We start from the raw sequence: 55,503 nt of genomic DNA, 5'->3' as shown, positions 1-55,503 counted from the left end.
GACGCGGCGTTTGTTGACGCCAAGTCGAAGTTGCAGCGTCACAACATCGAAGCTGATCTTGATGCCGACGACAGGGCTCGCGCGAAGTTGGAGGCGTCGCTCGCCGCCTGCGCGGTGACGCGCGACGGCTACGCCGATGCGCTCACGGAGGTGCGGGCGAAGATCGCAAGCGCCGAACAGACGCTTGCAGACGAACGGTCCGCCGGTGAACGTAAAGCCGCGAGCGAAAATCTGGCACGTGATCTCGATGCCATTGAGCGGGCGCTGCCGGACTATCTGGCGGCTGGTCGGCACCTGGCCGACGCTTTTGAGAAGATCCACTTTCATTTCGAGAGCGGCGCAATGGCGCGTTTTGTAGGCAACGCGGCGGCGCAGGTCGAGGTCGCTGCGGGGTTCGCAATCGCCGAACTGCGATCGATGGTGGGCGCGATCCGCGAAGGCGCTGCGGCCATTCCGACGCGAAAGCCGGAGCCCGCCAAGGTCACGATGTCCGAACCCACGGTCACGATCGGCCCGGCGCACATCTCGCCGGTTATGGTCACTGATCCGCTTGCGTCCGCCAACTTTCAGGTGATCGACCGCAGCGCCGAAGCGCGCACGATCGAGCTTGAGGTGCCTCGAACATGAAGTCAGCACCTCCTGGTTGGCGACCGGATCAGATCGTCACACGCATCGATGGTTGGGTCATCGATCCTGAAGACGAGAATCGCATCCCGGCCGCCGTGGCCGAGATGATCGCCCGCGCCATGCCGCAGTCCGGGGGGCCCCCCCCCGTCGCCGCGACCCGTGCGCGCATGATCGCACGGCAAAAAAAGGTGCTCGGCTATGTCTGAGGAAGTTCCGGCTGAGGAAGGACCAGCGACCTTTCTCGCCAATACGGAGGCCGCTGTCGAGGTCGGGCTGGTGGCCGATCACGGCGGCGGCCTCGATGTGGAAGTCGATGACTACGATCGCTTGCTCGTGTCGCTCGGTCGTACAATCGACGACGACGAGCGGATCGCTACCCACGAAGCGGGGCACGCGGTCTGCGCGCGCTTGCTGGGGCACGAGGTCGGCGGAGTGACTGTGAACCCGGACGCGGTCCGTGGCTCTGAGGGGCTGTGCTGGGGCGTTGGTCATTCAGAGGCGTTCGCGGAAGATCGCGGTGCCTCCGACGTTCGGAACGTGCTTAGCTCGATTATGCCGCAGGCGGGCGACGATCGCCGCCCCATGGCCGATGTCTTTGGCAGTGTCTACACGCAGTGTATCGAGTTTATGGCCGGTAGCGCGGCGGAGCGCATGGTGCTCGACGGCGAGCCCGCTACGCCTGTTGATGACCTGTGCCAGGCGCGTGAACTGGCGTCGTTGATTTGCGCCAGCGGGGAGGCGATTGATGCCTTTATCGCGCACTGTGATTTGGCGGCGCGCGATCTGCTGATGCCTTACGGCGATGTCGTTATGGCGTTGTCGGTGGTCTTGCGCATCAAGCGGACATTGGATGGTGCGGAGATCGATCAGATCATCCGGGATGTGGAGACGCGGAAGGCGTTGGCTGTCGAACATCGGCGTCGGGCTGACTGGCGCAAGAGCGAACTGGCGGCGAGCCGGTTTCGCGCGGAGTGTGACCATCTCAACGCCGCGCCGCCGTCACATAATGCTCAAGATTAGGTGGCTTGATCGGCGAGTGCTTGATCGGAAGGCGCGGCGGATGTACCTGCGCCCGATGATCTCGAAAGGCCCCGCGTGCGAGCGCTGGGGCCTTTTGCTTTCTGACAGGAAGCAAGCGGAAAGCAGCCAAGCTGATCGAACCGGCCAAGTTTGCTGGGATACGAAGCTCAATGCTCGACTGTTAGCTCTCGGGCACCCCTGCCAGTCGCATGGCTTCGGTTAGACGATTGCGGAAGGCCACAACGGACGGGTGATCGCTCTGTGAACCTTCACGGAAGCGGCAGATGGTGAAGTGCGGGTTGATCGCCAACCCTGCTTTTGCTGCTGAGTTCGCCTCCTCCAGCGATCCGAGCAGCGCCAATGCGGCGGCGAGAAAAAAGTACACCATCGGGTAATTTCGGTTGGCTTCCACGCTGCGACGAAACCAACCGAGCGCTTCAATATCCTCGCCAATCTGCAACTTCGCGATACCAACCCACATGAGCCACCGGTATGCGAAAACATCGCGTGGCGAAAGGCGAAATGCTTCGTTCACATGAGCTTCAGTCTCGGCTCCGCGACCCGTCAGATACTTCGCGTTGCCGATTTGCGCGTGAACCTCCGCCAAATTGCGATCCAACTCCAATGCTCTCTCGCACTCGGCTACGCCTTGAACGGCGCGTTTCGTTGCGATGAGTAAGGCTCCAAGGACCGCATGAGCCAACGCGTAATTCGGAGCGAGACGTAGCGCGCTTATCAAGGCCGCCTCCGCTCTCGCGAGAAGCCCGGCTCTGTCGTCACTCATGTAGTTTGCGCCTGCGATTAAATCGACAATGGCTGTGCCAACCACAGCGTCTGCATTTTTAGGATCAAGCGACAAAGCACGTTCAAAATTGCTGCGTGCCGGGGCCAGATATTCAGGTGCCCACCCTTTGTTGATCAATGCTCTGCCTTGAAAACACAACTCCATTGAAGTCGGATGCAGAGATCGCTCTGATCTCTTGGCTTCCTGCTCAGTGAGTTGAGCTTCCAGTTCGTTTGCGAGCCTCGATACGATTTCGTCCTGTACTTCGAACAAATCAACCACGGGCTTATCAAATCGCTCCGCCCATAAATGGTTACCGGTCTCGGTATCGACTAGCTGTACATTCACTCGAATGCGATGTCGGCTGCGCTGCACAGACCCTTCGAGTACGTAGCGGACGTTCAGCTCGCGGCCGACCCTCTTAACGTCAAGCGCTTGCCCTTTGTAGGTGAATGCGGTGTGCCTGCCGATCACGAACGAGCCGCGAATGCGCGATAGATCGGTCGTCAGGCTCTCGGTTACACCGTCAACGAAGTATTCTTGCGACGGGTCGCGGCTGAGGTTGGTGAATGGAAGTACGACGACGGAAAGACGAGGTGGCGAGAACGATATCCCGCCTGCGGTTTCAGACAACCTAGTCAAACCGAGTGAGTTGTCTCTAGCAATCGCGTAAGCATGAACCGGGCGCGCGATGTTCTTCAGCGATTGCTCACCCAAGTCAATGAATTCAACCTCTGTTTTGCCATGAAGTTGATCGTAGACAGAAGACGAAACGCAGACGCCGCCCGGCTCAGAGATGCTTTCAAGACGAGCTGCGATATTGACGCCGTCTCCGAAGATGTCGTGTGGTTCGACGATTACATCGCCGATATTGATGCCTACACGAAAAGCGATACGACGATCTTCCGCATCGGTTCTTGTAAGTTCATGGATACGGGCCTGAAACCGCAATGCAGCTCGAACCGCTTCGACCGCGCTTGAAAACTCTGCCAAGAACCCGTCTCCGGTGTTCTTCACAATACGGCCGCCGTGATCGGAAATCGCGGGTCTGACTTCGTTCGCGAGCAGTGCGCTCAGCTTGGCGTGCGTGGTCTCTTCGTCATCGTGCATGAGGCGCGAATAGCCGGCGACGTCAGCGGCCATTATCGCCGACAGCCTGCGCTCTATCCGACCTGGCCCCTCTTGCACCATGATCCTGAAATCCAGAGGAGATCAACTGTACGACGGACTGGCTGCCCCGCCAACCGCTCTGAGGAAGGTAGGTGCTCCGTGGGTCTGTCGATTGGCTGTCGGCCGGACGGCAGCCTGGCGCAGCGCTAGGAACGGTCGATAATCCGTAAGCGTTACGCCCGAGCTAGAAGGGCACTTGGTCGGCGCGAGGAGGTTTGTCGCAATGTCGGATGAAAGCTCAGACTGCACCTATTGCTACGCCCGAGCAGCGAATAGACCGGGCATCGGAAGCAATTCGACGGATGGCCGAAGACGACACGTTGCAACATTTGCCGCAGCATGATCGGTGGCTGCATTATTTGAAGGGAGCGACCCGGTCAGCTCCCCTTCAATCACTTGCTGTCGCGTTCTTGCTTGGTGCGTTGCTCACTCGTCGATAGTCTGAAATCAGTGTGACACACACTAATGGCCGAGTGTATTTATTCCGGTCGTTCAATGACGTTGCTCACGTCAGGCTCATCAATCCCATCGGTCCGATTGCATTCGCAAGGCATGCCCGCGCCGCACTGACAGCCACGTGGCTCTGCGGTCCACGGTAGATGTGGATGGCTCTCGCACACCCACCCCAAGCCAAAGCAGATCGGACAGCTCTGTTTGGTCATTCTTGCGGTTTGTCGGAAAGGCCCAGCTCCTTGCGGACGGCGGCCGCAGAGTTGCCGACCTTATCGATGGCCTTCTGAAGATCGTCCTTAGAAACACCAAGCGCGTGGGTCCAATACTTCACTTCGTAGGGCTCGTGCATGTTGATCTTCGAGCGATCTGGCTGTACGCGGTTGGTTAAATTGTCCGGCATTCCCTCGTCCTTCAGAAGTAGACGCGACCGATCCCTTGGTAAGAGGATCAGGTCAGGTGTGAACCGTCACGGCGGCAACGTCGCCGCCCCAATGCGGGTTCCTACTTGTGTTTTGACAGACCCTTGAACGAACTGGCCCGGAGCAACCCCTCCGACGTGATGTCTCGGTACTCGACATCCGCGAAGAACTTCGGCTCCACCCAGGTTGCCTTCGGCTTTGTTACCGGCTTAGTGAGCTTCGACTTCGGACTAACAACCGTGTCGAGCTGCTTACGGATTTGGCCGGAGACAGTCCGTGACCAGCCGGTGCCCACCTTGCCCATGTAGACCAACTCCCGGCCTTCCTGCTTGCCGAGATAGAGCGCGGCAACGCCGGTCGGGTCCTTTACGAAACCGATTACCGGGAATTTCTCGCGTTGAACCGCCTTGACCTTGAGCCAGCCGTCATTGCGGTCCGAGCGATAGGGCGCATCGGCCTTCTTGGAGACCACCCCTTCGTAGTTCAGCTTGCTCGCGTGCTCGAAGAATTCTTGGCCGTCGCCTTCAAGGTGCTCGCTGTACAAGAGCGGCGGTGCGAGTTTGCAGGCATCGAACAGACCACGCAACATCGACTTGCGCTCGATCTGCGGCAGCTTCCGCAGGTCGTGTCCATCAAGCCAAAGAAGATCGAAAGCGTAGTAGAGCAAGCGATCCTGCCGACCTCTTGCAAGGTCGGCTTGCAGTTCGCTGAAATTCGTTCGGCCCCCATGAACAACGACGACTTCACCGTCGACGATCGCTTGGCGGGGGATGTCGAAGGCCCTAGTGATGGCAGAGAACCGTTTGGTCCAGTCAAGTCCGTTGCGGGTGTACGCTTTAGCTTTCCCTTGGTTCAGGTGAAGTTGAACCCGATAGCCATCGTATTTGATCTCGTGGAGGTAGCCGGATTTGGGCGCTTTGCTCCGGAGCGTGGCGAGTTGCGGCCTAATGAAGCCCGGCATCTCGATGCCTTGGGGACGCTTAACCATACTCAACTCAAAACTAACTTAGGACAATGACGGACCAGTATAATGCGGTTTTATTGGTGATCCATGCTGGACGATGATTTCAATAAAGAGCGGGCAATATTGATCCGCGATCTTGCCGATCGCGCGGTTGATCCGTTCATCAAGCAGCGTTTGCTGGCGCTCTCGGTACGGTATGAGGCACCAGTCTTGGCTACGACCGTGACGCCCGTGTTCATCGGCAAGCAACGCATTTCTGAAAACGAGCGTGGCTGACGGCGGTCCGACATATTGACTTGACTTGCCGTTCGCGCTTTGTTCTTATGCGGCTCATCATCAGCCAGAGCGACCTATGCCCACACTCGAATTCCTCCGTTCGGAGATCGAGCGCATGCGCGTGCAAGTCAGCCGCCAGCGCAAAGAAATCCTTCAGCTTAAGAGAGCCGGCATCCCGACCAGCTCGGCCGAAGCGCTGCTGCAACGGATGCTCGACAAGATCGACGGGCTCTGTGCTGACCGAGATCGCATGAAGGCGGCGCTGCCGAAGCCGAAGGGCAAGGTTCTCGGAGGCCGGAAATGGTGAGAGAGCGCCCGCAGTGGTTCGATGATTGCGAAGACCCGCCGCCATTCATCAGGGCGCTAAGCAAAGTCCGGCAACTCTCTGCTCGTGAAGGCTGGTGCTATCAGCATGTTCAAGCGATCCAGGTTGCTATTGATCAATACGCAGAAGCGGCTCTCGGCAACCGCGAATTCTTTTTGAACCGGCCTTACAGTATCGGTCCAACGAGGAAGGGCCATGTCCTGTAGGGGAGACCTGTAGTGCATTTAAAGGGCATCGTTTGCTATCTATGGTCTTCGATCCCTCACGTGTCTTCATGTTTGCTCATCGGAGTGCTCAAGTCCTTCGGAAGCTTGGAGAGCCAGCTCAACAGGCCCTTGAGGATCGGAACGATCCCAGCCAGTTGGTCTGCGTCGGTTACGCCGTAAAGCATGGTACCCGTAGGGGCAGACGTGCCGTAGACTTGCTCGAAGTCAGCTGCGCTTTTTGTCATGAATAGGTACGCGTTTTCGGAGGGGAATCGCCTGGCGATAAAATGGGCAACCAAATTACGCACGCGCCGATGCTCCTCGATGGAGGCAAAGGCGAATAGTTGCCCGTCATTCCAGATTTCGGCCGACTGGATCGCCCGATTAAGCTTGTACATGTTGAGTTTCGGCGTCTTGCCTTTCCACTCTGGCGCCAACATGCCCGCTTCATCCATGATTTCGACTGTCATCCGTAGAAGGAAATCGATGGAGCTGTACATGTGGATGATGCGTGCAAACAGCAGCAAGTCATCATCCGTGAGCCGGGGCCAATCGATCACATTTTCGGCCGTTGCGACGATATTGCGAAGATAGACCGTGCGCTCAGTCTCGCTGGAGGTCGGCAGAGCCATCCGTCATCCTCACGATTTCCTTAGAGGTACGCGATTTGTCGCGCCAGATATTCATCTCTCTGTCAGCACGCTATCTGCGACTAACTGCCCTAGAACGGAATGTCGTCGTCCATACTCGTGCGTTTAGGAGCTTCGATCTTCGGCTTTGGCGGTTCGATCCTGGCCTGCTTTGACGGCGGTAGCTGCTTCTGCTTCTCGGTTTGCGCACCCCAAAATACGCGCGCAATTGCATCCAAGATCTCGATTACCTTAGATCGCTCCGCCCCATCACCGACAACACCAGCCACTTCCATCGAGAGCGCCGCAAAGCGGTCGAACCGTGTTCTTGGCTGGTTGACCTCTGCCTGCAACTCGCTGAGGCGTGAGATAAGCTTCTCGCGCTTTGTTTCCTCTACCTCCAACTTGTTGAATATTTCTAGGACTTGGTCGAGGTGATGGTGGACCTTGCGCTTTGCCGTCTCATCGAACTGAACGGAATAACCTTGACGCCGCTGGCTACGGCGTATCCGCAGCATGGTGCAGTAGTGCATCACATCCTTGTTGAAGTCGAGGTACGTGTTATAGCTGACGTTCTCAATCGACGGCACTTCGCTCTTGAATTCGCTTTCCAACCCCAAGGCGGTGATCGCCGCTAGAACTTGGGAAATGTAAGCAATGTGGATAATGTCCGTCCTCTCGTCCTGTCCGGCAGACTCCAGCCTTCGATCACATTCTTCTCGGAAATGTTCCTCAAGCTGAAGAAATGCTTCTTCCGGGTCATCAGGCAAATCTTCGAACGGATCAATATCAAAGTCGCCCATTGTTCACCTTCTGTCGGCTTTGGTTGCGCGGTGGATTAATCGCGATGTCCCGATCCTGATCAGATATGCCTATAACCGCTTACGCTCACTCGATTGGCGAATTCGCCCGTCGCGCCTGTGAATTCAATGCAAAGCTCATCGAGAGCGGCGCGCAATTCACTCATGACTTCAATCGCCTCGTCTTGAGAGAGAAAAATCTCATCGCCCGGTTCGAAATACTTTAGCCTCTTGCACTTGGCGACCCGCTCGCTCGCAAAGTTTCGATGGTGAATGATATCGTTGCGCAAATGGCGAATGTCACCAAAGAAGTCGCTTGCAATTTCGTTTTTGGCTTTGCCAACTAGGTTTGCAAACTGCTGCCTGTAGTGATCCTCCCAAAACTGGTAAATCGTGATGATCAGTACTCGACTTACTGTCCGACAATTGACGCCATGCTGTTGATTTCGTGCTTTCACCTCGCCTTGAGTTGACTCGTGCTGCACGCGTACCTCTTCGGGCTTGTTGGGGTCACCGGTTCCATAAAGGAACGATGTGTTGTCAAGCTCCTCCACAGTAGTTGGGCCATTCTCGTGCCCACGAAACATCTCAAGACTTCGCCGCTGGCTGTCCTCAAGCCATGTCGCGAACTTCGGCATCGCCGACATGGCGTCGAGAAATAGAGCGTAGGCGTCGTCCACCAGTGAGCTGTATTCGGCAAGCATCACTTTTGGATTTGATGGCTCTCCTGGCATTTGAAGTTTTTCCTTCGTCCGGGCGCGCTTACAGTCTGGTGCTTCCCGGTGGAATTTACTCTGTCCATCTTGTGAGCCTGATCAGGAAGCTGTGCCGATGCATAGTTCGAATTCGTCGCCACCGCGCGGCTAGGTGGTACGCAAACTATCAATACGCTGGAGATCGATATGCGAGCGGGCTACTGGGCCTTGTCGTGTGGATGGGAGGCTCGCGTGGGACCGTGACTTCGCTATGAAGTGCTTGCCATTCCCTTCCGGTCTGAGTTCCGAACCCAAGCAACAATCTGGCGCATAAAGTCCCACACGTCACCCGCTGTCGGATGCACATACTCTGGCTTGGTCGAGTCGTCGCCAAGCCTTTCGAGCATTGCAACAGACCAATCCGCCTTCTTTCCTGGCACGTTAAGGTGGCGCAACCAACTTTCGATCTCGCCATTTCGCGTAACGAATACGCCAAATTGATCCAGAGTATCGAACAACTCATTGACCGCATCCCGGTCACTTCCCTTAAGGCCCTCAACGCCGCCATCTGCCTTCATGTCGACATTTGCATCAATAAAGCGCCTATGTAAGTCGCCACGTAACACGCCTAGACTTCCGGTCATTGCAGATGGGAAATTTGCTGCCTTAAGCCATCCGGTCCATGTCGAGCCACCGTCTTTTAGAATGTCGATGTCAACAATGGCAGCGGCGGGAACTCCGAACGCACGAAGAGGTTCGATTATGTCACGAATGGTTTGCTTGTTTTGTGCGTTGACGAAGAGGAGCGATGGGTAACCAGTTTCTCTCTCGGCCAGTCGATAATAAATTTCGGAATAGAATGCTCGGTCATTGTCCGACTCTGTAACGACGACGCCGTCGTGAAAGAGCCCGGAAATGACATTCGCGCTGCGGATCAAGGGTGCCTTAAAAAACTTTCTCAATGCATCAGCATCAACAGCTTGCCCCTTCGACTTTCCATTTGAATATTCGAGCCGGACCACGCGCACTTGGGCGGAGCCTTGTAAGCATCCGATCAAAAAGTCGGGGCTATGGGTCGATGCCATGAGCGACCCCGAACGTTTTGCCGCCGTCGTTGCGAGCTGATAACCGAGCTTTCGTGCTAGCGGCGGATGCAAAAAGGCTTCCGGCTCATCAATCAGGATCGATCGAAAGTCACCCGACATGACAGCCGTAAGAATGCCAACGAACGCCTGGACGCCATCGCTTGCATCTTTGATGTAGGTAGCACTGCGATGAAAATCGCGTGCGTCCTTGCCGAGAGATTGTTCTTCACGCCCAGGTGCCGCATTCGATAAGCGAATGCGCAAGATGCCGCCTTGCAGAGGGTCCACTACAAAATAGACGCCAAATGCGTCGAAGATGATGTCACGAATTTCTTTTCGAAGGGTGTCGTCCTGAAAGAGGTGTGCGAGCAAATTAACTGGAGGATTGGCGAGGTCTCCGGTTTGCCGATCATTTGTTAGGTCAAATCGAGTGCGGCCGTCGAGCCTGACCTGAAAATATTTCAAGAACTGCGATGCGATCCATCGCTTTTCCCGCGCCTTGAATTGGTCGAACAGAGAGCTTTTGTTTACTTGGCTGGCCTCAAGATCACCATTTGGCCTAAACCGGCCCACATAGATATTCTCAACAACAATGCCATCCGGCGCCTTCTTTCTTAGCTTCTCAACGTCGGCTTCTATTTGTGGTTCTTCGGGCCACTCCAGTTCGTAATCGCCAAACAATTTTGTGTTTAAAGTACCGTTGCTTCCGAATGCGGCCTCGAATTCCCGAAGCACTAGGCTTTTGCCGGAGTTGTTAGGTCCCACGAAAATGGTGACGCCCTGCGACGGGACTACCAGCGGCTCCGCCCTTTCTGTGAATTTGAGCGAAATACTTTCAATCATTATTACAGACCCTTGGGCGACGATGGAACGAGGCTTGATGGTGGACTAGCCCCTCATCAACTTTGCTTCCTACAATCCTCGATAGAATAGCGGCATTGTCGGTTGAGTCGTCGCCTCTGCCAAGGCCAAAGGCGAGCTACGGGATAAGCACCGCCGGAAGCTATGTCGTTAACGCGGTGCAGCGCGCTAACCGTTACTTGTAAGCTCTTCGCAATACGGGGGTTCGAGTTGCGCCAAGCGTCCGTTCGTTAATGACACTACAGGGACACCGAATAACGGCGATACATCTAAGTAATTGAAATCAATTGAATAATTGCGCCGCTACGATGGTGGAGCCTCTCCCACAAGGGGAGAGGTGAAGAGTCCTGCGTGGTTCCGATTCGCAGAATGCCCCTTGTCGCCAGACTGACAAACAGCTGTGCTTATGGGGCCTTGTCGCCCACGGGGAAGCGCGATTCGCAGGCCGGTTCCAAGGTTGTGCATCCATGCCCCATCCGATAGGTTCCGCCCGCGTCCGTCCCCCCGATTCAGCCCCAAAACCCGCATGCTAGGCCGTCCCAAATTCGTTCTTGCTTCCGGTTCGCCGCGGCGGCTGGCCCTGCTCAACCAGGCCGGTATCGAGCCCGATGCGTTGCGTCCGGCCGATGTCGACGAGACCCCGCGGCGGGGCGAGCTGCCGCGCGCCTGCGCCAATCGGCTGGCGCGTGCGAAAGCGGACGCGGCGCTGAAATCGGTGCAGCTCGACGACGATCTGCGCGGCTCCTTCATCATTGCCGCCGATACCGTGGTCGCGGTTGGCCGCCGCATCTTGCCGAAGGCCAATCTGGTCGACGAGGCCGCGCAGTGCCTGCGGCTGTTGTCGGGCCGCAACCACCGCGTCTACACCGCGATCTGCGTGGTGACGCCGCGCGAGGCGTTCCGCCAGCGCCTGGTCGAGACGCGCGTGCGCTTCAAGCGGCTCAGCGACGACGATATCCAGGCCTATATCGGCTCCGGCGAATGGCGCGGCAAGGCCGGCGGCTATGCCGTGCAGGGCATCGCCGGCTCCTTCGTGGTCAAGCTGGTCGGCTCCTACAGCAATGTGGTCGGCCTGCCGCTCTACGAGACCGTGACCCTGCTCGGCGGCGAGGGCTTTCCGATCCGCCACGGCTGGCTCAACGCCGTCGCGGTGTGAGATCTGACGAGTCTCTCTTCCGGCGCCGCATTAGCACTGCACCTCTCCCCCTGTGGGAGAGGTCAAATCGCATCGCGAGATGCGATTTGGGTGAGGGGTCTGTCTCCGCGGATCGAAACCCCTCATCCGGCGCTGCGCGCCACCTTCTCCCACAAGGGGAAAGGAAGAGGAACCCGGCGCTCGCGGCGGCTTTGCAACTCCAGTTGATGTAGTCTGTCCCAGCCATGACCGATCAAGCCCGAACACCCCCGGCCACCGCGCGCGCCTGCCCGATCTGCAGCAAGCCCGCCCAGCAGGCTTTTCTCCCGTTCTGTTCCCCGCGCTGCCGCGACGTCGACCTCAACCGCTGGCTGACCGGCCGCTATGTCGTCCCCGGCCGCGAGGACGACGTAGAGGACCCGGAATAGCCAAGATTTCCCAACAAGTTGGGGAAACAACGCCGGGCGGGCCTGCCACGCCGAAGCCTTTGGCAAAGGCGGGTGGACACGGCGCCCCGACCTCTCTATAAACCGCCCGCTCGCTGCGGCCTTTCGGCCCCGCGAGTATGCCCAGGTAGCTCAGTTGGTAGAGCATGCGACTGAAAATCGCAGTGTCGGTGGTTCGATCCCGCCCCTGGGCACCATTCCCTTCAGCGCCACATTTGATCAGCTGATGCGCGCGGTTTGCCGCGACCGCAGGTAACCGCCGAGGGCGCCGAGTGCGGGGCTTAGAGGCAGGTAGAGCAAATGCAGCCAAAGGTGGCCGGTGCCGTTGACCAGCGCATAGATGCCGAAGCCGACGCAGAGGATCGACGAGAGCGCTTCATCGTGCTTTGCAATACGCGCGGAAACGTAGCCGCCAAGGATCGAACAAAGTCCACCAAGTATGCTCGACGCTGCAAGAAAGCCATTGCTTGTCTTGAGGGCCTCTACGGCAGACGCGGCGCCTTGATCGGTCGGTGACCCCGTCTTTGCAGAGGCCAGTAGGTAGATCACGACAGGTAGCATCACAACATTCGAGGCGACGATGTCGACGACGTTGCCGATTGCAACGCCCTTGAAAGATATCCGCGTCATGTATGTTCTTCGAACAACCTCTGCTTGGATGATCGGATGTTGTGTCTAAATCCGTGTGCGTTGCCATTCCCTTAATCTGTTGGTCGCCGGTGTGGGGTAGTCGCCCTACCCCCTCACAGTAGCGCCGCCTCACCCCCCACTCCGCTTCCAGTAGCCCGTGCCGAGCTTGCCGGTGATCACGGCGGTGGTGTCGTGGATCTCGTAGGAGCCGCCGTCGCTGTAATTCTTCAGCCCCCGCAGCGCGTGCAGCGTCCAGCGGCCGTTGGCGAAGCTGACGGTGCCTTCATGCGGGCGCGCGGAGCGGGCGGGCTCGGCGTGGAATTTGTAAGCACCGTCGGCCATGATCTGCCAGATCCAGCGCGACTGGCCGCGGCCGCTTGCCACCATGATCTCCCAGGTGCCGACCAGCGCCGGATCGATCGCGCCGGCTGCCGTCGCGGGCGCCGTTGATAATGCCGCGGCGGCCGGCGCCGCGTTCGCCTGTTTCGCTGCCGCGCTCTCGGCCGGTGGCGCGCCCGCCAGATAGATCGCCTTGCGCGACAGCGAGCCGTAGACGAAGGGCTGCTGCTCGTTGCGCGTCGCCTCCATCACGTCGTCGCGGACGTTGCGGAACATGAAGGTGACCTCGACGCCCGGCGCCTCGATGTTGCGCAGCAGCGCCGCAGCGAACGGGCTGTTGCGTCCGTCGCCGTCGAGCGCGGTGGTGCCGTCGCGCGCGGCATAGGCGACCAGCACGTTGCCGACCGGCTCGGTGCGGCCGAGCCCGCTGCCCGCTGTGGCGCGCGTCGCGAGCGAGCGGCTCATCTTCGCCGCGAACGGATTGTTGCGGCAGGCGTCGAGGATGACGAGGCCGAGGCTTGTGGTGTTTGCGACCTGCAGCATCACGCTCTGCAGGCTGATCGCTTCATTGGCGGCGTCGGTATCGCGCTTCAGCTCGGCATCGACAGGGATCAGCCAGTTGTCGCCGTTGATCTCCATGCCGTGGCCGGCGAAGTACACCGCCGCCATGTCGGCGCCGGCAGCCGCGCGACCGAGCGCGATCAGGCCGCGCCGCATCTCGTCGAAGCGGCCATTGGTGATCAGGGTGACAGCGAAGCCGAGGCGCTTCAACGCCGCCGCGACATCGCCGGCGTCACTTGGCGGATTGGACAGCGCCGGCACGCTTGTATAGGCGCCGTTGCCGATCACCAGCGCCACCCGCTTGCCGTCGGCCCGAGCCGGCGCTGACGCGAGGCCCGCCAGCACGGCGGTGACGGCCAGTCCCGAAACAAACGCGCGGCGGTTCATGCTGGACCCGATCGGAGGTGACGGGTCCATGGTAACGCAGGGCGTGCGAGCCAGCCACGGAAATGGCTGTGCGATCAGGCCGCCTGCTTCGGCGTCCAGACGCCGGCCGGCACCGGCTCGGCGGGTAGCAGATTGGCGCCGGCGGCGCCCGCGATCGACCGCGTGATCTCGTGGATCTCCTGCACCGACCGCTGCATCGAGAAGCGCGGATAGAGCTCGCGCATGGTGGTGGCGGTCGCCGCCTGCGCCGCGGCAGGATCTGCCAGCACCGCCTCGACGGCGGCGGCGACGCTTGCCGTGTCCTGGCCGAAGGTGAAGCCGGCGAGATGCGGCATCTCCGCGGCCGAGAAGCGGTTGGCATCGAACACCGGGACGGTGCCGGCACCGAGCGCGAAGAACACCCGGTCATGCACCGACAGGTCGATATTGGGATTGAGCGAGACCGCGGCGAGATAGCTGCCGAGGCCTTCGCGCATCGCATCGAAGGTCATCGCGCCGAGCACGCGGGCCGGACGTCCGGCGACGTCGAGATCGCTCCAGCCGCCGCCGATGAAATCGACCGGATAGTCGGCAAGCACGGCGCCCACCTCGCGGGTGCGCACCCCTCTCGTGTAATTGTCGAGCCGGGTCAGGATCACGTTGAACAGGTCGCCGCCCGGCTTCAGATAGACGAGGTGCTGCTCGGCCACGTCGACGATGATTTTCGGAAACGCGCCGCAGGTCTTGCCGCGCGCCGCGGCGATCGCATCGAACAGCAGGCCGAACAGTTTTGGCGGCATCGTCTTGCGCCAGCCGCGTTCGAGCGCCAGCGGATTCCAGCCCGACTTGGCGAAGATCAGCCGGCCGTTGCGCTGCTCGGGCGGCAGGCCGCCGAAGAAGCCGGGATCGGGGATGCCCATATGGGTCGCGAACACAGCGCCATTGGCGCCCAGATGATCGCGGTTGAAGGCGGCGTGGTCCGGAAATACGTAGCCGTGCGCGGTATAACGGCTCTCGAGCCCGTGCCGCTTGGCAAAATAGCAGGGGTGGTCGCAGAACCAGGTGAAGACCGGGATCTGCGCGACGTCCCAGAACAGCTTGCCGTCCTTGGTGTGGATGTCGAGCCCGATGCCGGAGAAGCCGAGCGCCATCGTCTCCGTCCGCCGCGGCAGCAGGGCGTTGAGCCGGGCCGAGAAATCCGGCGCCAGCAGGTCGAGCATCATGACCTCGTGCCCGAGCCGGTCGAGCTCGGCCGCGGCCATCGCGAGGATGCCGCGCAGTGAATCATAGGTCGTGTTGCTGGAATAGAGAACGCAGATCACGGACATGAGGCCCCCGCGTATGATGTTGTTGCTGCGCCCGGACCTGTCGATCGCCTCGCCTGCTCCTCGTTGAACGGCCGAGCCGTCCGTTCCGGGCTCGGAATTATCCTGGCGCCGCGATTTATTTCGCCGGAATGGCCGTGCCGCAGCGTTGAAGCTCCGTCGGGGCGCCTTTGCGGTTCGACGGGCAGGGCCGGGGATCACATGCAGCTTGATGGCTTCGATGTCGTCGTGGTGGGCGCGGGCTTCTTCGGCGCCGTGATCGCCGAGCAGGTGGCGAACAGGCTCGGCCGCTCCGTCTGCGTGCTCGACCGCCGTCCGCATATCGGCGGCAATGCCTATTCGGAGCTCGATCCGGACAGCGGCATCGAGGTGCACCGCTACGGCACCCATATCTTCCACACCAATTCGGAGGCCGTTTGGCGCTATCTGCAGCGCTTCACCGAGTTCACCGACTATCGCCACCGCGTCTTCACGGTGGCGAACGGCCGCGTCTATTCGATGCCGATCAACCTTGCGACCGTTTGCGCCGCGTTCGGCCGGATCATGACGCCCGGCGAGGCGCGCGCCGCGATCACGGCGGAGGCTGCAGCGCACGGCGCCTCCGGGATCGGTAATCTCGAGGACAAGGCGATCGCCTCGGTCGGCCGCACGCTCTACGACCTCCTGATCCGCGGCTATACGCAGAAGCAGTGGCAGACCGATCCGCGCGAGCTCTCGGCCGACATCATCGGCCGGCTACCGGTCCGCTTCACCTTCGATGACCGCTACTTTGCCGACCGTTATGAGGGCATGCCGGTGGACGGCTACACCGCAATCTTCCGCAGGATGCTCGATCATCCCAAGGTCGCGGTCCGGCTCGGTGTCGACTATTTCGACGTCGCCGACCGCATCAACCCACGGCAGCTCGTGATCTATACCGGCCCGATCGACCGCTTCTTCGGCTATGCCTGCGGCCATCTCGGCTGGCGCACCGTCGACTTCGCGCACGAGGTCCACGACGTCGCCGATTTCCAGGGCGCTGCCGTCATCAACTATGCCGACGCCGAGGTGCCGTTCACCCGCATCCACGAGTTCAGGCATCTGCATCCGGAGCGCGCGCATGCGCAAGCCAGGACGACGATCTACCGCGAATATTCCCGCTTCGCCGGCCGCGACGACGAGCCTTATTACCCGATCAACACCGCGGCCGATCGAGCGATGCTCGCCTCCTACCACGCCATGACGGCGTCGCATCCGAATGTCATCTTCGGCGGCCGGCTCGGCTCCTACAAATATCTCGACATGCACCAGGCGATCGGCGCCGCGCTGAAGACGTTCGAGCACGAGGTCGAGCCGCGCCTCGGCAGCGAAGGCATGCAACTCGGCGACGCGGCCGCGCGTCGCCACGCCTTGTCGCCCTTGCCGGCGTAATCTAAGCCCTCTGGGTGCGGGCAGCGAACGTCATAACAATCGCCCGCAGTCCCCGGTGAGGAAACAATGAGAAAAACCGCTATCGCCGCGGCTGTCGCCGCCACTGGTCTTGCTTTCAACATCGCTCACGCCGCGCCGCTGCCCGAGATAAAGCCCGACCAGGCCGGGTTCTCGAAAGCGGGGCTGGCACGGCTCGACGATTTCTTCGCGCGCGAGATCGCGGCCAAGCGGGTGCCCGGCGCCGTGGTGGCGATCGCGCGCGACGGCAAGCTCGTGCACTACAAGGCCTATGGTCAGCTTGATCCGGTCAAGGGCACGCCGATGCCGATCGATGCGGTGTTCGCGCTGGCATCGATGACCAAGCCGATGGCGGCGGTCGCCGGCCTGACGCTGATGGAGCAGGGCCGGCTGCCGCTGCAGGCGAAGGTCGCCGAGTACTATCCGGCATTTGCCGACATGAAGGTCGGTGTGCCCCAGGAGGACGGCTCGCTGAAGATGGAGCCGCAGGCCCGGCCGATCCTCATCCATGATCTCTATCGCCATACCTCGGGCCTGATGTATGGCGGCCGCCCCGACAGTTCGAGCGCGCTGGCGCGGCTCTATCCCGAAGGTACGGCGCCGGCGGTCGAGGGCGACACGGCGGCCTTTATCGATCGCATCACTAAGCTGCCTCTGGTGCATCAGCCCGGCACCGAGTTCGAATACGGCTTCTCGATCGACGTGCTCGGCGCCGTGGTCGAGAAGGTCTCGGGCGAGCGGCTCGGCGATTATCTCAAGGCCAATGTGTGGACACCGCTCGGCATGAAGGATGTGACGTTCCACCTGACCGACGCCCAGCGTGCGCGGCTGGCGCGGCCGTTTGCCAACGACCCGCTGACCGGCAAGCCGCAATCGATCAGGGTGCTCGACGCGCCGATCAAGTTCGACTGCGGCGGCGCCTGCTCGTTCGCCACCGTCGGCGACTATCTCCGCTTCGGACAGATGCTGCTCAACGGCGGCGAGCTCGACGGCCAGCGCATCCTCAGCCCCAGGACGGTGCATCACATGACGTCGAACCATCTCGGGCCCGAGATCAAGAACAACGTCGCCGCTGTGGAGCCGCATCGCGGCGGCTTCGGCTTCGGGCTGTCGGTCGCGGTGCGGACCAGCGAGGGCCTGTCGTCGGTGCCGGGCAATCCCGGCGAGTTTACCTGGAACGGCGCCAACGGCACGCAGTTCTTCTGCGATCCGAAGGAGCACCTCGTCGTGGTGGTGGGAACCGCAGCGCCCGGTGAGCTGCGCAAATATTATCGCGAGAACGTGCAGGACATCGTCTACGGCGCGATGGTGAAGTAAGAACCGTCACCGCAGTGTGAGATCTCTTTCAGCAGGCATCAAGGCCCATCGCTCTGACTGAGCGATGGGCCTTGATTGGCAGTTCTGATTGAATCCCAGGCGGTTTTTTGGTTTGACGTGTTTTCTTCACGCGAACCGCGCACCTCTGCGCTCGAAACCGCCGTAGGAAGGCTCTCTCGCTTTGCCGGGACGCCGGTGTCATTCCGTCGTTTGATCGGAACGGGCGACCTCAAGCGAAAAGCCCAGCCGCGAGGGCCGGGCTGATCGGTAACATATTTCAAGTCGTGCAATGTGTGGAATAGATCGGCGATGGCTCTCCCTGTCTGTCCAAAAAGGAACACGGAACCGACTATTTGGGTACACCGCTCGTACCCAACTGCGCGGGAGAGGAATCGCGACAGCGACCGCGCAGTTCAGGAGCATCGCGGCACAAACAACCGGTACACCAGGTCATCCCCGAAGGTCCGCCCGCGCCCGAATGAGCAATTTGGTACAGACACCGATCAATCGACGTGTCTTGGTCTCACGAACTGTCCCAAACCTCTAGGTCAGGATGAAGATCATGGAAATCTCCAAGGAAACAAAAGCTGCCATGCGGCCCGCGCTATGGGGCGCTGCAGGCGGAGCAATTGCTCTGGCGATCGTGGGGTTCAGCTGGGGTGGCTGGGTGACGGGCGGGTCGGCGGAGACCCTCGCGAGCAACCGTGCTGCGACGGCCGTGGTCGCAGCTCTCACACCCATCTGCGTTGACAGGTTCCGACAAGCTGCCGATGCCTCGGCGAACCTGGCCGAAATGAAGAAGGCGACTTATTCATTCGACCAGAGCAGGTTTGTCGAAAAAGGCGGTTGGGCCACGATGCCGGGAAGCACTGAGCCAAATTCGGCAGTCGCAAGGGCCTGTGCCGAATCGCTCGGCAGCGGCAAGGCCGCGGAGCGCCGCGGCTAATCAGGCAACCCGCGACAGGGTGAAATCCGCGCAAAGACGCGCAACTTCTCGACATGCCCGCATCTCGCGCAGTGGCTCTTGCAACAGTGGTCAAGCGCGTCGTTTTGACGCCAATTTCCCGCTGCGCGCGCCTTTCAACGGATGAACATCCCGCAGAATCTTGGTAGCATGACAGCATGCTAACGCCCGGCGAACGAGAGTGCCGTTTTGGTTAAGCCCGCGAAGGACTTGTTTGATCCCAAAACCTTCCTGGCCAAGGTTGGGGCCGGAAAATCGATTTCTAGCTTTGGCAAAGGCCAGAACGTGTTCGCGCAGGGAGATGTCGCGGATGCGGTATTCTACATTCAAGAAGGAAAGGTCAAACTCACAGTCGTTTCTGACCAAGGTAAGGAAGCCGTGGTCGGGATCCTGGAGCCGGGACAATTCTTTGGTGAGGGCTGCCTCAACGGTCATCCATTGCGGATTGCCACGACCACGGCAATGGAGGACTGCGTCATCACGCGAATATCGAAGACGGCGATGATTTCAACGCTCGAAGCCAAGCCGATGTTCTCTCAGTTGTTCATGACCTATCTGCTCGCGCGCAATAGCCGAATGGAAGAAGACCTGATCGACCAACTTTTCAATTCCAGCGAGAAGCGCTTGGCGCGCCTGCTGCTCCTGCTGGCAAATTTCGGCAAGGAAACCAGCGCGCAGCCCATTGACGTCGAAATCAGCCAGGAAACGCTGGCCGAAATGATCGGTGCGACCCGTTCAAGGGTTAGCTTCTTCATGAACAAGTTCCGCAAGCTCGGCTTCATCAGCTACAACGGAAAGATCGAAGTTCACAGCTCGCTTCTGAACGCTGTTCTGCGCGACAAGCCTGAGATAGACCGGAAAGACTGACCGCCGCGCGGCCTTGAGCCGCGCCTGCAGCACGCAGTTCTTCCGCGCTGGAGGCGGAGACGCCCGTGCATGTCCAGGCGGCCGAGTGAGGAACAGCAAAAAGGCCCATCGCTCAGGTCGAGCGATGGGCCTTCAATTTTGCGTGGACTACCACTGCCGGTAGACGCCGGTCAGCGTGCCGTTGTTGTTCCCTTCAGGACCAACGTCGCCCTGAGTCGAACTCGGCGCCGGATGGTTGCTGCCGTTCATCGCGCCGTACCGGCCCGGTTGCGCCGGTTGGTACATCACATGCGGTTGAACGGTCTCGTAGCGCGGACCGCCGTAGTATCTCGCATCGGGGTTCCCATACGGATAATGGCCCTGCGCGAACGCACCTGCTGTCGTTGCAATCAGGGACGCCACGGCCAGGGTCAGTATCTTGGTCTTCCGTTGCATTCATACACTCCATGCTGGTGTCCCGACCAACGACCGGCATGGAGCAGCGTTCCTGATCTGCCATGCACCCCATGAAGGTGAAGCTGCACGAGGGTGGGATCAGGTTTTGGTGAGGGGGCTTGGACCCTGAAGGACCGGTACGCACGTCTCTGCTTAGCAGTATGCATCCCGCGCTGGTCCGCTATGCCCTTCCGGCTATAACGGTCCGCAGACGAGCCGCGGACGCGCGGCTCCGAAAGAATCGGGCGTTTTCGTAAAAGGAAGCCCGCCGACCGGGCGGGCAAGGTCTCAGGGAGGAAAACGCTCTGACAAGGGAGCGTGCAGCGAGATTGCTCGATTCGAGGGCGGCTGCGAAGATCGTACAACTACTGTCATCAGGGCAGGCATTATGCCAATGCTCTTGCCGGTCGCGGCCGGCCGGTAGGGCACACTAACAAGGCGCAAGTACAGGGGAAGTTCATGAGCACGTCTGGAGTTTTTGCCCGCGTCGTCGCGGCGATCGGTGCGGGCGCCGTGGCGTGGCGGCGGATGCAGGGCGCCGAGCCCGCGCCCGCCTGGGGCAGCGCGCCGCAGATTCCGACGGCAAAGTCGCAGGGCGCGATCCCGACGCTGAAGATGCCGACGGCACGTGGCTGGGACAAGGGCCAGCTCCCGACCGCTGCGCCCGGGCTCAAGGTTAACGCCTTTGCAGCCGGGCTCGATCATCCGCGCTGGATCAACGTGCTGCCCAATGGCGATGTGCTGATCGCCGAGGCGACGCAGATCGCCGGCACGCCGCGCAGCGTGTTCCACTATGCGATGCAGGCGACGATGCGCCGCGCCGCCGCGCTCGGCGTCAGCGCCAACCGCATCACGGTGCTGCGCGACCGTGACGGCGATGGTGTCGCCGAAAGCAGCAGTGCCTTCATGGAGGGATTGCGCCAGCCGTTCGGCATGGCGCTGGTCGGCGACACCTTCTATGTCGGCAACACCGACGGCGTGGTTGCCTTTCCCTACACCGCGGGCGCGGACCGCATCACGGCAGAGGGACGCAAGCTCGTCACCTTCAAGCCCGACGGACACTGGACGCGCAGCCTGCTGCCGAGCGCCGACGGCAAGAGACTCTATGCCGGCGTCGGCTCGCTCAGCAACATCGCCGAGAACGGCATGGAGGTCGAGCAAGGCCGTGCCGCGATCTACGAGCTCGATCTCGTCGCCGGCACCAGCCGGATATTCGCCGGCGGCCTGCGCAATCCGGTCGGGATCGCGTGGGAGCCGACGACGAATGTGCTGTGGACCGTCGTCAACGAACGCGACGGCATCGGCGACGAGACGCCGCCGGACTATCTGACCTCGGTGCGCGACGGCGGCTTCTACGGCTGGCCCTATTGCTACTGGGGACAGACGGTGGACGATCGCGTGCCGCAGGATCCGGCGCTGGTCGCCAAGGCGATCCAGCCGGACTATGCGCTCGGCGGCCACACCGCCTCGCTCGGCCTGTGCTGGATGCCCGCGGGCACGCTGCCCGGCTTCCCCGACGGCATGGTGATCGGCCAGCACGGCTCGTGGAATCGCTCGACGCTGTCAGGCTACAAGGTGGTGTTCGTGCCGTTCACCAACGGCCGTCCCTCGGGGCCCGCGCGCGACATCCTGTCGGGTTTCCTCGCGCCCGACGAGAAGGTGTCGTACGGCCGCCCGGTCGGCGTCGCGCTCGGTCCCGACGGCTCGCTGCTGGTGGCCGACGATGTCGGCAACGTGATCTGGCGCGTCACCGGGGCGTAAGCGCGCGCGTGTTAGTGCTTCGGCGGTATGTATCCGTCCGTCAGCGTTTGCATGAACGCGACTAGGGCATCTTCCTCCTGGTCGGTCAGGCCGAGATTGCCGGTCTTGCTCGTGTTCATGTTCTCGGTGGTTTCCGGCGCGGGCCAGCAGCCGGTGCCTTCACGCGGGTCGTCCGCTGCGCAGCGCGGCAGCACGTCGCGCGTGTTGTAGAAGTGGACGATCTGTTTCAGGCTCTTGAAGTAGCCATTATGAGCGTACGCCTTGACGAAGTCCGGCGACGGCCGCTTGTCGACATTGCGCAGCGTGGGCACCCGAAACCGGCCGCGGGTCTGCGGCGCCAGCGGCTTCCAGCGCGCATCGACCGCCGAAGGCTGGCTCAGCGGATGGCCGCCGGCGAGGAAAGCGCCGACCCCGCCGTCGACGAAGGCGGAGCCGTTCTTGTTGGCGACATAGCCGCGATCATCGGGCGTGTTTTCCGCGTAATAGGGCAGCAGCGGGTTCGCCGGCGTCCCGATATTGCTTGCGGTGAAGTCCGTGAACAGCGGATCTTCTCCGGGGCCGCCGTCGCGATGGCATTCGTTGCAGCGTCCCTTGCCGCGGAAGACGTCGTATCCCTGCTGCTCCAGCGCCGTGAACGTGACCTTTCCAGCCTGCACGGCGTCATATTTCGAGGAGAACGCCGTGACCTCGTGCGAGGCTTCATAGCCCGCGATCGATTGCGCCATCTGGTCGAAGGTGGTGGCGGCGCGGCCGCGATCCACTTTGCTGAGATGCACGGGTAACGGATCGTTGGCGGGCGGCGGGCCCGGGGTATTGCAGACGCTTTCCACGTCGGCGGGCCAGCCGATTGCAAATGCCTGTGCGCCCCACACGGTTTCGAACAAGCCGCGATAGGGTCGTTGCGAGGCGCGATACACCACGCAGGCGATGTCGGGCAGGCCCATCTCGACCGGATTGGTCGGCGGGCCTTCGGCCTGCTCGGCGGCAGGATTGCCGAGGCGCCGTCCGGTTGCGCGCATGTCCCAGAAATTGCCGCCGACCAGGTCGCCCTGGCCTTCGTTGTAGTGCAGGACCGGCGCCAGCGGCGCGTAGGTGTGGGTCTGCGGCTTGCGTTCGCTGAAGCGGGTCCGCACCGAGCCGGGATAGGAGCCGGTGGTGCGGTTGATTTCCGAGATCGGTCCGGTGAACCCGGTGTCCGGCATGTGGCAGAAGGCGCAGGCTTCGTTGCGGTTCACCGACAGTTGCTTGTCGAACAGCATCAGCTTGCCGAAGCAGTTCGATCTGCTGAACCTGATTGTCGGGAGCGGCCGCGAGGCGCGTCAACGTATCGCCTTCGATCCGGTCGATCTCGGCTTCCAGGCGCGCGATCTCGGCCAGCGTGGCCGGTGACATCGGGCCTGAGCCGTCTCGCGCAAGCAGCATCGGAATCGCCGTGCACGTCGCTGCGACTGCAACGGCGATCCCGGCCAGAATCCGACAGCTCATCTCGTACCCCCAGAAGTTCCCGATGCGGCCTTCGCGCGTTGTCGGAGCAGGGCCGGCAGCGTGCAAGTCACGTCTCCGGCACTCGATTGGCTATTCGTAGCGCGACCGGGTCAGGACGTATCTGCCGTGCACCTTCGCGAAGGTCTGCCGGAGTTGCCTGGCGGCCTTGGTGAAGCCGGTGCGAAGGTGCCCTCAGCGTCGCTTGGCGATCGACTGCATGAAATTGCGGTCGGCGTCCGGCAGCGCGTCGGTCCAGGCCGGCTCGTCGCCGGGTTCGGGCAGCACATGGCCGAACTCGATCATCTGCCGCGGCTGCAATTCGTTGAGATAGATCCAGACCGCGCGCTTGCTGTCGACATCGGCGGCCTGCGCGATGGCATCGGCCATCAGCCTGATCATCCGCGTCTTGTCGACCGCGGCGCGGCCGGAGCGGATGCGGCCGTAGACGAAGACGTGATCATGGGCGACCGGGACGCCGCCCATGAACCAGTTGCCCGCGGCGACCTCGCTGAAGATCACCTGCGCAAAATAGCTCGGCGCGCCCGTCACCTCGGCATGGATCCGGGTGATCTCGCCCGCGATCCTGCTCTTTTGCTCCGCGCTGAGGCGGCCCTGCGCGCTGGTGCAGTAATAGGTTGGCATCTGCGTGACCTCGCTGGGATGTCGATCTGTCCAGATTCCGCGCGGGCAGCCGCGCCGTCAAGCAGACCTTCATTCGGGCCATGCGTACTCCAAACCTCCCCTTGAAAAGGGGAGGTCGCTTTGCTCGCCAGAGCAAAGCGGGTGGGGATCTGCTCTCTCCGCATACAGCGGCGTCTGCGGCTGACCCCCATCCCGGCCTCCCCCCTTTCAGGGGGAAGGGGAAGACAGTGGATCACGCAGATGGCGCGGCCTCACACGGTCCTGATCTCGCCGCCATCCATGCGCAGCACCGTGCCGGTCATCCAGCGCGCCGGCGGTGACACGGCGAACGCGATGAGGTCGGCGATCTCCTCTGCCGTGCCGAACCGCTTGATGCCGGCCTGCCTGAGGAAGCCTGCCTTCGCGGTCTCGACGTCGACCTGCCTGGCCGCCGCGGCGTTCTCCAGCATCGCAAGGCGGCGTCCGGTCATGATGGCGCCCGGCGATACGCAATTCACCTGCACGCCGTCATCGATGCCGCGTTCGGCGAACGCTTTTGCCAATGCCTCGATCGCCGCGTTGATCGTGCCCACTGCGGCCACACCGGCGCGCGGCAGCACGGCGGCGTTGCCTGACGTGAAGACCACGGCGCCTTGCGACGTTCTCAGTGCGTCCCAGGCGTGGATCGTCAGCCGCCTGGCGCCGTGGAATTTGAGCGCGAGGCCTGCGTCCCACTGTTGATCGTTCATTTCGAACAGATCGATCCCTGGCACCGCGCCCGCGACATTGACCAGCGCATCGATGCGGCCGAAGCGGTCCAGCGTGGCCTTCACGACGGCGTCGGCGGCATCAGGCGCGGCAAGATCGAGATCGAGCGCCAGCGGCGTAGCGCCGCCGGCTTCAATCTCGTGACCTACCTCGCGCAGCTTCTCGCCGCTGCGCGCGACGAGCACGATGGCGGAAAAATCCCGAGCGAGCCGCAGCGCGGTGGCGCGTCCGATGCCGGAGCTTGCGCCGGTCACGATGGCGACGGATTCGGTCATGTGCATATTCCCTGGTGCGGCGCCCGTTATGTCAGCGGCTCAGGAATTCGCGGATGGCTTGCGCGATTTCGGCGGCATGAGTCTCCAGCGCGAAATGGCCGGTGTCGAAGAAGCGCACCACCGCGCGCGGATTGTCGCGCTTGAAGGCTTCGGCGCCCGGCGGCAGGAAGAACGGATCGTTCTTGCCCCACACCGCGAGGAACGGCGGCTGATGGGTGCGGAAGTAATTCTGGAAGGCCGGGTAGAGCGCGACGTTGCTCTTGTAGTCGCCGAACAAATCGAGCTGCACGTCATGGGCGCCGGGCCGCGCCATGTAGTAATTGTCGAGGTTCTGTCCGTCAGGCGACACCGCCTCCGGGTCCGGTGTGCCGTGGGTGTACTGCCAGCGCGTGGTGTCCGGCGTCAGGAACGCGAGGAGCGCATCACGGTTCGCCGGCGAGGGATCCTGCCAATAGGCCTTGATCGGCGTCCAGCCGTCGCTCAGACCCTCCTCATAGGCATTGCCGTTCTGCGAGATGATCGCGGTGATCCGCTCGGGATGCTTGAGCGCGAGGCGGAAGCCGGTCGGCGCGCCATAGTCGAACACATAGACCGCGTAGCGGTCGAAGCCGATCACCTCGGTGAAGCGGTCGATCACGGCGGCGATGTTGTCGAAGGTGAAGGCGAACTTGTCGCGCGCCGGCATGTCCGACTGGCCGAAGCCGGGCAGATCAGGCGCCACGATGTGGAATTTGTCCGCGAGAAGCGGGATCAGATCGCGGAACATGTGGCCCGCGCTCGGGAAGCCGTGCAGCAGCAGCAGCTTTGGCGCGCCGGGCGACCCGGCCTCGCGATAGAACACCTTGAAGCCGTCGACATCGGCCGTGCGATATTTGATCTCGGACATATCTGTCACTCCTTGTGGTGGTGATGTGGGGTGGGGTCAGGATTTGATCTGCGTCACAAGCCCGCCGATCGCCTCGGGCCTGAGGTAAAGCAGCAGCGCGCAGCACACGGTGGCGAAGCCGAGCAGCGGCATGAAGGGCGCGATGGCGGCGCCGGCCGCGAACACCAGTAGCGCCAGCAGCGTGCGGCGCTGCGTCCATGCCCGCACCCGCTCGGAAATCATGGTCTGGTCCGCCTGCGTCAGCACCGCGCGCTCGAAGGCGAGATAGGCGAGGTCGATCACGAGGAAGATCATCGCATAGACCACCACTGGCGCCGCGGCCATTTTCGACTGCGCGACCCATGCGGTGGCGAAGGGCAGCAGCGAGACCGCGAACAGATGGACGAAATTCAGCCAGATCAGCCGCGGCGTCGGCTGCCGCACCAGATGCAGCAGATGGTGATGATTGACCCAGATCACGGCGATGAACAGGTAGCTCGCCGCGTAGCTGATTGCGGTCGGCCACAGCGGCAACAGGTCGGCGAACCGCGAGCCCTCCGGCGCCTTCAGTTCCAGCACCATCACCGTGATGATGACGGCGATCACCGCATCGGAAAACGCGCCGAGCCGATCGGCTGATAGAGGTTTGTCCTGCATGGCAGTGCTCCTGTCCAATCGTGAAAAGAGGTCAGTGCTCTGTAACGCTGCGGATGGCTTCCTGGATGATGTCGGCGACCAGTTTTGGCGCGGTGACGATCGGCGTGTGATCGACGGGATGTGAACGCACCACAGCCTTCATCCGCGCCGCCATGCTGCGCTGTGTCTCCGGCGCGATCATCCGGTCGTCCTCGGCGACCAGGAACCAGCTCGGGATGTCCTTCCACCGCGGACGGCCGACCGGAACGGTGATGCAGGCCGGCGAGATTGGCCGCTGCACCGCCGCCAGCACCGCGAGCTCCTCGGCACGCGCGCCTTGCGCGAAGGCCGACGCGAAGGCGGGCTCCGGCAGCCAGATCAGGCCGTTGGCGTCGGGTGCAAGTTTTGGCGCGAACGGATGCGGCGGTGCGCGATAAAACACATCGGCGACGGTCTCGCCCTCGTCCGGCGCCAGCGCCGCGACATAGACCAGCGCCTTGACGCGCGGCGAGCGGGTCTCGGCAATGACAGCGCCGGCATAGGCGTGGCCGGCCAGTACGATCGGTCCTTCGACGCGGTCCAGCGTGCGGTTCAGCGCGGCGACATCGTCCGCGAGCGAAGTCAGGGGCAGCGGCGCCGCCACCGCGGTGATGCCCTCGGCATCCAGCGCCGTGATCACCCGCGCCCAGCTCGAACCATCGGCCCACGCGCCATGGGCGAGCACCACGCTGACATCCTTGTTCGACATCTTCAGCTCCCTCGTTTCGCTTGTAACCATTCAAAAGCCATTTGACAGGTTACGATGCTTATGCTCCAATGTTCGTAACTTGTCAATAGGCTTTAATCAGGTTATTTGCGGCGAGGTCGAAAAGCCGCCAGGAGGCAGCACCGTGCAATCCCATCCGCCCGCGATGTTCATCGCCGATAGCCTGGGGCTCGATTTCATCAATTCGATCGCGACCCCCGTCGATACGCCGGTGGACTGGATCGCCGACGGCGACGGCCTGTTGCGCTGGCTCGTGCAGGCGAAGCTGGTGCCGTCAGATGTGCTCGATGAGCTCGGCGCACGCGCGACCGCGGGCGAGCTCGACGACGTTGCCGGTCAGGCGCGAGACTTGCGCGAATGGTTCCGCGGCTTCCTGCGCAAGCATATGGGCCGGCCGCTGGCGCCGCGGGCGCTGAAGGAATTGGAGCCGCTGAACCGGCTGCTCGAAAGCGATCAGGCGTTCATCCGCATCGTGCCGCATCGCCATAAGCACGGCGATGACGAGCACGACGGTTTCGCGCTGGAGCGGACGCGGCGCTGGCGCTCGGCCGCGTCACTGCTCCTGCCGATCGGCGAGGCGATGGCCAGGGTCGTCTGCGAGGAGAGCTTTTCCGACATCAAGGCCTGCGAGGGTCCGGCCTGCACGCTGATGTTCGCCGATCACACGCGGGCCCGTGCGCGCCGCTGGTGCAGCATGGCGATCTGCGGCAATCGCGCCAAGCAGGCCGCGCACCGCAGCCGGATCAAGGATAGGGGCTGAAACCAAACCCAACCAACGGAGACCAAAAAATGGCACTTCCCCTGATCGTGTTCGACGTCAACGAAACCCTGCTCGACCTCGAGACCATGGAGCCGGTGTTCGCGCGCATCTTCAACGACAAGAGCGCGATGCGGCTGTGGTTCGCGAACTTCATCATGTATTCGGCCTCGCTCACGGTGGCGGGCTGCTACGTGCCCTTCACCGACATCGGCGCCGCGGTCATGAAAATGCTGGCGGATACGCGCGGCATCAGGATCGACGAGTCCGACAAGAAGGAACTGACGGAGAAATTCTCCACCATGCCGCCGCATGCCGAAGTGCCGGCGGCGCTGCGCAAGCTGCGCGCCGCAGGCTTCCGCCTGTTCACGCTGACCGACAATCTCTTGGAGGTGCAGACCCGTCAGCTGACGCACGGCGGCATCGTCGATCTGTTCGAGCGGCGCTTTTCGGCCGATGGCGTCAAGCATCACAAGCCGTCGCGGCAGGCCTATGGTTATGTCGAGAGCGAGCTTGGAGCAAAACCTTCGGAGTTCTGCCTGATCGCATGCCACACCTGGGACACGCTCGGCGCGGTGGCCGCCGGTTGGGAGGCCGCGCTGATCAAGCGCCCCGGCAATGATGTGCTCGGCGTCGGCCCGCAGCCGCAGGTCGTGGGTGACGATCTCAACGATGTCGCCGACCAGCTGATCCGCCGTTACGGCGCGAAAGGGTAACGGCCCCTGACGGATCGAGCGCTGGAGGGACGGTCAAAAACCCTCCAGGCCGATCGCTCGGAAGCGCATAAAACCGGAATGAAATCCATAGCGCTTTTCAACCATGCCCCTTGAGCCTTCCTCAACTTCCGCGGCCGATGCTTGCCGCGCCAAAGGGATCGACAAGGAGCTCAGAACATGCCGGCCAAGGCACGAACAACCGGACGAGCGACCGCGACCAACGCCACCGCGCAATCGCGCGAGGATATCCTTAACGCGCGGGCTATCAGCACGCTGGGCGCCGGCGTCGTCAACGCGATGAGCGCGGTCGGCGCCGCCGTCATCAAGAAGCACAGGCCGGCGCTCGGCAAGAGCCCGGATTGGTTCTGGCACATGTTCGCGAAATGCGAGGCCAAGGCCGCCCGCATCGCCGAGCAGGCCGCGCGCGATCCGGAGGCCTGCGGCGATGCCACCTTCATCGAGCTCTACGCCGCGCAATTGCCGAAGTTGATGGCCGCGGCGCTCGAGAGCCACGAGAAGGCGCTCAAGGGGAAGTAACGGAGCGTCGAAAAGACGCTGACAACGGCGATCGTCCCGTTGTCGTTCCCACCTGCGTTGCCGCGCAGGGCAGCTATGCACCGTGAAACCATATCTCGCCGCCGTTCGTATCCGAACGGTGGCGGAGGTCCGCGGCCGCGGGCTTCCGGATTTTTTCAATCCGGGGCGTTGGATGGTGAAGCACCTTGTTTCCGATGAAGAGAAGTGTGACGCGTGTAACGGGACGGGCTTTCCGGACGTGAAACAGCCGCGCGAGCCGGCACGGAAGATCTATCCGGAGCCGTGCAAGAAGTGCGGCGGCAAGGGGCGGATCAGGAAGGCCGCGTGGGGCAAGTAGCCGGCGCCGAAGGCAATCAGTCTTGCAAGGCGGGTTAGGCGAAGCCGTAACCTGCCATCGCTCTCGTCGGGCTCGTCCGGCCAGACCCTTTTGATCCGCGTCGACTACGACGCTGTGCTCGGACAAATGATGTCGCGAGAATGCGGATGTATGACTCACAGCCGTGCAACAAACTCGATGTCGTCCCGGGCAAGCGCAGCGCGACCCGGGACCCATAACCACGAATGGCAGTTACTCGCGCTATGCTGGGGCCACAGCTCGCTTCGACGGCTCAATCCTGTGGTTATGGGTCCCTGCTTTCGCAGGGACGACGATGCGGTGAGGGATCATGAGCATGTCCATCACCGTCATGCTGAGAGGCGAGCCTTGCGGCGCGCTTGCGCCGCTGGGCGAGCCTCGAAGGATCGACGGCCACCAGCCGGGCCGTGCATCCTTCGAGGCTCGCTCCGCTCGCACCTCAGGATGACGGCTCTGATAGTCTTCGCAGGGACGACGATACGGCGAGAGTTGTGCCCTACGCCACCAGCGCGATCTTCGGCGCTGTCGCCAGCACCGACTGGTTGCGGCCGTTGGCTTTGGCGGCGTAGAGCGCCTTGTCGGCGGCTTCGATCAGGTCGGACCATTGCTGGCCTGCATTCGGGCGCATGCTGGCGACGCCGATGCTCACCGTCGTGATGACCTCGCCCTCGCACCATTGCTGGACCTTGGCGCGGATGGTTTCGGCCAGATTGAAGGCCTCGAGCGGGGTGGTGCTGGGCAGCAGCACGGCAAATTCCTCGCCGCCGAAGCGCGCCGGGCAATCGCCGGCGCGGCGCACCGCATCCGAGATGCAGATCGCAATCCCGACCAGCACCTGGTCGCCGGCCTGGTGTCCATAAGTGTCGTTATAGGCCTTGAAATGATCGGCATCGATCATCAACAACGCGACCGGCTGGCCGTGCCGGCTCGCCCGGCGCCACTCGCGCTCGATCTCGGTGTCGAACTTGCGCCGGTTCTTCAGGCCGGTGAGGGCGTCGGTCGTCGCCAGCTCCTCGAGCTTGTCCTCGGCGTCGGCGCGACGGACGATCTCGCGGGCGAGGACCAACGTCGCGCTGAGCACGAACAGGACCAGAAACGCCATGATCGCGCCGATCCGGATCGCCTCGGTACGCCAGAGGTTGAAGACGGCTTCGAGCGGCTTGCCGACCACGACGTAGAGCGGGCCCGAGCTGCTGCGCCTGACATAGAGCCGCGGCGTGTCGTCGACCGGACCCTTGCCGGAGTAGGCGCCGCCCGCCTTCAGATTCTCGGCCTTCCAGTCCAGTTGCTCCGCAAGGTTCTTGCCGATCACGTCGAGATCGAACGGCGTCCGCATGATGATGGTGCGGTCGTTGCGCAGCACGGTGATGGTATCGCCGGGCGCGAGGTTGAGCCGGCCGAACATATCGTGGAAATAGCTGAAGCGGATCGAGCCGACCACGACGCCGAGAAAGCGGCCGTCCTCGCCGACGATGCGCCGGCTCAGCACGATGGCGTAGGCGCCGCGATGCAGCATCGGCCGGCTGATATACAGCCCGGCATCGGGATGGTCGCGCTGGACCGTGAAATATTCCTCGTCGCTGCGGTTCTCGGGTCGCGGATCGAGGCTCGCCGCGTCGATGGTCAGGTCGCCCTTGCTGTCGAACACCTGGATCGCGCCGAAATGTTTGGCGGTCGCGGCGTGATCGAACAGGATCAGCTGGCGCAGTTCCTTGCTGACATTGCGGATCTCCGGCATCTCGAGATTGCTGGCGACCGCGCGCAGCGACAGGTCGTAGAGCTCGATGTTGCGGCTGATGTCGGCCTCGATGCCTGACGCAAAATTTTCCAGGGTCTGGCGGGCCAGTTGCTCCTCGCCGCGGCGCATGTCGAACATCACGCCGGCGCAGACCGCGGAGAAGCCGAGGACGGTCGCAACCGACGCGGCGATCAGCAGCTTTGCCGATAGCCGCCAGCGCCGCCTTGCGTCGTTTCCCCGTCGAAATGGCATTTCCCGCTCCAAAGCTTGGTCATGCAACGGGAAATCTTGTTGTCGCCTTAAATGGCGACAGCGGCCGCCGAATGGGTTAACGGGTGGTTGCCGAAACCTGTTTTTTTGTCATCGAGGACGTTGTGAACGACTACGACGCGCTGCGGGATTATCTGAAGAAGCAGCATCTGCCCGAATTCGTGCTGACCTTCGAGGAGATCGAGGCGATCATCGATGCGGCGCTGCCGCGCGCCGCCCACCGGGCGTCGTGGTGGGAAACCCTGCGCAGCCCGCAGGAGAAGATGCCGCAGCGCGAAGCCAGTCTCGACGCCGGCTACATCGCCACGCGCCAGGCCGACGGCAAGAGCGTCAGGTTCAAGAAAATGTCCAACCGTCGTCCCGGCGAACGCCGGGACCCATAACCACAGGGCGTTGTTGTCACGAAGGCAACTGGCCCCAGCGCGTCATGGACGGGCCGCGGCGTATAGGTCCCGGCTCCCGTGTGCAGTTGCGCACGAGGCCGGGACGACAAGATCTAGCTCGCGGCTTCCAGCCGTTCCTCGGTGAGCAGCCGCGTAGCGGCGTCAGCGTCCATCGGCTCGCCGAAGGCAAAGCCCTGGGCGTATTCGCAGCCGAGCTGGTAGAGCTCGACGGCATCGGAATCCGTCTCGGCGCCTTCCGCGACCACCTCCATGCCGAGATCGTGCGCCAGCGCGATGATCGACTTCAGGATCACCGGGCGGGTGCCGCGGCTCGTGGTGCGGACGAAGGACTGGTCGATCTTGATGGTGTCGAACGGGAAGCGCTGCAAATAGGACAGCGAGGAGTGGCCGGTGCCGAAATCGTCGAGCGACAGCCCGGTGCCGAGCTCGCGGATCCGCGCCAGCATCTGGGCGGCGTGCTCCGGGTTCTCCATCACAAGCGATTCCGTCAGCTCCAGCTTCAGCGTGCCGCGCGCCACGGAGGAGCGCGACAGCACGGTGCGGATATCGTGGATCAGGTCGTGGCGCAGCAATTGCCGCGACGACACGTTGACCGACGCGAAGATCGGCTCGCGCGCCCGCATCGCGCGCTGCCACACCGCGAGCTGGCGTGCGGTCTGGTCCATCACGAACATGCCAAGGTCGACGATCAGGCCGGTCTCCTCGGCGACATTGATGAATTCCGACGGCGACATCCGGCCGAGCTTGGGATGGTCCCAGCGCACCAGCGCCTCGAAGCCCGCGATCGCGCGATCCTCGAGCCGCACGATCGGCTGGTACAGGATCGTGAGCTCCTGGCGCTCGATGGCACGGCGCAGATCGCTCTCGAGCGTCAGGCGGTCGGTCTTCCGCGCCCGCATCGCCGGCTTGTAGACGTCGATGCGGTCGCCGCCGATCCGCTTGGAGTGATACATCGCAAGCTCGGCGTCCTTGATGATCTCGTCCGAGAGCGGCGCGGCCGGATCGGACAGCGCCAGTCCGATCGAGGCGGTCAGGAAGATCTCGCGGTCGTTGAACGCGATCGGCGCGCGGATGGTCTTGCGGATGGTCTCGGCAAAATTGGTGATCCGCGCCGGGTCCTGCTCGGACAGCAGGATCAGGCCGAACTGGTCTCCGGCCATCCGCGCCAGCGTGTCCTGCGGCTTGAGGATGCGGGTCAGCCGCCGCGCCAGCGTCAGCAGGATGGAGTCGCCGACCGCAATCCCGACGGAATCGTTGACCTGCTTGAAGCGGTCGAGGTCGATCACCATCAAGGTCGGCCGCAGGTTCGGCATGGTCTTGGCGAGGTTCGCCACCGCGCCGAGCCGGTCCATGAACAGCCGGCGGTTCGGCAGGCCGGTCAGATTGTCATGCACGGAGTCATGCAGCATCCGCTCTTCGGAGTTCTTGAACTCGGTGACGTCGGTCAGCGTGCCGACCACGCGCGAGACCTCGCCGTCGGAGCCGACCACCGGCCGCGCCTTCAGTGCGAACCACATGAAGTGGCCGTCGGGCGTGCGCAGCCGGAAATCCTGCACCAGGCGGCCGCGGCGCTGGTCGAGCACGCTGTCGAGCGCGGCGCGGAAGCGGTCCTGGTCGAGCGGGTGCAGTACTTCGAGCCATTTCGCGGCCGGGCCTTCCAGCGTGCCGCGCTTCAGGCCGAGCAGTGCCTCGGTCTCGGGGCTGGTGAACACCTTGTCGGCGGAGACGTCCCAGTCCCAGATCAGATCGCCGGAGCCGGTCAGCGCCAAGGCGCGGCGCTCGACATCGGAGACCACGCCGGTGGTGGCGCCGCCGCCGGCGAAGGCGTGCTGCATTACGGTGAAGCCGATCAGCATCACGATCAGCACCAGGCCGCCGAGCAGCGCCGGGCCGACGATGTCGTTGGTGACGGAGCCCGCGACCGTCATGCCGGCCGCGACCACCCAGACCACCAGCAGGAACCAGGTCGGGATCAAGAGCACCGCGCGGTCGAAGCCGTGGGTCGAGAGATAGACGATCAGCGCGAAGCCGGCGAAGGCGATCATCACCAGCGACATGCGCGCGATGCCGGAGGCGACCGCGGGATCGAACAGCGCCAGCGCCACCAGCGAGCCGAGGAAGAGCAGCCAGCCGATCGTGATGTGCGAGTAGCGCACATGCCAGCGACTCAAATTCAGATAGGCGAACAGGAACACCAGCAGTGTCGCCGCGAGAATCGCCTCGCCCGCCGCGCGCCAGACGCGCTCGGCGTTGTTCGACATGTCGAGCACCTTGCCCCAGAAGCCGAAATCGACGCCGATATAAACCAGCACCGCCCAGGCCAGCGCCGCGGCGGCCGGGAACATGATGCTGCCCTTGACCACAAACAAGATCGTGAGCACGAGCGCGAGCAGGCCCGAGATGCCGATCACGATGCCCTGGTACAGCGTGAACGAGTTGACCTTGTCCTTGTAGGCGTCGGGTTCCCACAGATAGAGCTGCGGCAGCTTGTCGGTGCGCAGTTCCGCGACATAGGTGACGACGGCGCCGGGATCGAGCGTGATGCGGAACACGTCGGCGGTCGGGCTCTCTTGCCGCTCGGGGCGATCGCCGACCGACGGCGTAATGGTGGCGATGCGCGACAGGCCGAGGTCGGGCCACAACAATCCGGACGACACGATGCGATAGTGCGGCGCGACAATCAGACGGTCGAGCTGGTCGTCGGTGTTGTTGGCGAGCGCGAACACCACCCAGTTCTGTCCGCCTTCGCGGGCGCGAACTTCGATGCGGCGCACGATGCCGTCGGTTCCAGGTGCAGTGGAGACCTGAATGCGGTCGGTTTCGCTGCGTTGATGGTCGAGAACAGCGGTGAGGTCGATCGCCGGCGCGTCGCTGCGCACGCTGACCGCGTCGATCGCGTACGCGTCAGGCGCAGCAGCAAACATCATGAGGCCCAGCGCGAGCAGCGCAAGGCACCTGATCAGACGCAATGTCAGTACTCCGCGATCGACAAACTGACCGGGCCCGGCGACCGGCCCGGCGGTGGCGCGATAAATGACACGAAAGCGAAGGGAATCAAAGGGTTTCCGCCCCTGCTTCCGTCGCGAGAGTTAAACCACCAACACAATTTTGCCAATATGTTCGCTGGTCTCCATGCGCCGGTGCGCGTCGGCGGCCTTTTCCAGCGGGAATGTGCTGTCCATCAGCGGCTTGACGCGGCCTTCGCGCAGCAAGGGCAGCACCTTTGCCTCGATCGCCGCGACCATCGCCGCCTTGTCCGCATTACTACGGGGGCGCAGGGTCGAGCCGGTGTGGTGCAGCCGCTTGACCATCAGCTTGGCAAAATTGGCTGACGCCTTCGGTGCTCCCGACAGGAACGCGATCTGGACGATGCGGCCCTCAACCGCGGCGGCGTCGTAGTTGCGGTCGATATAGTCGCCGCCCACCATGTCGAGGATGACGTTGGCGCCGGCGCCGCCGGTGGCCGTCTTCACGGCTTCGACGAAATCGTCAGTCTTGTAGTTGACGGCGTGATCGGCGCCGAGCTTGAGGCAGGCATCGGCCTTGTCCTGCGAACCGACGGTGACGATCACCTTGGCGCCGAACGCCTTGGCGAGCTGGATCGCCATCGTGCCGATGCCCGACGAGCCGCCATGGATCAGCAGCGTCTCGCCGGCCTTCAGCGCGCCGCGCTCGAACACATTGTGCCAGACCGTCATCAGCGTTTCCGGAATGGCGCCGGCTTCCTGCATCGTGAGCTGCGGCGGCACGGTCATCGCCTGCGCGTCCTGCGCGATGCAGTATTGCGCGTAGCCGCCACCGGCGACCAGCGACATCACCTTGTCGCCGATCTTGTGCGTCGCGCCTTCACCGAGTGCCACCACTTCGCCTGCGATCTCGAGGCCGGGCAGGTCGCTTGCGCCGGGCGGCGGCGGATAGGAGCCGGAGCGCTGCGCGACGTCGGGGCGATTGACGCCGGCGGCCGCGACCTTGACCAGGATTTCGCCGGCCTTCGGCACCGGCAGCGCGCGGGTTTCCGGCACCAGCACTTCGGGGCCACCGGGCTTGCTGATGGCAACGACGGTCATTTGCGCGGGCAGGTTTGGCATGGTTCGTTCCTGGTCAGTGAGGAGGATTGGCTTGTGGCATACCGCCTTTTGCTACGAAGCGAAACGCCCTTAAGCCCCGAACCGCGCCGTCAGATGGCCTGCTTTCTCGGGGGTGATCTTCTCGACCAGCGGGCCGAGTTTTTCGACCGGCGTGCCGGCACCTTGATCCAGCAGCGGGATGAGTGGGCCATTGGGCCAGCGCGGCACGGCGTCGTCGTGGCCGAAGGCGCGGAGCACGCGTTCCGACAGAGTTGGCACGATGCTCCACGCCAGCGTGGCGCAGAGCGCGACTAGATTGAGTCCCGTGCGGGTGATGACCGCCGCGCGAACGGAATCGGACTTGATGGCGGTCCATGGTGCTGCGTGCTGCAGGTACGCGTTCGCGGTGTCCCAGATCGCGCGGGTCGTTGCGGCCGCGGCACGAAACTCCAGTGCGGTGTGATGGCGGTGCAACGCTGTGATGCGCCGCTCCAGATCATGCGCAAGCTCTCGCTCGGCCTCACCGGGCGTGCCACCTTCAGGAATGCGGCCGTCGAAGCTTCGATGCGCAAAGCTGATGATGCGGTTGGCGAGATTACCGAAGATGTCGGCGAGGTCCTTGTTCACATCGCCAACGAATCTCGCGACGCTAAAATCGGTGTCGGCGCTTTCGGGCGCGTTGGCGATCAGCCACCAGCGCCAGAGATCGGCCGGCAATTCTTCCAGCGCCGCATCGGTGAAGATGCCGCGCTGGCGGCTGGTCGAGAACTTGCCGCCCTCGTAATTGAGCCAGTGGAATCCCTTGATGATGTCTGCGGTCTTCCATGGCTCGCCGGAGCCGATCAATGTCGCCGGAAAACTCACGGTGTGGAACGGGATGTTATCCTTGCCGAGAAACTGGATGTAGCTGACGTCGTCGGCCTGCCACCACCATTGCCGCCAGTCGCGATCAGGTGCGGCGGCCGCCCATTCCTGCGTCGCGGCGATATAGCCGATCGGCGCGTCGAACCAGACATAGAACACCTTGCCGTCGAAGCCGTCGCGCGGGACCGCAATGCCCCAGGCGAGATCGCGCGTGATGCAGCGGTCGCGCAGATCGGCATTGAGCCAGCCCTTCGCGGTCGAGACCACGAAGGGCGGCCATCCGGTGCGGCTGTCGATCCATGCGCCGATTGTCTCGACCAGCTGCGACTGGCGCAGGAACAGATGATTGCTGTCGCGGATCTCGAGCGCGCGGTCGCCTGATAGCGCCGAGCGCGGATCGATGAGTTCTGGCGGGTCAAGCAGCGTGCCGCAATGATCGCATTGATCGCCGCGCGCCGATTGATCGCCGCAATGCGGGCAGGTGCCGAGCACGTAACGGTCGGGCAGGAAGCGCCGATCGGCCGGCGACCACACCTGTTGCGACGTGCGCGCCTCGATCAGCCCGGCTGCGTCGAGCCGGCGATAGAAGTGCTGCGTCAGCGCATGGTTTTGCGGCGCGCTGGTGCGGCCGAAATGATCGAAGGACAGACCAAAGCGCCGGTAGATGTCGGCCTGGACGGCGTGCTGCGCATCGCAGAACTCCCGGACATCCTGTCCGGCCTCGATGGCGCCAAGCTCGGCGGGCGTGCCGTGCTCGTCGGTGGCGCAGATGAACAGCACGTCGCAGCCGGTTTGCCGCCGGAAGCGGGCATGGACGTCGGCGGGCAGCAGCGAGCCGATCAGATTGCCGAGATGCTTGACGCCGTTCACGTAAGGAAGCGCGCTGGTGATGAGAATTTTGGTCATGGGTTAAGGTCTTTCGCGTTTGCTGATGCCGACCCTCGAAAGATCAAATCGGAAAATCAAAAAGCCCTCCCGCATGATCGGAAGGGCTTGGGGTCGGCTCATGCCTGGCGCGCAGGCGCGCACTATCCCGTCCGGTCAGACTCCTCGCGGTCGGGCCGGGGCATTCGCGTCAGATGTTGCGCGCACACGAAAGTCACTGCAAAATTCTCCTCACCCAAGATCTATCATCTCTGGACGCGAGGCGCCAGATCATCATTGCCGGGAGGGCAACATGCCGATTGAGGATGACGACCGGCCGAAGAAAAAAATTAGCCACGAGATCGGCCAGGATCTCTACCTGCTGTCGGTCGAGGATTTGACCGAGCGGATCGCGCTGCTCACTGCTGAAGTCGATCGCTTGAAAGAGGCGATGGCGAAGAAGCGCGCGTCAAAGGACGCCGCGGACGCGTTCTTCAAGTCGTAGCTCTTTTCGACATCACATCACGTCGTCCCGGACAAGCGAGCAAAGCGAGCGCGATCCGGGACCCATAACCACGGCTGTTCCTTGTCGCGTACGGTTGGGCCACAGCTGCGTGCAACGCGGGCTTTGGCGGTTATGGGTCCCGGCCCCCGTGCGCAATTGCGCACTAGGCCGGGACGACTCTCGGGGATCAACTTGGCCCTGTCCCAAACTAGGTCAATGGCCGACATGGCAAACAAAGCCTGAAGAAATCCGCTCATTTACGGTCGGTTAAGCTTTCTCGATTATGACTGCATTGTCCTGGTTTGGACACCGAGTGGCTCCTGTCCACTCTGTTTGACGCCTCCCTGTTATCAACTTCAAAGCCGCCGGAAACGGCGGCTCTTTTTTGTGCGTCCTATCCGCCGGAAACCATAAATCGGGTTGCGGCTGGACTCTTCGGCGCGCCCGCGCAATGATTTGTTCATCATAAGCTGGCGCGTCAGATGCCAGCGGGCGTTACGTGGTGTGAGGGCGTTAACCATGGCCGATCGTTCCCAGAGCGAAGCCGGGCTTGTGCTGTTCAGTGAACGGCTGACCAATTCTGCGGCATTTGGCGTGCTGTTCCGGGAAGGCATGGACCTGGTCGAGCAGACCGCCGCCTATCTCGACGGCGACGGGCGCACCGAGGCCAAGGCGCTGGAACGTTCCGTCAGCCTGACCTATGCCACCGAAAGCATGCGCCTCACCACGCGGCTGATGCAGCTCGCGTCCTGGCTGCTGTTGCATCGCGCGGTCAAGGAAGGCGAGATGACGCTGACCCAGGCCAATCGCGAGAAGACCAAGGCGAAGCTGTCGGCGGCCGATCCCGGCCCGGCCGACATGGTGACGAAACTGCCGGAGCAATTGCAGCAGCTGATCGCCCGCTCGATGGATCTGCAGGCGCGGGTGCGCCGGCTCGACACCACGATCCACGCGCCGGCGCCGGATCGTTCGACCATCGGCAATCCGCTGGTGCCGCAGCTCAACCGCCTCAAGGCCGCGTTCGAGCAGTAAGATCGGCGCGAAGCGTCGTCACGGCGCGCGGCGCGGTTCGGCCCGCGTCCTCATCAATCAGCTCGGGCGCGCACCTTGTCCCAGCCGTGGCTCGGTCCCGGCGAGCAGCCGCTGAATGTTGGCACGGTGGCGCGCGATCACGTAGATGCTGCCTGCGATCACCAGCAACCGATAGGGCAGTGGCTGCTCCAGCGCGCAGACGAGGGCGATTGCAGTCAACGCTGCCAGCATTGAACTCAAGGAAACGATCCGGGAGATAGCCAGCACGGCGAGAAACACCGTCGCGGCTCCCAGACCGACCGGCCAGGACAGCGCCAGCAACACGCCGAGCCCGGTCGCTGCGGATTTGCCGCCCGTAAAATTCAGCCAGATCGAACGGCCGTGTCCGAGCAATACGGCAAGTCCCGCGAGACAAACAGCCCAAGGTGTCCAGCTCTCAAGATCAAGCGCCGCCGGTGGCGTGACGGTCGCGAGCCAGGGATAGAACCAGCGGGCAAACACGATCGCTGCCGCACCCTTCAGCACATCGACCAGCAGAACCACCAGCGCAGGCCATGGCCCCAGGGTGCGCAACACGTTCGTTGCCCCAGTGGATTTCGAGCCATGCTCCCGAATGTCGATGCCCCTAAGCAGTTTCCCCGCCAGATAGCCTGATGGCGTCGCTCCGAAGAGATAAGCGATCGCCAGTCCAGCCACGCTCGCACTCCAGAACATCATGGCAGTCACCTCGACGCTTTCATTTCAAGCGAACCTGATCTGGTTGTCTACGTCTTCCGCGATCCATGATTCCGCGCAAACGGATCGCGGCCGCCTCCAGTTCCTCCGGCGCAAATCCGCCGAAGCCGAGCATCAGGCCGGGCCGTGCTTTCAGCGCGTACATCGGCGAGATCGGCCGCACGACGATCCCGTCGGCGAGTGCGGCCTTCGCCAATTGCACATCGTCGATACCGCGCGGTAGCCACACCAGCAGATGCATACCCTGATCGCTCGGCTGCAGGGTGACGTCATCAGGCATGTGGCGTTCGAGCGCTGCGATCAGTGTCGCGCGCCGTGCGGCGTAGACGCCGCGAATGCGCCTGATATGCGCTTCGAACAGGCCTTCCCGCATATAGGCTGCCAGCACATGCTGGTCGGCGGTCGGCGAATGCCGGTCGAGCAGCGCCCGCGCGCCGGCGAAGGCGTCGATCAGCGGCAGGGGCGCCACGACGTAGCCGAACCGCAGCGAAGGAAACAGCACCTTGCTCAGCGTGCCCAGATAAATCACCCGCGACGGGGCGAGACCCTGCATCGACGGGAAGGGATGGCCTGCATAGCGTAGCTCGCTGTCATAATCGTCCTCGACGATCCAGGCCGCGCGGCGCGCCGCCCAGGCCACCAGCGCGTTGCGGCGGGCCATGCTCATCGGCATGCCGAGCGGATATTGGTGCGACGGCGTCACGAAGGCCGCGCGCGTTCGGACAAACGGCGATGGCGGCATCGACGTCGATGCCTTGCGTATCGACCGCAATGCGCGTGGTGACGAGATCGAGATCGTCGAGCACCGCCGTCATGCCGGGATAGGCGGGATCCTCCGCCCACACGCGATCACCCGACGACAGCAGCACGCGGCCGGCGAGATAGAGGCCCTGTTGCGTGCCGGCCGTGATCACAACCTGCTCGGGCTCGCAATGCACCGCGCGGGATTTGCGCACATAGTCGGCGATCGCCTGCCGCAACTCCATCAGCCCGCGCGGATCGCCGTAGCTTGCCGGCGCGGCCGCGCGCGATGCACGGACGCGGTTGCCGAGGCGCCGCCAATTTTGGTCCGGGGCGACGGCGCCGCCCGGGACTGCGATCGCAAACGGCGCCTCCGGCATCGGCGTGAAGGCCGCCGCGATTTTGGCAAGCCGCATCGCGCGCGGCGGCAAGTGGATCGGCGCGGTCTTGTTCGAACTGCGGTTGACGGGCGGGCGGACGGGCCGCGCTTGTTCGGCAAGCGTCGGCGCGACGCTTGTGCCGGCACCGACATGCGAGACCAGATAGCCCTCGGCCTGCAATTGCTCGAAGGCTTCCATGACCGTGCCGCGGGCAACGCCGAGCGAGGCCGACAGCGCGCGGGTCGACGGCAGGAATTCGCCGGCCTTCAATTCGCCGTTGGCGATGATGGCGCGCAGAGCCTGCGCGATCTGCCGCCCAACCTGTCCGGCGGTGCGGTCGATCGCGCGGAGCGGAGGGATGCTGATCGTGGTACGCAGACGGGGCATAGTGGATCAGTCAGTATGATCGAAAGTGGCTCTTATCATAGGCCACTTCGGCGCTATTGTGCGAGCAACAATTGATGAGGCCTCCGATGTACCTGCCGCCGCATTTCAAGATGGATGAGCTCGGCCCGATCCACGCCGCGATGCGGGCCTCAAAGCTGGCAACGCTGGTCACCGCGACCGCCGACGGGCTGATCGGAACGCCGCTGCCGCTGATCCTCGCTGCAGACGAGGGCGACTACGGCACGCTGTACGGCCATGTCGCGCGGCCCAATCCGCAGTGGAAGCTGCCTGCGGTCGGCGAGGCGATGGCGATCTTCACCGGGCCCGACGCCTATGTGACGCCGTCCTGGTATGTGACCAAGGCCGAGCACGGCAAGGTGGTGCCAACCTGGAATTACGTCGCCGTGCACGCTTACGGCGCGGCCGAGTTCTTCGAGGATGCCGATCGCCTGCTCGATGTCGTCACGCGGCTGACCCGATTGCACGAGAGCACGCGCAAGGAGGCCTGGCAGGTCAGCGATGCGCCTGATGATTTCATCAAGGCGCAGCTGCGCGGCATCGTCGGCTTCCGGATGCCGATCACGCGGATCGACGCCAAGAAGAAGATGAGTCAGAACCGCAAGCTCGAGGATCGCGCCGGCGTCATCGCGGGTCTCGGCGCCAGCGACAATCCTGCCGACCGCGAGGTCGCGGCGATGATTCCGGCGAACTGAAACGAAAGCCCCGATGGAATTGTACCTCGCGTTTGCGATCACCACCGCGACCTTCGCGCTGATCCCCGGTCCCGCCATGCTCTATGCTGCGGCTCGCACCTTGGCGGGCGGCCGGCGCGCCGGGCTGCTGGCTTCGCTCGGCCTGCATCTCGGCGGCTATCTCCATGTCATCGCCGCGGCCGCCGGCCTCGCTCTGCTGTTTCACGCGGTGCCGCCGCTATTCACAGCGATGAGGCTGGCCGGAGCGGCCTATCTGGTCTGGCTCGGCCTGTCGCTGTTCCGCGATCGCGACAATACCAAGCGTCCCGCGCTTGCGCCGCTCTCCGCGGAGCGCGCCTTCGCGCAAAGCATCGTCGTCGAGGTCTTGAATCCGAAGACCGCGATCTTCTTCCTGGCGTTCCTGCCGCAATTCGTCGATGCATCGGCGAGCCTGCCGGTTTGGGCCCAGCTGTTTCTGCTCGGCACCATCGTCAACCTGACGTTCTCGGCGGTCGACATCGTCTGCGTGTTTTTCGCCAGCGCCGTGATGTCGAAGCTGCAGCGCTCGCAGAGGTCGCAGCGGATCATGCAGCGGATCGGCGGCAGCATCCTGGTCGGGCTCGGCGCACGGCTCGCGTTCCAGGACCGCTAGGTCAGCCCTCAAGACAAGGTCGCTGCAAGAGCAATCAATGCGCCAAAGACACCAAGTGGCGCAAGGTGCGAAAGATCGCGGTGGCGCAGAACGGTCATAACCGCAGCCGCAACGATTACCGCCCCAAGCGCCAGGCCAATACTGCGACTGGCGGGAAGTGCAATCAGAACGGCGCTCATGATCTCCAGTCCACCAGTAAAAAGGCTCCACCAGCGCGGGTAGCCCCACCGCGCGAAATCACTTTGCGTCCCGGGCGTGCCGATCGCGTTGAAGAGGCCTGCGCCAAAGAATCCGGCGACGAGGAGCCAGGTTGGAAGAGCGTGGACCATCTCAGGCCGCACCAATCATCATGGGGATGGCTGCCAAGACCATGAACACCGCCGTGAGGCCGTGCATGCCGAAGGCGCTCTTGGTGGAGCCTTTCGCTGCGAGGATGAGCAGCATGTCGCCCACGGGGATGATTGCTTCAACAAGCAGGATGATGCCGACCCCGCGCGGATCGCCCCACGCCATGAACGCCAGTACGGCCAATCCCGATGCAATGTCGCGCACCCCCTTGAGGCGCAGCCACCAAACGGTGTTGGCGCCGTTTTCAGGCAGCGGCAGGCCGAAACTGCGCGTCGCGGTCGTTGGGCTCACGACATATAGGGTGCCGATCGCGATAATCGCGACAGCCACGAGCAATGCCATTCCGAGCGCAAGCCAATGCATCACATTGTCCTATTCTAGCAAAAGAAGAAAGTCTAGCGTTGCTAGCTAGATAATCTAGCATTGCTAGATTATCAAGCCTCGGTATGATCACGAATGTGTGGGCCTTCCGGACCTGGGAGATCGAGGATTGGGTATCGTCGAGCGGAAAGGGAGGGGCCGGGCTGAGCGCGAGCATCGCATTGTCGCGGCGGCGCGCGTGATCGCGGAGCGCGAAGGATGGGATGCTGTTACAGTCCGCCGCCTGGCCGAAGAGATCGAATATAGTCAGCCGGTCCTCTATTCGCATTTCGAGAACATGGATGCGATTGTTGCGGCAGTTGCAGTCGAGGGTTTTAAGGAGCTCACAGTGGCGCTTCGGGAAGCGGCAGGCGGATCGACCAGACGACGAAATGCGCTCAAGGATGTCGCGACCGCCTATCTCGCCTTTGCGTTACGTCATCCTGCACTCTACGAGGCGATGTTCATCCTTCCGACGGATTTGCGGTTCGCCGAAGCTGGAACCAGACCGGAACTAAGGGCCGGTTTCGAAGCCCTTGCGGCAGTCGTGACGCCGTTTTGCGTCGATGTAGCTGTCGTCACCGAGACGTTTTGGGCAGCCCTTCATGGGCTCGCTGCACTCGAACGTTCAGGCCGAATAAGACCCAGCGCGCGCGGCGAACGCATCGCACTTGTTGTTCGGGCGATCGTAGTTTCCGGAAATAGCTCGCCTGGCAGGTTTGGCGTATCGACCTCCAACGCCCGGAGCTGAGTTTCACTTTTCTCCTATCGAATATTTCGACCGGCGCTCCTCTCGCATGCGTTGCACTCGCCGGAACTCGGACAGATCATGTCGCGGGAATGCGAAGCTAACGTCCCCGCCTACACTGTCATCGCCCGGCTCGACCGGGCGATCCAGTACGCCGCGGCCTCTCGGCTCAAGCACTGGCGCCTCTGGAATACTGGATCACCCGCATGCGCGGGTGATGACACTGAACATGCTGTTTGACATTCGAATCCGAACCGATCCCCAAAACAAAAACGCCCCCGAGATGGAGGCGTTTTGCATTGGGTCGCGAAGGCAATCCCGAAGCGGACTTTAGTCTTTCTTGAGGAAACCCGAAAACTTCTTCTGGAAGCGCGACACACGGCCGCCGCGGTCCATCAGCTGCTGGGTGCCGCCGGTCCAGGCCGGGTGCGACTTGGGGTCGATGTCGAGGTTCAGCGTGTCGCCTTCCTTGCCCCAGGTCGAGCGGGTCAGGTACTCGGTGCCGTCGGTCATGACGACCTTAATCGTATGATAATTCGGATGAATATCGGCTTTCATGGCAGTTCCTTCGGCGCGCCGGCGCCCATCTCAAGATGTCTGGGGTACGGGATTTGGGCGGCTCTATAACGCATGGAGACCCACGAAACAAGCCAAGAAAGGGGCTTAAGCCCATCACCGGATTGGGACTTTACCGGATTTGCCAGCCGGGGGTCAGCGGGCCTATGTGGAGGCGATAGAACCGGTCTAGAAACATAATGAGCATAGCCGAACAGCTTGAGACCCCTCCCGGCAGGCCGCAGCCTCCGCGCGATGCGTTGCTCGACGAGGAAGCCTTCATCGAGAGCCAGATCACGGAGCCGGCGAAGAGCCGTGCCCGCTTGCGGCCGCTGCTTGCGCTCGCGCCCTATGTGGCGCGCTACAAGGGGCGGGCGATCCTCGCGCTGATCTCGCTGACCATCGCGGCGATCACCACGCTGGTCGTGCCGGTCGCGGTGCGGCGGATGATCGACATGGGCTTCACGCCCGAAGGCATCGCGATGATCAACAGCTATTTCAGCGTGATGATCGCAGTCGTTGCCGTACTCGCCTGTGCCAGCGCCTCACGCTACTACCTCGTGATGACGATCGGCGAGCGCATCGTCGCCGATCTCCGGCGCGATGTGTTCGCGCATCTGATTTCGCTGTCGCCGTCATTCTTCGATTCCGCGCGAAGCGGCGAGCTGGTGTCGCGACTGACCGCCGACACCACGCAGATCAAGTCCGCGGTCGGCGCCTCGGTGTCGATCGCGCTGCGCAATCTGATGCTGTTCTTCGGCGCCGCGGCGATGATGGTGATCACGAGCCCGCGGCTCTCCGGCTTCGTGCTGGCCGCGATCCCGCTGATCGTGATTCCGCTGGTCGCGTTCGGCCGCTGGGTACGGCGGCTGTCGCGCAATGCCCAAGACACGTTGGCCGATGCCAGCGCCTATGCCTCCGAGCTGGTCAACGCGATCCGCACCGTGCAGGCCTATACCGGCGAGCGGCTGGCCAGGACGCGCTTCAGCCGCGAGGTCGAGCAGGCCTATGACGCCGCGCGCAGCTCGACCAAGGCGCGCGCGATGCTGACGCTGATCGTCATCTTCATCGTGTTCGCCAGCGTCGTCGTGATCCTCTGGGTCGGCTCGCACGACGTGCTGGTCGGAACCATCAGCCCCGGCCGGCTCGGCCAGTTCATTCTCTATACGGCGTTCGCTGCGAGTGGCCTCGGCCAGCTCAGCGAGGTCTGGGGCGAAGTCTCGGCCGCGTCGGGCGCCGCGGAGCGGCTGTTCGAGATTCTGCGCATCAGGCCGGAGATCGCCGCTCCCGCCGCGCCGCGCGCGCTGCCGCAGCCGGCGCGCGGCGATGTCGGCTTCGACAATGTCAGCTTCGCCTATCCGACCCGGCCCAACGCGCTTGCGGTCGATGGCGTGTCGCTGAAGGTCGGCTCCGGCGAGAAGGTCGCGATCGTCGGCCCCTCCGGCGCCGGCAAGAGCACGCTGTTCCACCTGCTGCTGCGCTTCTACGATCCGAAATCGGGCACCATCTCGCTCGACGGCGTGCCGATCCGGCAGGCCGATCCCGCCGAGGTCCGCGCGCGGATCGCATTGGTGCCGCAGGATTCCGTGGTGTTCGCCGCCTCGGCCCGCGAGAACATCCGGTTCGGCAGGCCCGATGCCACCCATGCCGAGGTCGAGCGTGCCGCCGATCTCGCGCATGCCACCGAATTCCTGCGCCGGCTGCCCGGCGGCTTCGATGCCCAGCTCGGCGAGCGCGGCGTGACGTTGTCCGGCGGCCAGCGCCAGCGCATCGCGATCGCGCGCGCCATCTTGCGCGATGCGCCGCTGCTGCTGCTCGATGAGGCGACCTCTGCGCTCGACGCCGAGAGCGAAACGCTGGTGCAGACCGCGCTCGAGGAATTGATGCGCCACCGCACCACGCTGGTGATCGCGCATCGTCTAGCGACCGTGCTGTCCTGCGACCGCATCCTGGTCATGGACCAGGGCAGGATCGTCGAGCAGGGCACCCACGCCGAGCTGGTCGCCGCCAACGGCCTCTATGCACGGCTGGCGCGGCTGCAGTTCGAGGGGATCTGAGCCCGCGATCTTGCTAGGCGTTGCCGGGCCGCTTATGCGGCGCTTATGAGATCGCTCGCGCGATCCCCTCGAAAACCTATTGCCGCGCAAGGATAGTCACGCCGCGCCCCGGATCGGGCGCGCGGGGTGTTCGATCGATGCGCAGTGAGGGAGCAAGCGAATCGCAGGGCAAGCTGCTCTGCGCCTGGCAACTCGCCGTGCTGCGCTTCACGGTGACGCTCGACGACGCCGACCGGATGCACGTGCTCGCCGTGGCCGGCGAGCTCGATCGATTGGATGGTGCGGCCGCTGGCTCGTTCCATTTCTTCCGCAGGACGACAGCGGAGCTGTGCCGCGCGATTACCGGTCACGATGCCGATGCGGAGACCGTTGTCCGGCGCTTCCAGATGCAGATCGACAATCCGCGATTGCGGCGGGCCTTCGAGGCGGCGATCGCCAAGGATCGGACGCCGCCGAAGCTCGTCGCGAGCCGGACCAGACCGAACGACGATCTCTGGAGAGGCCTCGCCCCGCGACGGGCGACTGGAACGTAACGGACCTCGCCGCCACTCGCATCGTTGACGCGGCCTTCTCGCCTCGCGCGAAGGACGATTGCGTTACACCATATCGCAAGAATCCCGATCGGAGCGTTGCGATAGATGCGATGCATTTTTGTCTCTTGGCCCCGCTTGGGTCCGGTCGTAAGCCTTAATGAAGGCGGCCGGCCGGGACCGCGGTTTCGGACAATGCGGGGAGTGGCGAGATGGGTGGTTTGGTGATCAGCGGCGGCCGGGTGGTGGATCCGGCGAGCGGCATGGATGCGATCGGCGACGTCGCTGTGGTCGACGGCCGGATCGCTGCTGTCGGCACCGGCCTCGGCGGCGCCGAGCGGCAGATCGACGCCACCGGCCGCGTGGTCGCGCCCGGCTTCATCGATCTGCACGCGCACGGCCAGACCATTCCGGCCGATCGGATGCAGGCGTTCGACGGCGTGACGACGTCGCTCGACCTCGAGGCCGGCGTGCTGCCGGTTGCGTCCTGGTACAAGCGCCAGGCCGAGAAGGGCCGGGTGCTGAACTACGGCGCCGCCGCCAATTGGGCCTTCGCGCGGATCGGCGCGATGACCGGCTCGAATTCGGAAAGCTCGCTGGAATCGTTCGGCGCCGCGATGCGGGATCGCCGCTGGATCGAGAACGTGGCGACCGATGGCGAGGTCGCCGGCATCCTGGAGCGTCTTGCCAACGGGCTGAACGAAGGCGGCATCGGCATCGGCATTCTCAACGCCTATGCGCCGGGCGCCGGCGTGCAGGAACTGACCGCGGTGTGCCAACTGGCGGCCGCGCGTGCGGTGCCGACCTTCACCCACGTCGCCTACATGTCCCGCATCGATCCCGAGAGCGCGGCCGAGGCCTATATCCGCCTGATCGGCTATGCCGGCGCCACCGGCGCGCATATGCACATCTGCCACTTCAACTCGTCGAGCAAGACGGATATCGAACGCTGTGTTGCGCTGATCGCGAAGGCGCAAGCGCAGGGCTTGCCGATCACGGTGGAGGCCTATCCCTACGGCACCGGGTCGACCGTGCTGGCGGCGACCTTCTTCAGCGATCCCAAATTCGAGGAGCGCAACGGCCTCGGCTACGATTCGGTGCAGCGCGTGACCGACGGTCACCGCTTCGGCAGCCGCGAGGAGCTGCTGGCGGCGCAGGCCGAAGAACCCTCCACGCTGGTGCTGTGGCATGTGCTCGATATCGAGAACAACCAGCATCATCGCGACCTGCTCGACATGGCGGTGCTGTATCCGGGCGGTGCGATCGCGTCCGACGCGATGCCGTGGACGCTGTCGGACGGCCGCCGCTACACCGGCGACGCCTGGCCGCTGCCCGATGATGCCACCTCGCATCCGCGTTCGGCCGGTTGCTTCACCCGCTTCATCCGCGAATGGGTGCGCGAGCGCAAGAAAGTGTCGCTGCTCGAGGGCATCCGCAAATGCGCGCTGATTCCGGCGGAAATCCTTTCCGCAAGCACGCCGGCGATGCGCGCCAAGGGCAGGTTGCAGGTCGGAGCCGACGCCGATGTCGTGGTGTTCGACTTTGAGACCTTGAGCGATCGCGCGACCTTCTCCGCGATGAACCGACCGGCGGAGGGTGTGCGGTATCTCGTGGTCAGCGGCCAGCCGCTGATCAACGACGGCGTCCTCGATGTCGCGGCGCGGCCGGGCCGGCCGGTGCGCCGGCCGGTCGCCGGAGGCTGACGTGCCGGTCCCGATCCTGCTGGTCGCGGGTTTTCTCGGGGCGGGCAAGACCACCGTCGTGAACCATCTGCTGGCGCATGCACAAGGGCGGCGCATCGCGGCGGTGGTCAACGATTTCGGCGCCATCAACATCGACGCGGAGCTGATCGCGGGCGCCAGCGACGGCGTGGTGAGCCTGAGCAATGGCTGCATCTGTTGCACGCTGGAGGGCGATCTGCTGCGCACGCTCGCAAATTTGCTGCGGCGTGATCCGCGTCCCGAGTTCATCGTGATCGAGACCAGCGGGATCGCCGATCCCGCCGACATCGTGCGCAACCTGATGGATCCCGTGATCTGGAAGGAAGCGCCGCTGGAGACCGTGCTGTGCGTGGTCGACGCCACGCAGCCTGCGACGATGCTGGACGATGCGCTGCTGCGGTCGCAACTGCGGGCGGCCGATGTGGTGGCGCTGAGCAAGGTCGACCTGGCTGATGCCACCGCGCGTACCGCGATCCGCGACGCGGTACGCGCGGTGCGGCCGGCGGCGGTCGTGGTCGATGCGCTGCATGGCGAGGTGCCGACGGAACTATTGCTTCCGGCGGATATCGATCATTTGCCGGCGCCGCGCGAGACCGCGCCACGACGGCCGGTGTCCGACCGGTTCGAGACGCTGAGCTGGACGTCGGAGCGGCCGGTGCGGTTGCCGCGCTTGCAGCAGGCGATCGGCAGGCTGGCGCCGAAACTCGCGCGGGCGAAGGGATTGTTCGAGACGGTGGAGCAGCCTGGGCGACTGACAGTGTTTCAACTCGCCGGCGGACGCGCGACATTGGCTGCGGGCGGCGTGCCGGCACCCGGCGTGCCGCGCACGCGAATCGTGTTCATCGCCGAGATAGGTGTGCTCTCGCGCGCCGAGATCGATGCGATCATGGCAGGCTGCGTCGAAGCTACCTGAGTTTTCCGTCACCCCCGCGCAAAGGCTTTGCCTTTGTCGCTGGAGGAGCGCGTAGCGCGTCTCGAAGGGTGCACGGCCACCAGCCGGGCCGTCGATCCTTCGAGACGCCGCTACGCGGCTCCTCAGGAGACGGGTTAAGGAGGTCTCCGCGTCAGCGATACAAGCCGTGTGTCATCGCCGCAGCACCGTCCCGCAAAGCACGTGCGCGACAATCGCGCCGAATTGACAGCCCATCCCGCACCACCTATCGTTTCCGCCGACGGTTCCCTTCGGGGATCAAAAGGGAATGCGGTGCGAGGGTAACCCCAATGCCGCAGCTGTCCCCGCAACTGTAAACGGCGAGCCTTTCGTCAATTTGCCACTGGACCATTCGGTCCGGGAAGGCGTCGACAGGCGACGACCCGTGAGCCAGGAGACCTGCCGTCAGTCGTGGTCACACGCGAGCACATCGGGCGGGGGCGTCCTGGTGGGATCGGAGCACTGCCTTTTGGGCAATGCGCCAGTCCGCGTTCGCGGTGACGTGCCACGTTACCGCGGGTCCTTTCATGTCTCCGTCTTCTCCCGTTGCGCGCCGCTGGCGCCTCGGCCTCGTTTGCTCCCTGTCATCGCTGCTGCTGCCGGCTGAAGGTGGAGCACAAACACCGCCACCAACCAGGCTCGATCCGATCGAGGTCTCGCCCTCGGCATCCGAAAAGCCCAAGCCCGCGGCGCGAAGCAGCAACTCGGCGTCGTCGTCGCGGCCACGCTCCAGACCTGTACCGGCCGCGGCAACCGGCAACACACCGCGCGCCGCAGCGTCGGGCGCTTCGGGATCGGCGTCGCCGACGCTCAACGCCACCACGCCGGGGAGCACCGGCAGCCGTCTGAATCTAACGCCGCTGCAAACGCCGGCGAGCGTCGAGATCATCACGTCGCAGACCATCGCCGAACGCGGCCAGCATAATGTCACAGATGCCGTCACCCAGGACGCGGCCGGGTTCATCGCAACGCCGGCTCCCGGCAATGGCGGCCTGTCGTTCAGCACCCGCGGCTTTGCCGGCAGCAATTCGGTGATGACGCTGTATGACGGTACGCGCTTTTATATCGGCTCGGGAACCCTGACGTTCCCGTACGATACCTGGTCGACGCAGCGCATCGAGGTGCTGCGCGGCCCGGCTTCGGTGCTATACGGCGAAGGCGCAATCGGCGGCGTCATCAACGTAATTCCGAAAAAGCCGCTGGGCACGCCCTACAACGAAGCCGAGGTCTCGCTCGACAGCAACATGACGCGGCGGCTTTCGGTCGACAGCACCGGTCCGATCAATCCCAATGTGTCCTACCGGATCAATGCCACCGGCAACATGTCGGACGGCTGGGTCGATCGCGACAAGACCTCGAATGCGGTGGTCTCGGCCGCGGTGCGGGTGCAGGCGTCGGAAAATCTCGCCTTCACGCTCTCCGAGGATTATGGCGACCGCAGCCCGTCGCGCTATTTCGGCACGCCGCTGATCAACGGCGCGATCCAGGACGCGCTGCGCTTCAAGAACTACAACGCGCTGGACAGCACGATCCGCTATCAGGACAGCTGGACCCAGTTCAAGACCGAGTGGGACGTCGCCGACGGCATCAAGATCAACAACACGCTCTATTATCTGACCAGCGAGCGGCACTGGCGCGACATCGAGAGCTACACCTGGAATCCGAAGAGCAATCTGATCGATCGCGGCAACTATATCGAGATCTTCCACGACCAGAAGCAGGCCGGCAACCGGATGGACGCGACCTTCAGCGGCCACATCTTCGGCCTCGAGAACCGCTTCGTTGCGGGATTCGACGTTAACCACATCGACTTCACCCACACCAATAACTCGCCGTTTGGCGGCGCGTCGTCGGTCAACCCCTACGTCTTCGATCCCGGATCGTTCTTCGCGACGACCACTGCGACATCGCCCGGCTTCAATGCGATCGTCAATCAATACGCGCTGTTTGCGGAGGATCGTCTGTTGCTGACCGATCAATTGTCGCTCGTCACCGGCGTCAGGTACGATCGCCCCGAGGTCGACCGCACCGACTATCGGACGCCGTCGAACAGTTTTGACGTCGCGCTCTCGGGCGCCAGCTGGCGCACCGGGGTGGTCTATGAACCGATCAAGAACCTCGCGTTCTATGGTCAGTATGCGGTCGGCGTCGATCCGGTCGGCAATCTGATCTCGCTGTCGGCCACGCAAAAGACCTTCCAGCTCGCCACCGGCAAGCAGACCGAGTTCGGGGTCAAGCAGTCGTTCCTGGGCGGGCGCGGCGAGTGGACGCTGGCGGGCTATCAGATCGTCAAGAACAATTTGCTCGTTGCCGATCCGAACAATCCCGTCGGCCTCGCATTGCAGGTCGGCCAGCAATCATCGCGCGGCGTCGAGGCATCGGTCGGACTGGCGTTGGATTATGGCTGGCGTGTCGACGCCAATGTCGCGCTGCTGCAGGCGAAGTACGACAACAACAGCCAGCTGGTGAGCGGAAAGCTCGTCAGCTATGCCGGCAACGTTCCGATCAACGTACCGCAGCAGGTGTCGAACGTCTGGTTGACCTGGGACTTCGCATCCAACTGGTCGGTCTATGGCGGCGTCCAGATCGTCGGCCAGATGTACTCCGACCTTGCCAACACCCAGTTGCGGCCGGGCTACAATGTGGTCAATGGCGGTGTCAGGTGGAAGCCGGATGACCGCACCACGGTTGCGTTCCGCGTCTACAATCTGTTCGACAAGGTCTACGCGGTGACGTCGCCCTATGCCGGGCAGTGGCTGCTGGGCATGGCGCGCACCGCGGAACTCTCCGTCAACGTGAAGTTCTGATCATGCGCAACACTCTGGTCCGGCGAGGGCGGCGATGGCTGTATGTCGTCCATCGCTGGATCGGCATCGCGACCTGCCTCTTGTTTGCGATGTGGTTCATCTCCGGCCTCGTCATGATGTACGTGGCCTTTCCGCGCCTCACCGACGGCGAGCGCCTGGCCGCGCTCCCTGTCATTTCGTGGGGCAAGGTGCAGATCGCGCCTGACCGCGCGATGGCGATCGCGGGCATGGAGCATTATCCGCGCGATCTGCGGCTGTCGATGATGGACGACGTTCCGGTCTATCGCATCGCCGGCTGGAAGGGAGGCACCGTCACCATTTCGGCGGCCGACGGCAGTATCATCGACTGGATCACGCCGGACCAGGCGCTGGCCATTGCCGGCCACGATCCGCGTGCGGTGCGTCCGCAATTGCTCGACACGGTGACGCGCGATCAATGGTCGGTTACGGCGCGTTTCGACCTGTTGCGGCCGCTCTATCTGGTCGGCCTCGGCGACGCCAGTGGGACCGAGCTCTACGTCTCCGCGCGCAGCGGCGAGATCGCGCTCGACACCACGCGGCAGGAGCGGGTCTGGAACTGGCTCGGCTCGATCCCGCACTGGATCTATCCGACCGTGCTGCGCAAGGACGGTCCGCTGTGGCGGGATGTGGTGCTGTGGATCTCGGGCGTGTGCCTCGTGGTCGCGGTCACTGGCTTCTGGATCGGCATTCTCCGGTTGCGATTGATGCGTCGCTACGCAAACGGCGCCATGTCGCCATACCGCGGCTGGATGGCCTGGCATCATATTGCCGGGCTGATCGGCGGCATCTGCGTTTTCACCTGGATGTTCAGCGGCTGGCTGTCGCTCAATCCCGGCGGCGCGTTCTCCGGCCGCGGCGTCACCAGGGAGATCGCGGTCGGCTACAGCGGCCATGACGCGCCCGACATCGCCACCGGCTTCCAGTCGTCGCCGTCCGTGCCGGCCGTGGAGGCGCGCTTCGTCTGGATCGGCGGACACAAGCTGATGATGCTCGATGACAGCAATGGCCGTCGCAGCCTCGCCGATCCCGCCACCGGCGCGCCCGCGTCTCTCTCGCGTGACGAGATCATCGCAGCCGCCCGGCGCGCGGTGCCCGGAGCTGCCATGAACTCGGTCCAACAGCTCGATGAACCCGACGCCTATTGGTACACGCTGCACAACGCGCGCGAACTCCCCGTGCTGCGGACCGGCTTTGATGATCCCGCGCAAACCTGGCTGCACATCTCTCCGGTCACTGGCGAAATTCTCGACCGCAGCGACGACAGTCGCCGCTCCTATCGCTGGTTGTTCAACGCGCTGCACAGCCTGGATTTCCCGCTGCTGCTGCGCATCTCTCCCGCACGCGACGTCGTGGTGTGGCTGCTGTCAGCGGTTGGCACGATCGTCTCGATCAGCGGCATCGTGATCGGCTGGCGCCGGCTGCGGCGGCCGGTGCGAAGGAGACGCGTGTCCGCGATCCCTGTGCGGACGCCGTGATAGCGGCAGCTACTTGATGGTCAGGTGCACGTTCGGCGCCGGCGGGCCGGGGACCCATCCCAATGCAAACCGCTGGCCGGCGATGATCTCATTGCGCGAGAGTTTTGATGCGACCGCATCACGGAAGCGGAGATAGGCGTCGCGCTGCCGTCCGTTCGTGCGGGCGGCCGCCAGATTGAGCCATTTGTAGGCCAGCACGTAATCGTTCGGAACGCCGTGGCCCTTGTCGTACATCAGGCCAAGCATGGCCTGCGCGAACGGGTCGCCTTGCACGGCGCCACGATAGTAGAGATCGGCGGCGGCGTCATAGGCCTGCGGCACGCCAAAACCGTGCTCATACATGAAGCCGAGCAGGCCGAGCGCGCGCGCATTGCCGCGCTCGGCGGCCGGCGCGAGCTCCCGAGACGCCCTGACATAGTCGCCGCGATTAAAGGCGGCGGTTCCGCGCGCAAGGCTGTCGGCGCTCGCGACGGATGCGGTCATCGCCCAAAGCGCGACCGCAAGTGTAGCGCAGAGGCGGGTTCGCAGCGCGGGCATGCGGAGCATCCGGTTGCCCGGCTCAGTGGAAGCTGGTGGTGATCGGCGCATTGGTCGATGTCGTGGCGATGCTGCCGCGCAGTTTCGATCGAAGCTCCTCGGCGACGACCTGGGCGTCGGTACCGTTGCGGATGATCTGCGGGCGGATGAAGATGATCAGCTCGGTGCGCTGGGTGCCGTTGCTCTGATGCCCGAAGGCGTCGCCAAGGCCAGGAATCTGGTCGAGCACGGGAAGCGCATTGCGGTTGCCGCTCTGCTGCTCGCTGATCAGGCCGGCCAGCAGCACGGTCTGGCCATTGGCGACCGCGATTTGGCTCTTGACCCGCCGTTCCGACACCGTCGGCGTCAGGTTTACCGAGCTGCTTTGGGGAACGTTGCTGATCTCCTGCTCGACATCGAGCCGCACCGTGCCG

The 55,503-nt window shown here is 63.3% G+C and carries 55 protein-coding genes, 1 tRNA gene, 1 pseudogene and 1 riboswitch (2 of these 58 running past the window's edge); of the genes and pseudogenes, 29 read left to right on the top strand and 28 right to left on the bottom strand.

Annotated features, from left to right (window positions below):
* The 3 genes in view from K359_RS0113520 to K359_RS63260 are tightly spaced (each overlapping or abutting the next) and all read left to right on the top strand, a layout consistent with a single transcriptional unit that may run on beyond the window.
* Window positions 1-627: the 3' portion of a hypothetical protein gene (locus K359_RS0113520; protein ID WP_029079833.1), read on the top strand. It extends 42 nt beyond the left edge of the window; only the last 627 of its 669 coding nucleotides appear in the window; its start codon lies beyond the left edge, outside the window; its stop codon occupies window positions 625-627.
* Window positions 624-833, top strand: coding sequence for a hypothetical protein (locus tag K359_RS0113515; protein ID WP_029079832.1), 210 nt, complete (start codon window positions 624-626; stop codon window positions 831-833). The genes K359_RS0113520 and K359_RS0113515 overlap by 4 nt, the downstream gene beginning before the upstream one ends.
* A complete protein-coding gene (locus K359_RS63260; RefSeq protein WP_029079831.1) occupies window positions 826-1,647 on the top strand; it encodes a hypothetical protein in 822 nt (273 codons plus the stop codon). The genes K359_RS0113515 and K359_RS63260 overlap by 8 nt, the downstream gene beginning before the upstream one ends.
* A gap of 181 nt (window positions 1,648-1,828) precedes the next feature.
* Here K359_RS63260 and K359_RS0113505 read toward each other — a convergent pair whose 3' ends face one another.
* From K359_RS0113505 to ligD, 3 genes are all read right to left on the bottom strand, one after another.
* On the bottom strand, window positions 1,829-3,622 hold the full coding sequence (locus K359_RS0113505; protein ID WP_029079830.1) for an adenylate/guanylate cyclase domain-containing protein: 1,794 nt from the start codon (window positions 3,620-3,622) through the stop codon (window positions 1,829-1,831).
* A 637-nt stretch (window positions 3,623-4,259) separates the two neighbouring features.
* The gene (locus tag K359_RS0113500) at window positions 4,260-4,454 is read right to left on the bottom strand and encodes a DUF3606 domain-containing protein (protein ID WP_029079829.1); all 195 of its coding nucleotides are present in this window, start codon (window positions 4,452-4,454) and stop codon (window positions 4,260-4,262) included.
* A 101-nt stretch (window positions 4,455-4,555) separates the two neighbouring features.
* The gene (gene ligD, locus K359_RS0113495) at window positions 4,556-5,461 is read right to left on the bottom strand and encodes a non-homologous end-joining DNA ligase (protein ID WP_029079828.1); all 906 of its coding nucleotides are present in this window, start codon (window positions 5,459-5,461) and stop codon (window positions 4,556-4,558) included.
* Window positions 5,462-5,524: 63 nt separating this feature from the next.
* Between ligD and K359_RS0113490 the strand changes: the two genes are divergently transcribed.
* Window positions 5,525-5,713, top strand: coding sequence for a hypothetical protein (locus tag K359_RS0113490; protein WP_029079827.1), 189 nt, complete (start codon window positions 5,525-5,527; stop codon window positions 5,711-5,713).
* A 76-nt stretch (window positions 5,714-5,789) separates the two neighbouring features.
* Window positions 5,790-6,020, top strand: coding sequence for a hypothetical protein (locus tag K359_RS0113485; protein ID WP_029079826.1), 231 nt, complete (start codon window positions 5,790-5,792; stop codon window positions 6,018-6,020).
* A gap of 280 nt (window positions 6,021-6,300) precedes the next feature.
* Here K359_RS0113485 and K359_RS0113475 read toward each other — a convergent pair whose 3' ends face one another.
* From K359_RS0113475 to K359_RS0113460, 4 genes are all read right to left on the bottom strand, one after another.
* Entirely contained in the window at window positions 6,301-6,876 is a 576-nt protein-coding gene (locus tag K359_RS0113475) for a hypothetical protein (RefSeq protein WP_029079824.1), read from the bottom strand.
* An 89-nt stretch (window positions 6,877-6,965) separates the two neighbouring features.
* Window positions 6,966-7,676 carry a hypothetical protein gene (locus tag K359_RS0113470; protein WP_029079823.1) on the bottom strand — a complete coding sequence of 237 codons (711 nt, stop codon included), beginning with the start codon at window positions 7,674-7,676 and terminating at the stop codon, window positions 6,966-6,968.
* A gap of 59 nt (window positions 7,677-7,735) precedes the next feature.
* Complete coding sequence (locus K359_RS0113465; protein ID WP_156928476.1) at window positions 7,736-8,407, bottom strand: hypothetical protein; 672 nt, start codon at window positions 8,405-8,407, stop codon at window positions 7,736-7,738.
* A gap of 230 nt (window positions 8,408-8,637) precedes the next feature.
* The gene (locus K359_RS0113460; RefSeq protein ID WP_029079821.1) at window positions 8,638-10,296 is read right to left on the bottom strand and encodes an ATP-dependent endonuclease; all 1,659 of its coding nucleotides are present in this window, start codon (window positions 10,294-10,296) and stop codon (window positions 8,638-8,640) included.
* Between the two features lie 544 nt (window positions 10,297-10,840).
* Here K359_RS0113460 and K359_RS0113455 point away from each other — a divergent pair.
* From K359_RS0113455 to K359_RS0113445, 3 genes are all read left to right on the top strand, one after another.
* Complete coding sequence (locus tag K359_RS0113455) at window positions 10,841-11,470, top strand: Maf-like protein (RefSeq protein WP_029079820.1); 630 nt, start codon at window positions 10,841-10,843, stop codon at window positions 11,468-11,470.
* Between the two features lie 224 nt (window positions 11,471-11,694).
* Entirely contained in the window at window positions 11,695-11,877 is a 183-nt protein-coding gene (gene yacG / locus K359_RS0113450) for a DNA gyrase inhibitor YacG (protein WP_029079819.1), read from the top strand.
* A gap of 139 nt (window positions 11,878-12,016) precedes the next feature.
* Window positions 12,017-12,092 (top strand) — tRNA-Phe (locus K359_RS0113445).
* Window positions 12,093-12,114: 22 nt separating this feature from the next.
* Here K359_RS0113445 and K359_RS0113440 read toward each other — a convergent pair.
* The 3 genes from K359_RS0113440 to K359_RS0113430 form a co-directional block, all read right to left on the bottom strand.
* Complete coding sequence (locus tag K359_RS0113440) at window positions 12,115-12,525, bottom strand: hypothetical protein (protein WP_029079818.1); 411 nt, start codon at window positions 12,523-12,525, stop codon at window positions 12,115-12,117.
* Window positions 12,526-12,654: 129 nt separating this feature from the next.
* On the bottom strand, window positions 12,655-13,812 hold the full coding sequence (locus tag K359_RS51845) for a caspase family protein (protein ID WP_051346113.1): 1,158 nt from the start codon (window positions 13,810-13,812) through the stop codon (window positions 12,655-12,657).
* Between the two features lie 74 nt (window positions 13,813-13,886).
* Window positions 13,887-15,119: a hypothetical protein gene (locus K359_RS0113430; protein WP_029079817.1), complete on the bottom strand. Its 1,233-nt coding sequence runs from the start codon at window positions 15,117-15,119 to the stop codon at window positions 13,887-13,889.
* Window positions 15,120-15,317: 198 nt separating this feature from the next.
* Between K359_RS0113430 and glf the strand changes: the two genes are divergently transcribed.
* The 4 genes from glf to K359_RS0113410 all read left to right on the top strand — a co-directional run bounded on the left by glf (window position 15,318) and on the right by K359_RS0113410 (window position 19,692).
* Window positions 15,318-16,526, top strand: a complete 1,209-nt coding sequence (gene glf, locus K359_RS0113425) for a UDP-galactopyranose mutase (protein WP_029079816.1) — start codon at window positions 15,318-15,320, stop codon at window positions 16,524-16,526.
* 66 nt (window positions 16,527-16,592) lie between these two features.
* Complete coding sequence (locus tag K359_RS0113420) at window positions 16,593-17,861, top strand: serine hydrolase (protein WP_029079815.1); 1,269 nt, start codon at window positions 16,593-16,595, stop codon at window positions 17,859-17,861.
* Between the two features lie 562 nt (window positions 17,862-18,423).
* Window positions 18,424-18,807, top strand: a complete 384-nt coding sequence (locus tag K359_RS0113415) for a hypothetical protein (protein WP_029079814.1) — start codon at window positions 18,424-18,426, stop codon at window positions 18,805-18,807.
* Between the two features lie 207 nt (window positions 18,808-19,014).
* A complete protein-coding gene (locus K359_RS0113410; RefSeq protein WP_029079813.1) occupies window positions 19,015-19,692 on the top strand; it encodes a Crp/Fnr family transcriptional regulator in 678 nt (225 codons plus the stop codon).
* A gap of 147 nt (window positions 19,693-19,839) precedes the next feature.
* On the opposite strand, the gene K359_RS0113405 is transcribed toward K359_RS0113410, so the two are convergent.
* On the bottom strand, window positions 19,840-20,127 hold the full coding sequence (locus K359_RS0113405; protein WP_029079812.1) for a hypothetical protein: 288 nt from the start codon (window positions 20,125-20,127) through the stop codon (window positions 19,840-19,842).
* Window positions 20,128-20,586: 459 nt separating this feature from the next.
* Here K359_RS0113405 and K359_RS0113400 point away from each other — a divergent pair, with 459 nt between their 5' ends.
* Entirely contained in the window at window positions 20,587-21,888 is a 1,302-nt protein-coding gene (locus tag K359_RS0113400; protein WP_029079811.1) for a sorbosone dehydrogenase family protein, read from the top strand.
* A gap of 11 nt (window positions 21,889-21,899) precedes the next feature.
* On the opposite strand, the gene K359_RS51840 is transcribed toward K359_RS0113400, so the two are convergent.
* Complete coding sequence (locus K359_RS51840) at window positions 21,900-23,147, bottom strand: cytochrome-c peroxidase (RefSeq protein ID WP_051346112.1); 1,248 nt, start codon at window positions 23,145-23,147, stop codon at window positions 21,900-21,902.
* Here K359_RS51840 and K359_RS61205 point away from each other — a divergent pair.
* Window positions 23,134-23,277 carry a hypothetical protein gene (locus tag K359_RS61205; protein WP_156928475.1) on the top strand — a complete coding sequence of 48 codons (144 nt, stop codon included), beginning with the start codon at window positions 23,134-23,136 and terminating at the stop codon, window positions 23,275-23,277. The genes K359_RS51840 and K359_RS61205 overlap by 14 nt on opposite strands.
* Window positions 23,278-23,565: 288 nt before the next feature.
* Here K359_RS61205 and K359_RS0113385 read toward each other — a convergent pair whose 3' ends face one another.
* From K359_RS0113385 to K359_RS0113365, 5 genes are all read right to left on the bottom strand, one after another.
* Window positions 23,566-24,015, bottom strand: coding sequence for a tautomerase family protein (locus K359_RS0113385; protein WP_029079810.1), 450 nt, complete (start codon window positions 24,013-24,015; stop codon window positions 23,566-23,568).
* A gap of 251 nt (window positions 24,016-24,266) precedes the next feature.
* Window positions 24,267-25,037, bottom strand: coding sequence for an SDR family oxidoreductase (locus K359_RS0113380; RefSeq protein WP_029079809.1), 771 nt, complete (start codon window positions 25,035-25,037; stop codon window positions 24,267-24,269).
* A 31-nt stretch (window positions 25,038-25,068) separates the two neighbouring features.
* Window positions 25,069-25,923 carry an alpha/beta fold hydrolase gene (locus K359_RS0113375; protein WP_029079808.1) on the bottom strand — a complete coding sequence of 285 codons (855 nt, stop codon included), beginning with the start codon at window positions 25,921-25,923 and terminating at the stop codon, window positions 25,069-25,071.
* 36 nt (window positions 25,924-25,959) lie between these two features.
* Window positions 25,960-26,559 carry a TMEM175 family protein gene (locus K359_RS0113370; protein ID WP_029079807.1) on the bottom strand — a complete coding sequence of 200 codons (600 nt, stop codon included), beginning with the start codon at window positions 26,557-26,559 and terminating at the stop codon, window positions 25,960-25,962.
* 31 nt (window positions 26,560-26,590) lie between these two features.
* Entirely contained in the window at window positions 26,591-27,286 is a 696-nt protein-coding gene (locus tag K359_RS0113365) for an alpha/beta fold hydrolase (RefSeq protein WP_029079806.1), read from the bottom strand.
* 163 nt (window positions 27,287-27,449) lie between these two features.
* On the opposite strand from K359_RS0113365, the gene K359_RS0113360 reads away from it, so the two are divergent.
* From K359_RS0113360 to K359_RS0113350, 3 genes are all read left to right on the top strand, one after another.
* Complete coding sequence (locus tag K359_RS0113360; protein WP_035976523.1) at window positions 27,450-28,064, top strand: ABATE domain-containing protein; 615 nt, start codon at window positions 27,450-27,452, stop codon at window positions 28,062-28,064.
* Between the two features lie 29 nt (window positions 28,065-28,093).
* Window positions 28,094-28,777, top strand: a complete 684-nt coding sequence (locus K359_RS0113355; RefSeq protein ID WP_035976522.1) for a haloacid dehalogenase type II — start codon at window positions 28,094-28,096, stop codon at window positions 28,775-28,777.
* A gap of 177 nt (window positions 28,778-28,954) precedes the next feature.
* A complete protein-coding gene (locus K359_RS0113350; protein WP_029079803.1) occupies window positions 28,955-29,314 on the top strand; it encodes a hypothetical protein in 360 nt (119 codons plus the stop codon).
* Between the two features lie 851 nt (window positions 29,315-30,165).
* Here the strand turns inward: K359_RS0113350 and K359_RS0113340 are convergent.
* Complete coding sequence (locus K359_RS0113340) at window positions 30,166-31,659, bottom strand: diguanylate cyclase (RefSeq protein ID WP_029079802.1); 1,494 nt, start codon at window positions 31,657-31,659, stop codon at window positions 30,166-30,168.
* A gap of 122 nt (window positions 31,660-31,781) precedes the next feature.
* On the opposite strand from K359_RS0113340, the gene K359_RS0113335 reads away from it, so the two are divergent.
* Complete coding sequence (locus K359_RS0113335) at window positions 31,782-32,060, top strand: hypothetical protein (protein WP_029079801.1); 279 nt, start codon at window positions 31,782-31,784, stop codon at window positions 32,058-32,060.
* A 113-nt stretch (window positions 32,061-32,173) separates the two neighbouring features.
* Here K359_RS0113335 and K359_RS0113330 read toward each other — a convergent pair whose 3' ends face one another.
* From K359_RS0113330 to metG, 3 genes are all read right to left on the bottom strand, one after another.
* Window positions 32,174-35,050, bottom strand: coding sequence for an EAL domain-containing protein (locus tag K359_RS0113330; RefSeq protein ID WP_029079800.1), 2,877 nt, complete (start codon window positions 35,048-35,050; stop codon window positions 32,174-32,176).
* Between the two features lie 120 nt (window positions 35,051-35,170).
* Entirely contained in the window at window positions 35,171-36,169 is a 999-nt protein-coding gene (locus K359_RS0113325) for an NAD(P)H-quinone oxidoreductase (protein ID WP_029079799.1), read from the bottom strand.
* Window positions 36,170-36,238: 69 nt separating this feature from the next.
* On the bottom strand, window positions 36,239-37,918 hold the full coding sequence (gene metG, locus K359_RS0113320; protein ID WP_029079798.1) for a methionine--tRNA ligase: 1,680 nt from the start codon (window positions 37,916-37,918) through the stop codon (window positions 36,239-36,241).
* Window positions 37,919-38,189: 271 nt separating this feature from the next.
* Between metG and K359_RS0113315 the strand changes: the two genes are divergently transcribed.
* Together K359_RS0113315 and K359_RS0113310 are read left to right on the top strand one after the other, a co-directional pair.
* Entirely contained in the window at window positions 38,190-38,381 is a 192-nt protein-coding gene (locus tag K359_RS0113315) for a DUF1192 domain-containing protein (protein WP_029079797.1), read from the top strand.
* A gap of 519 nt (window positions 38,382-38,900) precedes the next feature.
* Window positions 38,901-39,413, top strand: coding sequence for a DUF1465 family protein (locus K359_RS0113310; protein WP_029079796.1), 513 nt, complete (start codon window positions 38,901-38,903; stop codon window positions 39,411-39,413).
* Window positions 39,414-39,470: 57 nt separating this feature from the next.
* Here the strand turns inward: K359_RS0113310 and plsY are convergent, their stop codons facing one another.
* Together plsY and K359_RS51835 are read right to left on the bottom strand one after the other, a co-directional pair.
* Entirely contained in the window at window positions 39,471-40,130 is a 660-nt protein-coding gene (gene plsY, locus K359_RS0113305; RefSeq protein ID WP_029079795.1) for a glycerol-3-phosphate 1-O-acyltransferase PlsY, read from the bottom strand.
* Window positions 40,131-40,149: 19 nt separating this feature from the next.
* Window positions 40,150-41,656: pseudogene (locus tag K359_RS51835) on the bottom strand (PLP-dependent aminotransferase family protein).
* A gap of 86 nt (window positions 41,657-41,742) precedes the next feature.
* Here K359_RS51835 and K359_RS0113295 point away from each other — a divergent pair.
* Both K359_RS0113295 and K359_RS0113290 read left to right on the top strand, forming a co-directional pair.
* Entirely contained in the window at window positions 41,743-42,369 is a 627-nt protein-coding gene (locus tag K359_RS0113295; RefSeq protein WP_029079794.1) for an FMN-binding negative transcriptional regulator, read from the top strand.
* A gap of 13 nt (window positions 42,370-42,382) precedes the next feature.
* On the top strand, window positions 42,383-43,000 hold the full coding sequence (locus K359_RS0113290) for a LysE family translocator (protein WP_029079793.1): 618 nt from the start codon (window positions 42,383-42,385) through the stop codon (window positions 42,998-43,000).
* Between the two features lie 8 nt (window positions 43,001-43,008).
* Here the strand turns inward: K359_RS0113290 and K359_RS0113285 are convergent, their stop codons facing one another.
* Both K359_RS0113285 and K359_RS0113280 read right to left on the bottom strand, forming a co-directional pair.
* Window positions 43,009-43,329 carry a DoxX family protein gene (locus K359_RS0113285; protein WP_029079792.1) on the bottom strand — a complete coding sequence of 107 codons (321 nt, stop codon included), beginning with the start codon at window positions 43,327-43,329 and terminating at the stop codon, window positions 43,009-43,011.
* Window position 43,330: 1 nt separating this feature from the next.
* Entirely contained in the window at window positions 43,331-43,711 is a 381-nt protein-coding gene (locus K359_RS0113280; RefSeq protein WP_029079791.1) for a DUF4267 domain-containing protein, read from the bottom strand.
* A gap of 127 nt (window positions 43,712-43,838) precedes the next feature.
* On the opposite strand from K359_RS0113280, the gene K359_RS0113275 reads away from it, so the two are divergent.
* Window positions 43,839-44,459 carry a TetR/AcrR family transcriptional regulator gene (locus K359_RS0113275; protein WP_029079790.1) on the top strand — a complete coding sequence of 207 codons (621 nt, stop codon included), beginning with the start codon at window positions 43,839-43,841 and terminating at the stop codon, window positions 44,457-44,459.
* Between the two features lie 327 nt (window positions 44,460-44,786).
* On the opposite strand, the gene rpmE is transcribed toward K359_RS0113275, so the two are convergent.
* Window positions 44,787-45,014: a 50S ribosomal protein L31 gene (gene rpmE / locus K359_RS0113270; protein WP_016845230.1), complete on the bottom strand. Its 228-nt coding sequence runs from the start codon at window positions 45,012-45,014 to the stop codon at window positions 44,787-44,789.
* A 197-nt stretch (window positions 45,015-45,211) separates the two neighbouring features.
* Between rpmE and K359_RS0113265 the strand changes: the two genes are divergently transcribed.
* From K359_RS0113265 to K359_RS0113240, 6 genes are all read left to right on the top strand, one after another.
* The gene (locus tag K359_RS0113265; protein ID WP_029079789.1) at window positions 45,212-47,068 is read left to right on the top strand and encodes an ABC transporter transmembrane domain-containing protein; all 1,857 of its coding nucleotides are present in this window, start codon (window positions 45,212-45,214) and stop codon (window positions 47,066-47,068) included.
* Window positions 47,069-47,205: 137 nt separating this feature from the next.
* Window positions 47,206-47,601 carry a hypothetical protein gene (locus tag K359_RS0113260; RefSeq protein ID WP_245284595.1) on the top strand — a complete coding sequence of 132 codons (396 nt, stop codon included), beginning with the start codon at window positions 47,206-47,208 and terminating at the stop codon, window positions 47,599-47,601.
* A gap of 209 nt (window positions 47,602-47,810) precedes the next feature.
* The gene (locus K359_RS0113255) at window positions 47,811-49,301 is read left to right on the top strand and encodes an amidohydrolase family protein (RefSeq protein ID WP_029079787.1); all 1,491 of its coding nucleotides are present in this window, start codon (window positions 47,811-47,813) and stop codon (window positions 49,299-49,301) included.
* Window position 49,302: 1 nt separating this feature from the next.
* Window positions 49,303-50,232, top strand: coding sequence for a GTP-binding protein (locus K359_RS0113250; protein WP_029079786.1), 930 nt, complete (start codon window positions 49,303-49,305; stop codon window positions 50,230-50,232).
* Window positions 50,233-50,475: 243 nt separating this feature from the next.
* Window positions 50,476-50,672: riboswitch (cobalamin riboswitch) on the top strand.
* Window positions 50,673-50,777: 105 nt separating this feature from the next.
* Window positions 50,778-53,057: a TonB-dependent siderophore receptor gene (locus tag K359_RS0113245; RefSeq protein WP_029079785.1), complete on the top strand. Its 2,280-nt coding sequence runs from the start codon at window positions 50,778-50,780 to the stop codon at window positions 53,055-53,057.
* A gap of 2 nt (window positions 53,058-53,059) precedes the next feature.
* A complete protein-coding gene (locus K359_RS0113240; protein ID WP_029079784.1) occupies window positions 53,060-54,553 on the top strand; it encodes a peptidase in 1,494 nt (497 codons plus the stop codon).
* A gap of 9 nt (window positions 54,554-54,562) precedes the next feature.
* Here the strand turns inward: K359_RS0113240 and K359_RS0113235 are convergent, their stop codons facing one another.
* A complete protein-coding gene (locus K359_RS0113235) occupies window positions 54,563-55,036 on the bottom strand; it encodes a tetratricopeptide repeat protein (RefSeq protein ID WP_029079783.1) in 474 nt (157 codons plus the stop codon).
* A 76-nt stretch (window positions 55,037-55,112) separates the two neighbouring features.
* Window positions 55,113-55,503, bottom strand: the final stretch of a protein-coding gene (gene gspD / locus K359_RS0113230; RefSeq protein WP_165127528.1) for a type II secretion system secretin GspD. Its footprint extends 1,994 nt past the window's final position; 391 of the gene's 2,385 nt are visible here — the last part of the coding sequence; the start codon falls outside the window, past its right edge; it ends in the stop codon at window positions 55,113-55,115.

The sequence above is a fragment of the Bradyrhizobium sp. th-b2 genome (assembly GCF_000426785.1).
Lineage (GTDB): Bacteria > Pseudomonadota > Alphaproteobacteria > Rhizobiales > Xanthobacteraceae > Bradyrhizobium > Bradyrhizobium septentrionale.
The sequence above is the reverse complement of the archived record's forward strand: the minus strand, read 5'-3'. Positions and strand labels throughout refer to the sequence as shown.

Coding starts and splice junctions, on each gene's coding strand:
- K359_RS0113515 (WP_029079832.1), top strand. CDS start 624: ATGAAGTCAGCACCTCCTGGTTGGCGACCGGATCAGATCGTCACACGC.
- K359_RS63260 (WP_029079831.1), top strand. CDS start 826: ATGTCTGAGGAAGTTCCGGCTGAGGAAGGACCAGCGACCTTTCTCGCC.
- K359_RS0113505 (WP_029079830.1), bottom strand. CDS start 3,622: ATGGTGCAAGAGGGGCCAGGTCGGATAGAGCGCAGGCTGTCGGCGATA.
- K359_RS0113500 (WP_029079829.1), bottom strand. CDS start 4,454: ATGCCGGACAATTTAACCAACCGCGTACAGCCAGATCGCTCGAAGATC.
- ligD (WP_029079828.1), bottom strand. CDS start 5,461: ATGGTTAAGCGTCCCCAAGGCATCGAGATGCCGGGCTTCATTAGGCCG.
- K359_RS0113490 (WP_029079827.1), top strand. CDS start 5,525: ATGCTGGACGATGATTTCAATAAAGAGCGGGCAATATTGATCCGCGAT.
- K359_RS0113485 (WP_029079826.1), top strand. CDS start 5,790: ATGCCCACACTCGAATTCCTCCGTTCGGAGATCGAGCGCATGCGCGTG.
- K359_RS0113475 (WP_029079824.1), bottom strand. CDS start 6,876: ATGGCTCTGCCGACCTCCAGCGAGACTGAGCGCACGGTCTATCTTCGC.
- K359_RS0113470 (WP_029079823.1), bottom strand. CDS start 7,676: ATGGGCGACTTTGATATTGATCCGTTCGAAGATTTGCCTGATGACCCG.
- K359_RS0113465 (WP_156928476.1), bottom strand. CDS start 8,407: ATGCCAGGAGAGCCATCAAATCCAAAAGTGATGCTTGCCGAATACAGC.
- K359_RS0113460 (WP_029079821.1), bottom strand. CDS start 10,296: ATGATTGAAAGTATTTCGCTCAAATTCACAGAAAGGGCGGAGCCGCTG.
- K359_RS0113455 (WP_029079820.1), top strand. CDS start 10,841: ATGCTAGGCCGTCCCAAATTCGTTCTTGCTTCCGGTTCGCCGCGGCGG.
- yacG (WP_029079819.1), top strand. CDS start 11,695: ATGACCGATCAAGCCCGAACACCCCCGGCCACCGCGCGCGCCTGCCCG.
- K359_RS0113440 (WP_029079818.1), bottom strand. CDS start 12,525: ATGACGCGGATATCTTTCAAGGGCGTTGCAATCGGCAACGTCGTCGAC.
- K359_RS51845 (WP_051346113.1), bottom strand. CDS start 13,812: ATGAACCGCCGCGCGTTTGTTTCGGGACTGGCCGTCACCGCCGTGCTG.
- K359_RS0113430 (WP_029079817.1), bottom strand. CDS start 15,119: ATGTCCGTGATCTGCGTTCTCTATTCCAGCAACACGACCTATGATTCA.
- glf (WP_029079816.1), top strand. CDS start 15,318: ATGCAGCTTGATGGCTTCGATGTCGTCGTGGTGGGCGCGGGCTTCTTC.
- K359_RS0113420 (WP_029079815.1), top strand. CDS start 16,593: ATGAGAAAAACCGCTATCGCCGCGGCTGTCGCCGCCACTGGTCTTGCT.
- K359_RS0113415 (WP_029079814.1), top strand. CDS start 18,424: ATGGAAATCTCCAAGGAAACAAAAGCTGCCATGCGGCCCGCGCTATGG.
- K359_RS0113405 (WP_029079812.1), bottom strand. CDS start 20,127: ATGCAACGGAAGACCAAGATACTGACCCTGGCCGTGGCGTCCCTGATT.
- K359_RS0113400 (WP_029079811.1), top strand. CDS start 20,587: ATGAGCACGTCTGGAGTTTTTGCCCGCGTCGTCGCGGCGATCGGTGCG.
- K359_RS51840 (WP_051346112.1), bottom strand. CDS start 23,147: ATGCTGTTCGACAAGCAACTGTCGGTGAACCGCAACGAAGCCTGCGCC.
- K359_RS0113385 (WP_029079810.1), bottom strand. CDS start 24,015: ATGCCAACCTATTACTGCACCAGCGCGCAGGGCCGCCTCAGCGCGGAG.
- K359_RS0113380 (WP_029079809.1), bottom strand. CDS start 25,037: ATGACCGAATCCGTCGCCATCGTGACCGGCGCAAGCTCCGGCATCGGA.
- K359_RS0113375 (WP_029079808.1), bottom strand. CDS start 25,923: ATGTCCGAGATCAAATATCGCACGGCCGATGTCGACGGCTTCAAGGTG.
- K359_RS0113370 (WP_029079807.1), bottom strand. CDS start 26,559: ATGCAGGACAAACCTCTATCAGCCGATCGGCTCGGCGCGTTTTCCGAT.
- K359_RS0113365 (WP_029079806.1), bottom strand. CDS start 27,286: ATGTCGAACAAGGATGTCAGCGTGGTGCTCGCCCATGGCGCGTGGGCC.
- K359_RS0113360 (WP_035976523.1), top strand. CDS start 27,450: ATGTTCATCGCCGATAGCCTGGGGCTCGATTTCATCAATTCGATCGCG.
- K359_RS0113355 (WP_035976522.1), top strand. CDS start 28,094: ATGGCACTTCCCCTGATCGTGTTCGACGTCAACGAAACCCTGCTCGAC.
- K359_RS0113350 (WP_029079803.1), top strand. CDS start 28,955: ATGCCGGCCAAGGCACGAACAACCGGACGAGCGACCGCGACCAACGCC.
- K359_RS0113340 (WP_029079802.1), bottom strand. CDS start 31,659: ATGCCATTTCGACGGGGAAACGACGCAAGGCGGCGCTGGCGGCTATCG.
- K359_RS0113325 (WP_029079799.1), bottom strand. CDS start 36,169: ATGCCAAACCTGCCCGCGCAAATGACCGTCGTTGCCATCAGCAAGCCC.
- metG (WP_029079798.1), bottom strand. CDS start 37,918: ATGACCAAAATTCTCATCACCAGCGCGCTTCCTTACGTGAACGGCGTC.
- K359_RS0113315 (WP_029079797.1), top strand. CDS start 38,190: ATGCCGATTGAGGATGACGACCGGCCGAAGAAAAAAATTAGCCACGAG.
- K359_RS0113310 (WP_029079796.1), top strand. CDS start 38,901: ATGGCCGATCGTTCCCAGAGCGAAGCCGGGCTTGTGCTGTTCAGTGAA.
- plsY (WP_029079795.1), bottom strand. CDS start 40,130: ATGATGTTCTGGAGTGCGAGCGTGGCTGGACTGGCGATCGCTTATCTC.
- K359_RS0113295 (WP_029079794.1), top strand. CDS start 41,743: ATGTACCTGCCGCCGCATTTCAAGATGGATGAGCTCGGCCCGATCCAC.
- K359_RS0113290 (WP_029079793.1), top strand. CDS start 42,383: ATGGAATTGTACCTCGCGTTTGCGATCACCACCGCGACCTTCGCGCTG.
- K359_RS0113285 (WP_029079792.1), bottom strand. CDS start 43,329: ATGGTCCACGCTCTTCCAACCTGGCTCCTCGTCGCCGGATTCTTTGGC.
- K359_RS0113280 (WP_029079791.1), bottom strand. CDS start 43,711: ATGCATTGGCTTGCGCTCGGAATGGCATTGCTCGTGGCTGTCGCGATT.
- rpmE (WP_016845230.1), bottom strand. CDS start 45,014: ATGAAAGCCGATATTCATCCGAATTATCATACGATTAAGGTCGTCATG.
- K359_RS0113265 (WP_029079789.1), top strand. CDS start 45,212: ATGAGCATAGCCGAACAGCTTGAGACCCCTCCCGGCAGGCCGCAGCCT.
- K359_RS0113260 (WP_245284595.1), top strand. CDS start 47,206: ATGCGCAGTGAGGGAGCAAGCGAATCGCAGGGCAAGCTGCTCTGCGCC.
- K359_RS0113255 (WP_029079787.1), top strand. CDS start 47,811: ATGGGTGGTTTGGTGATCAGCGGCGGCCGGGTGGTGGATCCGGCGAGC.
- K359_RS0113245 (WP_029079785.1), top strand. CDS start 50,778: ATGTCTCCGTCTTCTCCCGTTGCGCGCCGCTGGCGCCTCGGCCTCGTT.
- K359_RS0113240 (WP_029079784.1), top strand. CDS start 53,060: ATGCGCAACACTCTGGTCCGGCGAGGGCGGCGATGGCTGTATGTCGTC.
- K359_RS0113235 (WP_029079783.1), bottom strand. CDS start 55,036: ATGACCGCATCCGTCGCGAGCGCCGACAGCCTTGCGCGCGGAACCGCC.